The following is a 55,996-nucleotide window of genomic DNA, read 5'->3' as shown; positions in this document are numbered from 1 at the left end:
TGGGTGGACGCGACGGACTGGGTCCTGCACTTCACCCGCGACGGCGGCTGGCAGTGCATCACGAACTTCGGCGCGGCTCCGGTCGAGCTGCCCGACGCCGCGGTCGTGCTGTCCAGCGGTCCGCTCGAAGGCGACAAGCTGCCGAGCGCCACAACTGCCTGGTTGATCTAGCCAGGTCCTCAAGACTCGTTCCGGTCAAGCCGTCGGCCCCTGTCGACTGCCCTCCCCCTGTGGCCGGAGCGAACCGTCGGAGCGGGTGCGGTGGCGGATGCGGCGGGGCGGTCGCACCTCCACCCCCCACCGACGGAACTGGTTGTGGCGGGGGCACCGGGCGGCTGCCCCCGTCACAATCCAGCTCTCGATCCAGCAGGTGTCAGGATAAGCACCGTGACGACGCTTGCTGATGTGATCGCGGTTCTCGATCGGCTCTACAACCCCGCCTGGGCGGAGTCCTGGGATGCGGTCGGGCTGGTGACCGGCGATCCGGAGCAAGAGGTACGGCGGGTGTTGTTCGCCGTGGATCCGATGCGGGCTGTCGTCGACGAGGCGATCGAGGGCGGATTCGATCTGCTCGTCACGCATCATCCGTTGTTGCTGCGCGGTGTGAACAGTGTCGCGACGACCACGCCGAAGGGCCGGGTCATCAACGACCTGATCCGCGGCGGTGTCGCACTGCACGTCTGTCACACCAACGCCGACAACGCGAACCCGGGAGTGAGCGACGCGCTCGCCGCCGCGATCGGGCTGCGGGACACGCGGCCGTTGAAGGCGATGCCGGCCGAGCCGATGGACAAGGTGGTCGTGTTCGTCCCGCTCGAGGAGACCCAGGCGATGCTGGACGCGCTGGCGAAGGCCGGCGCCGGGCAGATCGGCGACTACGAGCGAGCCGCGTGGAGCGGTATCGGCGAGGGAACGTTCCGGCCGCTCGAGGGCGCGAACCCGACGATCGGCAGCGTCGGCGATATCGAGGTCGTCCCGGAGAACCGGGTCGAGATGATCCTGCCGCGGCACAGGCGCCGAGCGGTGGTCGAGGCCCTGATCGCGGCGCATTCGTACGAGGAACCGGCGTACGACGTCTATGAGCTGGCGCCGCAGCCGAGTGAGCGCGGCGGCGGGCGGATCGGCGTACTCGCGGAGCCGTTGCCGCTGGCCGATTTCGCCCGGCTGGTCGCGGAGAGCCTGCCGCGGACCGAGCACGGCGTCCGTGTATCCGGCGAGCTGGATCGGATGATCGAGACCGTCGCGGTGGTCGGGGGAGCGGGGGACTCGGAGTTCGATCGGGTCCGGGCGGCGGGTGTCGACGCGTACCTCACCGCGGACCTGCGACACCATCCCGCCACCGAGGCTCGTTCGTACGGCGACCCCGCGCTGGTCGACGTCGCGCACTGGGCCAGTGAGTGGCCGTGGCTGGCGGATGCGGAGCGGCTCCTGCGCGATGGGCTCGCGGCCCAAGGCAGTACCGTGGACACTCACATCTCAACACTTTGCACGGACGCATGGACCTTGCGGATCTGAGTGCGCCGCCACGACCTAAGGAGACGACTCTGAACGCCGAGCCCGCCGTCCAACGCCGGTTGCTGGACCTGCAGGATCTCGACCTGCAGCTGGATCAGGTCGCGCACAAGCGCGCGTCGTTGCCCGAGCACCAGGCCCTCAAGGACCTGTCCGCCGAGAAGTCCGTGGTCGACCGCGAACTCGTCACCGCCGACACCGAGGTCAGCGACCTGCAGCGCGAGCAGAAGAAGGCCGACAGCGATGTCGAGCAGGTCCGCCAGCGCCGTGCGCGCAACCAGCAGCGGCTCGACTCCGGACAGGTCACCTCGCCGCGCGACCTGGAGAACCTGCAGCACGAGATCGGTTCGCTCGACCGCCGGATCTCCGACCTGGAGGACTCCGAGCTCGAGGTGATGGAGAAGCTCGAGGCCGCCGAGGTCGTGCAGGCCGACCTGCGGACCCGGGCCGAGGCGTTCGCCGGTCGGCAGTCCGAGCTGGAGACGACCCGCGACGGCGCGCTCAAGGAGCTCGACGAGCAGCGCGCGCAGGTGACGGACAAGCGGACCGCGGTCGTTGCCGAGCTCCCGGAGCCCCTGGTCGCGCAGTACCAGCGGCTGCGTGAGCACAACGGTGGCATCGGCGCCGCGCCGCTCGTCGGTAAACGCTGCATGGGTTGCCGGATGGAGCTCGCCCCGTCCGACCTCAACGCGATCAAGGCAGCTCCGCCGGACGCCGTACTGCGGTGTGAGGAGTGCGGCCGGATCCTCGTCCGTACCTCGGAGAGCTCGGTATGACCTATTCGCACGTCATCGTCGAAGCTGACGGTGGATCGCGGGGCAATCCAGGGCCGGCGGCGTACGGCGCTCTCGTGCGTGATCCGGCGACCGGCGAGGTGATCGCGCAGCAGGGCAGAACGCTCGGCATCGCGACCAACAACGTCGCGGAGTACTCCGGACTCATCGCGGGGCTGGAGCTCGCCGCGGAGTACGCGCCGGATGCCTCGATCGAGGTGCGGATGGACTCGAAGCTGGTCATCGAGCAGATGGCCGGCCGCTGGAAGATCAAGCACCCGGACCTGAAGCCGCTGGCGATCAAGGCGCAGGGCCTCGCGCCGTTCGGCACCGAGTGGACCTGGGTGCCGCGTGCGCAGAACTCGGCCGCGGACGCGCTCGCGAACAACGCGCTCGACGGTGTGCCGATCCCGCTGAAGCCGGAGGCCGCGGGACCGGGCCCGGCAGTGGTGCAGGAGCCGTCCGATCTGCAGAAGGCCTTACAGGGCTGGGATCCGCAGGCCGAGCCGCCGACGCAGCTGATCTTCCTCCGGCACGGCGAGACGCCGCACACCGTGGAGAAGCGCTTCTCCGGTGCCGGTGGCGACGATCCGGCGTTGAGCGACACCGGTCGCGCGCAAGCGGTAGCCGCAGCGGAGTACCTGTCGCGCATCGGCGGGGTCGACGCGGTGGTGACGTCGCCGATGGTGCGGGCCCGGCAGACGGCCGATGCGGTCGCGTCGAAGCTCGGTCTCGAGCCGGACGTCGACAACGGCTGGATCGAGTGCTCGTTCGGCGACTGGGACGGGCACACGTTCGCCGAAGTACAGCAGAAGTGGCCGGAGGCGCTGAACGCCTGGATGGATTCGACGACTGTTGCGCCGCCCGGTGGCGAGTCGTTCGACACCTGTGCGCGACGGGCGAGGTCGGCGCGGGACGGGCTGCTGGCTCGCTACCCCGGCAAGACCGTCGTCGTGGTCACGCACGTGACGCCGATCAAGCTGATGGTGCGATCGGTGCTGCAGGCCCCGATGGCGTCGATCTTCCGGATGGAACTGCGACCGGCAACCCTGACCGAGATCCACTGGTACGCCGACGGCCTGGCGTCGCTCCGCTCCTTTAACGTGCAGCCGTCGCTAGTCTGACCCCATGCCGCTGCAGAGAGTTCATTTCGCCGAAGACGTGCCGGAGGTGTTCCGGGCGTCGTTGCAGGACATCCGTCGGGAGCAGGAGGTCCCGGCCGACTTCCCGCCCGAGGTGACTGCCGCGGCGGTGGCAGCGGCGGCGAACGTGCGGCTGCCGGAGCTCGACCGGACCGACATCGAGTTCGTCACGATCGATCCGCCGGACTCGATGGACCTCGACCAAGCGCTCCATATCGAGCGGACCGGTGACGGCTACACCGTGCATTACGCGATCGCCGACGTGGGTGCGTTCGTCCAGGCGGGCGATCCGATCGACGTCGAGGCGCGGAAGCGCGGCGAGACGCTGTACGCGCCGGACAAGCGCACACCGCTGCACCCGCCGGAGCTGTCCGAGGGCGAAGCCTCCTTGCTGCCCGACCAGGTGCGACCCGCCCTGCTCTACACGATCACCGTCGACGCCCGTGGCGAAGGCACCGGTGTCGTCTGCGAGCGTGCGCTGGTGAAGTCGCGGGCCAAGCTCAACTACGCCGGCGTACAGAAGGACCTCGACGCGGGTACGGCGTCCGAGTCGCTGCAACTGCTCCGCGAGGTCGGGAAGCTCCGCGAGGAACGCGAACTGGAACGCGGCGGCGTCAACCTGCCGATCCCCGACCAGGAGGTCGTCACCTCCAACCACGGCTGGGGTCTGGAGTTCCGCGCCCCGCTGCCGGTCGAGGGCTGGAACGCGCAGATCTCGCTGCTGACCGGGATGGCCGCCGCGGGGCTGATGATGAAGGGCAAGATCGGCATCCTGCGGACGCTGCCCGAATCGCACGACGACCTTCGCCGCAAACTCGGCAACACCGCCAAGGCGCTCGGGATCGTCTGGCCCGACGACACGACGTACGCCGCGTTCATCCACGGGCTCGACCCGAAGGTGCCGGCGCATGCGGCGATGCTCGCAGCGTGCACGGTGCTGTTCCGCGGCGCCGGGTACGTCGCGTTCGCGGGAAGCGTTCCGGCGTCGCCGCAGCATGCCGCGATGAAAGCGGAGTACGCGCATGTCACCGCGCCGCTGCGTCGGCTCGTGGACCGTTGGACCGGGGAGATCTGCGTCGCGCTCTCGGCAGGTACTGAGGTGCCGGCCTGGGTGCGCGAGTCGATGGACGAGATCCCGAAGATGATGGACGATGCGGACCGGCGGGCGCATGCGTACGAGCGATCGATCGTCAGCATGGTCGAGGCGGGGCTCGTTGCGGATCAGGTCGGGTCCGAGTTCGACGGCGTGATCACGGACGTCGACGAGCGGGACAAGAACCGCGGCATCGTCGCGCTGTCCGCCGTCGCGATCGAGGGCCGCGTCACCGGTACTGCGTTGCCGCTCGGCAAGGAGGTCCGCGTGAAGCTCGTCGAGGCCGACATCGCCAAGCGGACCGTCTCGTTCGAGCTAGTCGGCTAGGTAGTCCTCCAACGCGGCCGTCGTCCGCTTCAGGTCGCCGGTCGCAAGCAGGTCGATCAGCGCACCGCGCAGCATCGCCAGTACGCCGGTACGTCGCGCCACCGCATCCGGATCCGGTTGTGTTGCCTTGAGCAACTCGAGCCAGTCGTCGACCGTCGAACGCGCGAAATCCGCCCACGGCCCCTCGGGCGCGACCAGGGACCGCCCGTACGCCTCGACCCAGAACGTCATCAACGGCCGCCGCTCCGGAGCCGACATCCAGGTCCACAACTCTCGTGCGACCACCTCCAGCCCGGGTGGTACTTCGTGCTGGTCCTGAATGCGCTGTAGAAGCTCGAGCTCATCGGCGCGCGCACGGGCGAGCAACGCCCGGATCAGGCCGTCCTTGCTGTCGAACAGGAACAGCAGCACACGCGGGCTGGACCCGATCGCGGTCGCGAGCGGTCGCAGCGACAGGTCGGCCAACCCGTGGGTGAGCGAGTAGGCGTACGCGCGCTCGAGCAGTTCCTGCTGGCGAGCAGACGGGGCTTCCTTAGTCGACGGCACCCGGCTAGTATCTCTTACTGAAACAGTCGTGTCAGTAGATCGGGTGGACGAATGATCAGAAAGCTGGGGCAGCCGGGCGATCTCGGCTGGGTGGTGCAGGCGCACGCGGAGATTTACGCGGCGGAGTACGGCTGGAGTGCGCGGTACGAGGTGCTGATCGCGCAGATCGTGGCGGCGTACGCGTCCGACCACGACGACGAGCGCGAGGCGGCGTGGATCGCCGAGGTGGACGGGGAGCGGGCGGGCAGCATCTTCTGCGTGCGCGGGCCGGACGAGACGACGGCGCAGTTGCGGCTGTTGCTGGTGACGCCGGCGGCGCGGGGACTGAAGCTCGGTGCCCAGCTGGTCGACACGTGCCTGGAGTTCGCCCGCGCTGCCGGTTACAAGCGAATGGTGTTGTGGACCAACGATCCGTTGGTTGCCGCGCGCCACATCTACCTGTCGCGCGGGTTCCGGCTCACGGCAACCGAGCCGCACGAGATGTGGGGCGACGCGTTGGTTGGTCAGACCTACGAGTTGGACCTCTAGGTCCGGCAGGCCGGAGCGCCTGGCGCCGGGGTCTTGTAGATCGCGTGCGACAGGAAGGCGTTGAGGTATCCGTTCGTGACGGTCAGGGCGTGGCGCGGGCCGACGCTGCCGAGTGGCAGGAACTTCCTGAGCGGATAGGCCAGATAGTAGACGCCGTAGTCGGTGAAGTTGAAGTGCCGGCTGCCGGGGATCGTCGCGCACCACGCCGCGCCATTGCTTGCTTTGAGCAACGACAATGCGCGGTTGCGGTCGGTGTCGTTCTTGGCGTCCGGCCCGCACACGCTGGTGATGCACGAGTCGTCCGCGCCGAGCAGCATGATCGGTGCCTTGACCCCCTTCGTCACCACGTCGCCGAACTGGCTGCCGTCCAGGTCGACCGCGGCTGCGCAGCGTTGGTCCTGCCGACAGGCTTCGAGCGATGCCGCGCCGCCGAACGAGTGGCCGACGTACGACGGTCCGACCGCGGAGTCGACGGAGCCCGGGAGTTGCTTCGCGACCATGCCGGCGGCGAAGCGGGCGTCGGCCGACCAGACGGTGACGAGGTGGTCGCCGACCTGTTGCGAGCTCTCGGTGCTGTCGCCGAGATTCGGCGGGTTCGCTTCGGGTTTGCTCTCGACGGTCTTACCGCCGAGGACGGTGAGGTTCGCGCTGTACGTCGGGGTGACGCCCGCGACGAGGTACCCGTGACTCGCGAGATCCTCAGCGAGAGCGGCGTACATCGGAGCTGAGAGGCCCATGCCCGGCATCAATACGACGACCGGGAAGCGGCCGGGTGCGACGGCGACGCGATCGAGGGCACGGTCCTGGAGGGTGTCGAACGGTCCCTGGAAGACCGCGATCGGCGACTTGAGATGGAGGCGGCTCCACTCGCCCGGGGGCGTACTGGACACGGCGGCCGGTGGTGTCCTTGGCGACCGGGTACCAGAGCCACACGGCGAGCTTGCGCGGGCCGTCCGCGTACGGGTCGCGGCGCGGTGTGTCGGTCCACTCGAACGTCCGGCGGCCGACCTGATAGGGCCCGGTCGTTTCGGGCAGCGATACCGGTTCGGACCGCTGGATCAGTACCCACCCGATGTACCCGGCCCCACCGAGCAGGACGATCAGCAGCAGGATCACGATCCCGGTCCGCACCCGTCTGCGCATGCTGTCAGTTTCTCATCGCCTACGGGTCGAACCGGGCTCCGACCCACGCACGCGTGGGCCGGAGCCGGATCGTTCAGCTGACCGACTGGATGATCACGTCCCCCGAACCGATGAGGACGTTCGCGTCCGTCCGGGCCTCCACGTTGCCGTAGAGCACCCGCCCTGCAGCGGGAGCGGCAGTCGGGGTCACTGTGGCCGGAACGGTCCACTGTGCTCCCGCAGCCCTTGGTGCGTTGGCATCGGCGACGGCGATCGAACCGTATGCCGCATTGATCAGTACATCGCGATAGTTGTACGTCGTCGTCCCCGTCGGCACTGCGAACCCGTCGACGAGGATGACCCAGACGCCCACCGCGGGATTGTTGACGGTGAGCGCCTCCACCGCGGTACTGCCCGCGCTCTGTGCTGTCAGCACACAGGAGCCCGTCGAGCAGTTGTACGCGAACAGGTCGAGGTCGGCGTTGATGTCACTCGCGCCGCCGATCGCCGCGCGGAGCGACGTCGTACCCGGCGTGACATTGACCTGGAACTGCTGCTGTGCGCCGTCGGCGATCGTCGGTGTCGCCAGCTTCGCACTACCGAGCGCAGTACCCACAGCCCTACCGGTGAACGGACCCTGCTGGTTCGTCAGCGTGTACGAGCGGCTGATCGGCTGGCCGAGCGTGCCACTCGCGATGACGTCCGGGTTCGGCGAGACCGAGACACCGAGCAGCGATGCCGACAGCGTGTACGGCGTGTTCAGCAGGTCCGACGTACGACGGGCCTCGACGGTGATCTCCCAGACGCCCGGCTGCGGGTTGCTGACCGTACGACTGAGCGGATCGCCGCCACACGTCCCGCCGGGGACGGGTGGGCTGTAGCAGTACAGGCTGTTGGTCTCAGCGGATTCGCTCGGTACGCCGTACGGGCTGAACCGGAGGAATCGCGCCTGACCGGTACCGGGTGTCGCGTCCGGACCGGACAGATCGACCTTGAACGCAGCCACGCCCGCCGGTACCTGGAAGAAGTAGCTGGTCGTCTGGTTGCGGCCGATCTTGCCGCTGACCGTCTTCGACGGTGTTGCGGTCGTCAGACCGTACGGCACCACGATCGTGTTCAGCGTCTGGAACTCGATCCCCGGCGAACTCGGGTCGTCGAACTGCAGCAGCGCCGAGTGTGCGCCGACGGACTTGGCCTTGACCAGGACCGGTAGCGACACGTCCGTGTTGAGCGGCAGCTTGACGTTGCCGGCGGTGACGAAGGTGCCGTCCCCGCTGAGCCACGACAGGTTGTACTTGACCGTGCCGGCCGGTCCCGACGTACGACGCAACGTGTAGGTGCGGGTGTACTGGGTGCCGAGTACGACGCCCTCGCGGTCGTTGATGCCGGTGCCGATGCCCGGCGTCTTGAGGAAGGCCGACAGCGCTGTGCTGACCGGGACCGCGGCGGTGATCGTGTCCGTCCGCGGGCTCTTCTTCAGCAGGTTCCAGGCGGAGTTGACGTTCGCGAGGCCGTTGCCCTGCTCATAGGCGCTGTAGTCGGTCAGGAACCGTGCCGACGAGAACAGCGACTTGCGTAGCTGTGCCGGCGTGACCGAGATGCCGTTGGCCTGTGCGGCGCTGAGCAGCACGGCGGCTGCCCCGGCCATCTGTGGCGAGGCCATCGACGTGCCCTGGAACATGCCGTAGCCCGGTGGCAGCGTGTAGGTGCCGACGACCGGTTGTCCTGGTTGCCAGGTCGGGACGGCCGAGATTGCCGAACCAGGTGCGACGATCTCCGGCTTGAGAGCGCCGTCCTCGGCCGGACCGCGGGACGAGAACGGGTGCAGGTTCTCGGCCGGGCCGGTCTTCGAGCCGTAGTTCGCCAGCCAGCTCGCGCTGGTGATGTACGAACCGACACTCACGACCTTCGACGCCACGGCGGGGTCGCCGATCGTGTTCATACCCGGTCCGCTGTTACCGGCGGAGAAGAACATCTGGACGCCGTACGTCTCGATCAACGAGTTGTACAGGTCGGCGCGGGCGTTGTTGCCGTCGTTCAGCGCCGGGAGGCCGCCGATCGACATGTTGATCACGTTCACGTGTGCCTGGGTGACCGCGTAGATCATGCCCTCGAGCAGCGCGTGGTTGGTGCAGCCGGCGATGAACAGACACACCCGGACCGAGACCAGCTTGGCGCCCGGTGCGGCACCGCTCATCTTTCCGCCGAGGAGCTTGTTGCCGGCCACGATGCCTGCCACGTGCGAACCGTGCGCGCCGGAGACGATGCCGATGTTGACCGCGTTGTCGGCCGAATCGGTCTGGACCACGAACGGCATCGACTCGTTGATCGCCGTCGCCGGGTTGTCCGTACCGAACGTCCCGATGTCCTTGTTGACCTTGTAGTCGGTCATCGGCTTTTCGTCGGCGAAGTTCTTGTTCTGGTTGGCGTCCACCCAGACCGTGTTCGTCACCTGGTCCCACGCGACACCGAACGTGCCCACCGAGCCCGCCGGGTTGCCGTCGCGGTTGACGTCGTTGCCGAGCTCGCCGCCCAGCCGCGGGTCGCGCTCGTTGAAGACACCGAACTTGACCGTGCCGGCGCCCGGGGGAGCGGTGTAGTCGGCCGGCAGCGCCCCGGTCATCTGGATCCAGGTCGGGTCGTTGTCGTTGTTGACGCCGTTGGTGAACGTCGGGTCGGTGTAGGTGACCCAGTCGACGATCTTCCGCTCACCGGTCGAGGTCGTGTTCAGCGCCGGGTGGCTCAGGTCGACGCCGGTGTCGAGGATGCCGACCGTCGTACCGCGCCCGTCCCAGGTCGGGTGGGCGTTGACGAACTGGGCCGAGCCGATGTCACCCGTCGGCATGTACGGGTTGACCCGCGGAGTCGTTGCCTTCGGCGGCTGCTGCGGCGTCGGGTCGACGGTGCCCTCGGGGCGTGGGTTCTCGAGCGGAATCACCTCGTCGACGTCGGCGGCCTTGACGCCCAGGACGTTCGCGACGTCCTCGGCCTTGTCGATGTTGATCTTGACCCGCAGGTACCCGATCGAGTCGGTGCGCTTCTCGACGGTGCCGCCGAGCTTGGCGACCCGCTGCGCGACGTCGTTGCTCTGCCCCTTCTCGGCGGCGACCAGCAGCGTGACCGACTTCTGGCCCTTGGACCGTGCCTTCTGCAACAGTGCCTTGTCGCTGTAGCCGAGATCCTTCTTCGCCCTCGGCGGATCGGCGGCCGCCGGCGATACCCCGGCCATTGCCCCCACAAGGAGCGCGGCGAGCGCCACGACCCCAAACTTCCTGGTTCGAGACAGCATTGTGCGAATCCCCTCCCGTGACCCCGTACCCCTGACTCGTTACAGTTCGTGACCCCCAGGAGGCACAGTCGCACCAAATCCCGTTCAGGGCCAGACCTCGACCTGCAGAAAAACCCTTGCCTTGGGATGTCGAACCAGCGGGTCCGGCTCCGACGTAGCCGGAGAATCTTTCTGGAGGAGGATGTATGAACCTGCCTGAGGTCGTGTCCCGGGACGAGTGGCTGGCGGCGCGGGAAGCGTTGCTGGCGGAGGAGAAGGCGTTCACGAAGCAGCGGGACGCCTTGAACACCCGGCGGCGGGAGCTGCCCATGGTGCTGGTCGACAAGCCGTACGCGTTCACCGGCGAATCCGGGCCCGCGGAGCTGCTCGACCTGTTCGAGGGCCGGAACCAGCTGGTCGTGTACCACTTCATGTATCCGCCGGACTGGGACGCCGGCTGCCCGAACTGCACCGGCTTCGTGGACGAGATCGGCTCGCTGGAGTATCTGCACGGCGCGAACACGACGTTCGCGCTGGTGTCGCGTGCGCCGTACGAGAAGCTGGCGGCGTACAAGGCCGAGCGCGGGTGGCGGTCCCCGTGGTACTCGTCGTACGGGAGCGACTTCAACTACGACTACAACGTGACGCTGGACGAGTCCGTCTTGCCGTTCGTCTACAACTACCGGACCAAGGCGGACTGGGATCTGCGCCCGGGCAACGACTTCATCCAGCAGGACCAGCCGTTCGACCTGCACGGGATGAGCTGCTTCCTGCGCGTGGGCGACGCGATCCACCACACGTACTCGACGTACGGCCGCGGCCCCGACTCCATGACCTTCACGCCCACGGCGCTCGACCTGACCGCGCTGGGCCGCCAGGAGCCGTGGGAGAAGCCGGCCGGCCGGAGCGTCGTGTCCGAGGACGACCACTGCCACTGAGCCGGTCGGGTGAGGAGTGGAACGGGTCGGTCTGTAAGCCGGATTCTGTGGTGGCGATCATCCATCTACGGTGACCGTTGCCGGGCACCTCCAGCGGCCTACCCGCGAGCTCGGGCGGGCAGCCCTCGGACGCTCGCGCGGACGGTGGTTGCCCACCGCCCTTCTTGGCCTTGCTCCACGTGGGGTTTACCGAGCCTCCACAGTCACCTGTGGAGCTGGTGGTCTCTTACACCACCGTTTCACCCTCACCCGCACTCCCATGAACCACGGGGTTCATCGGAGCCGCTGGCGGTCTGTTCTCTGTGGCACTGTCCCGCGGGTTACCCCGGGTGGGCGTTACCCACCACGCTGCCCTGTGGAGTCCGGACTTTCCTCGGCGCCCTGTGACAGGCGACGCGATCGCCCGACCGACCCGTTCCTTGCTCTCAGGATACGGCCTCCGCGGACACCTCCGGCCACAGGCCGTCGGCACCACGCTGGTACGGGCGTACGTCGACCACCGCATCCAGGTTCAACGGCCCGTAGATGTGCGGGAAGCTCATCCCGGTCCCGTCCAGGTCCTCGTCGCACAGCGCGGACACCAGCCGGCCGGTGTCGATGACGAGCAGGCAGAGCGGCTGGTCCACGTCGTCGTACGCGAAGTTGGCCACCATCGCGACCTGTTCGGGCCGGGATGCGTGGATGAACGTGGCGCCGTCGTCGAGGCTCTTGCCGCGGGTCGACCACCGGTAGCTCCCGGCCTCGCGCGCAGCCTCCCACTGGTCCACGAACGCGATGTGCAGAATCGTCGCCATAAACCCAACGCTAGCGGCTGCGACTGTGGATTAGGGTGCTCGACATGGCTGACGAGGAGCAGACGGAAACCAAGTCCGATACCGAGACCAAGCCTGCGAAGCCGGTCGACGACCTGGTGACGTCGCAGCACACGGTGACGGTCGACGGGCAGGAGTTGCGGTACACCGCGACGACCGGGCGGATCGTGCTCCGCGAAGAGGTGTACACCGACGGCAAGTTCGAGGGGATGAAGCCGAAGGCCGAGGTGTTCCTCACGGCGTACACGCTGGACGACGCCGACGCCGCGGATCGTCCGGTGACGTTCGCGTTCAACGGCGGGCCCGGTTCGTCGAGTATCTGGCTGCACCTCGGGCTGCTCGGGCCGCGTCGCGTGGTGTCGGGTGACGTGGGTGAGCTCGCGCCCCCGCCGTACTCGATCGTCGACAACGAGGAGACACTGCTCAAGTACAGCGATGTCGTGTTCATCGACCCGGTGTCGACGGGGTTCTCGCGCGCGGTCGAGGGGGAGAAGCCTGGGGACTACCACGGGTTCACTCGCGATCTGGAGTCGGTCGGCGAGGTGATCCGGCTCTGGACGTCGCGGAACGGGCGGTGGATGTCGCCGAAGTTCCTCGCGGGGGAGTCGTACGGTACGACGCGCGCGGCCGGGCTCGCTGCGCATCTGCAGCAGCGGTACGGGATGTATCTGAACGGGGTCATGCTGATCTCGGTCGTGCTGGAGTTCGGCACGCTGGACTTCACGCCGGGGAACGATCTGCCGTACACGCTGTTCCTCCCGACGTACGCCGCGATCGCGCACTACCACGGTCTCGTGCCGGACCAGACGCTGGAGGAACTGCTCGCCGACGCGGAACGGTTCGCGGCCGGCCGGTACCCGAATGCCCTTGCCCAGGGCAACCGCATCCCGGCGGACTACCGCGCCGAGGTCGTCACCAGACTGGCGGCGCTGACCGGCCTCAGCGAGGACTACATCGATCGCGTGAATCTGCGCATCGAGCACATGCGCTTCTTCGGCGAACTCCTACGCTCCCGCAGGCAAACGGTCGGCCGCATCGACGGCCGCTTCACCGGCTGGAACGCGGACTACGGCTCCGAGACGCCCGAGCGCGACCCGTCCATGAACGCAATCACCGGCCCGTACGCCGCCGCCCTCAACCACTACGTCCGCGTCGAACTCGGCTACGAGAACGATCTCCCGTACGAGGTCCTCAACATGGACGCCGCGAAGAACTGGTCCTTCAAGGAATTCGAAGGCCAGCAGATCATGGTCGCCGACAAACTCGCCGAGGCCATGCGAGTCAACCCCCACCTCAAGGTCTACGTAGCCTCCGGCCACTACGACGGCGCCACCCCGTACTTCGCCACCGAACACACCCTGGCCCGCCTACAGATCCCCGCCGACCTGACCCCCAACATCGAAACCAAGTACTACCCGGCCGGCCACATGATGTACATCCACGAAGACTCCCGCATCCAACAATCCGCCGACCTAGGCACCTTCATCGGCGACGCCTCCAACCGATGATCCTCGAAGGGTTGCTGGTGGCAACTGAGTTAGCCGCCTTGGCCTAGCATCGCGGCGCAGGCGACGAGTGCGGTCGCTGTCATCAGGGCGGCGACGAGGTATGCAAGCACGGTCGCCGAGAGTGCTAGCGCGCGGCCGTGGGGCTGGCCGTGTGTGTCGCGGAGTCCGGTGCGTGCACAGCGCACCGCCGCGGCGCTGACCAGTGCTGCGGGAACAACCTCGAGTACAAGGCCCCACGCGTCGAACGACGGATCCGTGTAGGCGAGCGCGAACATCGCGTCGGCGCCGGCCCACAGGAGCAGCGGCGCGAGTAGCGCGAGCACAATCGCCGAGAGGGCGGCTGCTCGTGACCAGCGGTGCCGACCATCAGTTGACCGCATCGAGAGGCTGCTGCGTAGGCGGCTGGCCGCGACCCACGCCGCTACACCAACTGCGACCAACGCGAGGAACGAGAACAGGGCTGCGTTGTCCCGCTGATACGACTCCGGCATCGGGCGCGATTCGTCCACGGACGTGCAGGCCGCGCCGAGCAGCCCACCTGTACAGCCTCAGCCCGGGTACTGCGTGATGTTCACGGGAGGGTTAGTACTTCGGCGCCGGTGTCGGTGACTACCAGGGTGTGTTCGAACTGGGCGGTGCGTGACTTGTCCTTGGTGGTGGCGGTCCAGCCGTCTTCCCACAGGTCGTACTCGTACGTGCCGAGGGTCAGCATCGGCTCGATCGTGAAGGTCATGCCGGGCTCGATGACGTCGTCGAAGCGTTCGTCGTCGTAGTGGGGGATGATCAGGCCGGAGTGGAACGACGTGGAGATGCCGTGACCGGTGAAGTCGCGGACGACGCCGTACCCGAACCGCTTGGCATACGACTCGATCACGCGACCGATGATGCTGACCTGCCGACCGGGCTTGACCGCCTTGATGCCGCGGTTCAGCGCCTCCAGCGTGCGCTCGACCAGCAGCCGGCTCTCCTCGTCGACGTCGCCGACCAGGAACGTCGCGTTGGTGTCACCGTGCACCCCGTCGAGGAACGCGGTGATGTCGACGTTGACGATGTCGCCGTTCTCCAACGGACGGTCGTCCGGGATGCCGTGGCAGATCACCTCGTTGACCGACGTGCACAACGACTTCGGATAACCCCGGTAGCCCAGCGTCGACGGGTACGCGTTCCGCTCGATCAGGTACTCGTGACCGACCGCGTCCAGCTCGTCCGTCGTCACACCCGGCTTCGCCGCCGCACCGACCGCCTGCAACGCCTGCGCGGCCAGCTTGCTCGCGACCCGCATCTTCTCGATCAGCTCGGGCGACGTCACGTACGAACCGTCGAACGGCGTCGGCGCCGGCTTGTCGACGTACTCCGGGCGCGGGATGGAGGCGGGGACGGCGCGGCGCGGCGAGATGTGGCCGGGAGTGAGGATCGACATGGTGAGATCATTCTATTCAGCTGCGACAAGACTCCCAGGAGGTGGTCATCCAGATGAGCGACGATCACAGCAACGAGTGGTACTACAACACCAAGACCGGCAAGGTCGAGCCGTACTCCGGTGCGAAGTCGGGCGACCGGCTGGGCCCGTACAGCTCCCCGGAGGAAGCCGCCCGCGCGCTCGAGAAGGTCCAGGAACGCAACGAGGCCTGGGAGAACGACCCGAAGTGGGAGGACGACTGAGCGGTCGTCCCGACCACATGCCGAGGGGCACCACCGATTCCGGTGGTGCCCCTCAGGTTTGTTGCGGACGTCGCGCGAATGCGGACGACCGGATCAGCGGGCTACCCGCTTGGCCGCGGTCTTACGAGCCGGGGCCTTCTTCGCCGCGGTCTTCCGGACCGCGGTCTTCTTCGCTGCGACGCGCTTCGCGGGCGCCTTCTTGGCAGCGGTCTTCGCCGGTGCCTTCTTGGCCGCGGTCTTCCGGGCCGGCGCCTTCTTCGCAGCCGTCTTCCGCGCGACGGTCTTCTTCGCCGTCGTCGTCTTCTTGGCGGCGGTCGTGCGCTTGGCCGTCGTCTTCTTCGCTGCCGTCGTCTTCTTGGCAGCAGTCGCGCGCTTCGCCGGCGCCTTCTTCGCAACCGTCTTGCGGGCCGTGACCTTCTTCGCCGGGGCCTTCTTCGCAACGGCCTTCTTGGCGGTGGTGGTCTTGCGGGCCGGCGCCTTCTTCGCCACCGTCTTCTTAGCGGCGGTCTTCTTGGCCGCACTCACCTTCTTCGTCGCTGTCTTCTTTGCTGCGCTGACCTTGCGCGCGGTTGTCGTCCGCTTCGCCGGGGCCTTCTTCGCGACAGTCTTCTTGGCGGGAGAAGCCTTTTTGGCTGTCGCCTTCCCTGCGGCTGCCTTCTTGGCTGGCACTCTGCCTCCTTGGTGCGGCTGAGGAAAACCACGGTGGATTCCTCGTCGTCATGATGATGACAACACTTGTGCGCCACGTAAAGCACCCGAAACGTCTACAGGTTAAGGCGAACTGGCGGCAAAGAGCGGCACAAATGCCGAAAATCCTTGTGCAGAAGGGATTCCGCCGTGCCGTGAGCATGCCGGACGGTCGCAATAATTTCTTGGCGACACGCGGCAGAATCTGCCGTCAACTGCCCCGATCGGCGAGTGTTGTCCTCGGCAACGTCCTGCGAAGACGAGGTGCAACAGCGTCATGAACAGCATGTACGACGACCTCCACAACACTGTCGAACTACCCCGCGAAGTACGTCGTGTGGTCAGCGTCGTGCCGTCGTTGACGGAGTCGATCGCGGTCACGCATCCGTCGTTGATCGTTGGTGCGACCGACTGGTGTACGCATCCCGCGGACCTCGATGTCGTACGTGTTCGCGGTACCAAGAATCCCGACATCGATCGCATCCGCGAACTCGTACCGGACGTCGTCGTAGCGAACGCCGAAGAGAATCGTGCGGCCGATCTCGACGCGTTGCGCGAGTACGGAATCGCGGTCTGGGTCACGGCGCCGACAACCGTGCCCGAATCACTCGACTCACTCGAGCGCATGCTGTCCGCGATCGTCGGCGACGTGCCGGCATGGTTGGTGCACGCGCGCGACGTGTGGAGTACGCCGTACGACGGAATGCGCCGGCGGGCCGTGATACCGATCTGGCGGCGGCCGTGGATGGCGTTGGGACGGGACACGTTCGCGGCCGATCTGCTCTCCCGGATCGGCATCGACAACGTGCTCGCACATTCCGGCGAGCGTTATCCGAAGATCGACCCGGACGCGTTACCGGAGTACGACATCGTGGTGCTGCCGGACGAGCCTTATGCCTTTTCCCCGACCGACGGACCGGAGGCGTTCGGCAATCCCGCAGGGTGTATCTCCGGCCGCCATCTCACCTGGTACGGCCCCTCACTCGTCGAGGCGCGGGCGTTGCTGACCGAGCAGCTGGCGTGATCTCTGCCTCGTCATCTAGACGCTTAGGTATGCCTCACCTACACTCGCCGGGTGCCGTCGATGACCGCGAAGAAGAAGTGCTGCAAGGACAAGCCGAGGTGCAAGAAGTGCCCGGTGGTGCTGATGCGCCTGTCCAAGGCAGGCTGCGCCGAGCGCATCGACAAGGTCCACTACAAGGTGGACAAGAAGGTCCCGAAGAAGGTGCTGAAGCAGGCGCGGGCCCGCTAGGACGCCCGCCGCAGCGTGATCGCGTCGGCCGCCTCGCGCAGCAGACCGGGGATCGTCACGTGCGCGGCCTGACCGGTCGCCTCGAGGTCGTCGCCGTACCACCAGCCGTGTTTGCTGATGGTCTGCAGCTCGAGCTCCTCCTGGTTCGCGAACGTCACGTCGACGCGGTCCACCGCGACCGCGAAGAAGGTCTGGTGCTGGATGATCCGGCACCCGCCCCACTCGAACTCGATCGTGTTCGTCGCCACCGGCGTCCCCAGCGCGTCGGCCGGCAGCACGATGCCGACCTCTTCGCGCAGTTCACGACTGGCCGCCTCGCCGACCGACTCACCGGCTTCGACGCCGCCGCCGATCGTGAACCAGTACGGCGTCTGCGGTTTCAGCGGGTCCCAGCCGTGCAGAAGCAGCACCTTGCCGTCCGGACGCACCGGCAGCACGCGGGCCGTCGTACGGCGTCGGACCGTTCCTGGTGGTGGCAGCTGGGATTCGCTCACACCACAAAACGGTAAGCGACCCGGGCCGCCGCACGTCGCCTGATGCGGCGCGTCTCACATGGTTGCCGCAGACATCTACGATCGGAAGCATGGCGAGTATCGGTCTTGGGCTGGCAGCGCTGGGTCGTCCGGGGTACATCAACCTCGGGCACGACGAGGATCTCCCGCCGGGGCGGGCGGTCGAGGACCTCCGGGTCCGCACCCACGAGCTGCTCGAGCAGGCGTGGCAGGCCGGTGTTCGGTACTTCGACGCCGCGCGTTCGTACGGTCTTGCCGAGAAGTTCCTCGGCGAATGGCTGACACCGGAGCGCCGTACGCAACTCACGATCGGGTCGAAGTGGGGCTACACGTACGTCGGCGACTGGCGGACCGACGCGGACACGCACGAGGTCAAGGACCACGGTCTCGCCACGTTCGAACGGCAATGGCCGGAGACCCTTCAAGCGCTTGGTGGACCGTCGGACTTCTACCTCGTCCACAGCCTGACCGCCGACAGTCCCGCACTCGACGACAAGCGCTTGCTCGACCGCCTCGGTGAACTCGCCGACTCCGGCGTCCGCGTCGGCCTGTCCACCAGCGGCCCACGCCAGTCCGAGACGCTCCGCAGGGCAATCGATCTGGGGACGCCGTTCTCCGCCGTACAAGCGACCTGGAACGTGTTGGAGCCGTCAGCCGGCGCGGCGCTGGCCGAGGCTCACGACGCCGGCTGGTTCGTCGTCGTCAAGGAAGCGGTCGCGAACGGGCGCCTCACCACCCACGGCGGTGAGACGCCCTTCAACGAGTTCGCGCACCAGCGCGGCATCGCTCCCGACGCGCTGGCGATCGGTGCAGCCATGGCTCAACCGTGGGCGGACATCGTCCTCAGCGGAGCCACGACTGCTTCCCAACTGGCGAGCAATCTCGCCTATCGAGTTGACGGACCGTTGACCGAGTTCATCCAGCAGCCCGAGGAGTACTGGACCGAACGCTCGGCCCTACCGTGGATCTGAGCTCCTGCCTCAGCGCACTTGCTCCCGAACCGGCCTTCGCCGCCGAGGTGAGTGCCGCGTCGGGCTGCGGAGCCGGCACCGGCGGGCACTTGACGTCGGACTGGTTGCCAGGCCGACGAGCCGGCAGCGCACCGGTCTGCAGGTAGGCCACGATCCGGTCGTCGGTACACGCCACACCGGACAGCGAACCGGCGTGCGTCGTACCGCCGACACCTTCGATCAGCACTGCGTGCGGGAACGTCTTGCGGGTCTGCAAGGCGCCCGAGTACGGCGTTGCCGCGTCGAGCGTCTCGTTGATCAGCAGCGCGCCCTTCACGTGACGGCCGTCGACCTTCACCGGGTTGCCGGCCTTCGCGGGCCAGAAGGCGCACGGAGCGTTGAACCATGCGTTGGCCCAGGTCAGGAACGGTGCCTTGGCGTAGGTGCTCCAGTTGTCACGGCGCCAGACGTTCCAGTTCGTCGGCCACTTGGCGTCGGTGCAGGACACACCGAGGTAGACGGCGTACCCGTTGTCGTCGAACGGCGGGGAGCCGTACAGGTCGACCAAGGGAGCGGCGTTGCCGTTGTGGACCCACTCGGCGAACGCGCTCGCCACATCCACCCAGCCGTACACGTAGTACGCGGCCTGCGTGAAGATGTCCGTCCACTCGTCCGGCCCGATCTTGCCGTCGGCGGGATGGCCGATGAGTTTGCGCAGTTCGGCGTAGTACCGGGCCTCGACCACGCGCTCGGTGGTACCGAGATGCCAGACCGAGTCGTGCGCGGCGACGTACGCGAAGAACACCTTGACGCTCTTGTTGAACGCGAAGTCCTGGTCGAGGTTGGCCTTGTACCAGACCCTGGTCGCGTTGACGACGCCGTCGAAGATGACGCGGCGGAACCGGTTCGGGTACAGCGTGCCGTACACCTGGCCGAGGTACGTGCCGTACGAGAAGCCGTAGTAGTTGATCTGCGGTGCGCCGAGGGCCTTGCGGATGCTCTCCATGTCGCGGACCGAGTCGAGCGTGGTCAGGTGCCCGAGTAGCGCGTGCTGTGCGCTGTTGCAGGCCTTCGCGTAGGCCTTCGAGCGGTTGATCCAGACCTGCTCGAGCTTCGGCGTCACCGGGACGTACAGCGGCCGGTTGTAACCGGCGTAGTCCGGGATGCAGCTCAACGCGGGCTGGCTCGAACCGACACCGCGCGGATCGAAACCGATCCAGTCGTACGAATCGCCGGCGCCGTTCGGCACGAACTCACCGAAGATCGCGTAGATCAATCCGGAACCGCCCGGCCCGCCCGGATTCACCAGCATCGGGCCTTGTGCCTGCGAGTCGGGGGTCTTGTGCATGACCCGCGACACCGCCAGCTTGATCTTGGTTCCGTTCGGACGGGCGTAGTCCAGCGGCACCACGACGTACCCGCATTGTGCGCCCCGGCTGGCGAGCGTCGGATTTGTGCAAGTGCTCCATTGCACCGGCGGTGGTGTATAGCTCGCCGGCTTCGAGTCGGTCTGGGACGGTACTGCGCTCGCCGCTGGAATGGAGCTGATTACTCCACCCACCAGCGCGAACGAGACCCCTACGGCAACAATCAATCGACGAATTCTCATCGGGCCTCCCCTTTTGCCGCAAACATCGTGAACCCGCGAAACCTGGGGAACAAGGCTTCGCGGGGAGTATCCGGAGAGCTACCCGGACAGCACGATGAGTGGTCTAGAAGGTGTGTTCGTCCCCGGGGAAGGCGCCCGATGCAACCTCTGACGCGTACGTCGCGGCCGCGGTGGTGAGGATGCCGCGCAGGTCGGCGTACTGCTTCACGAATCGGGGCATGCTGCCCGAGCGCAGACCGGCCATGTCCTGCCAGACGAGGACCTGGGCGTCGGTGTCGCGGCCGGCGCCGATGCCGATCGTCGGGATCGGAACCCGCTTGGTGATCTCGGCGGCAACATCGCCCGGGACCATCTCCAGCACGACCGAGAACGCACCCGCTTCGGCCAGTGCGACGGCGTCGTCGATGAGGCCGGCGGCCTGGTCGCCGCGACCCTGCACGCGGTACCCGCCGATGCTGTGCTCGCTCTGCGGCGTGAAGCCGATGTGCGCCATCACCGGGATACCGGACTGCGTGAGCTTCTCGACCATCGGCACCATGTTCCGGCCGCCCTCGAGCTTGACCGCGTGCACGCCGGCTTCCTTCATGAACCGTACGGCGGTGTGGAACGCCTGCTCCGGCGACGCCTGGTACGAACCGAACGGCAGGTCCGCGACAACCAGCGCATGCTCGACGGCACCCGCGACCGCGCGTGCCAACGGGATCAGCTCGTCGACGGTGACCCGGAGAGTCGTGTCGTAGCCGAACACATTGTTCGCAGCCGAGTCGCCGACGAGCAGCACCGGAATGCCTGCCTGGTCGAAGATCTCGGCGGTGTACTGGTCGTACGCCGTCAGCATCGCCCACTTCTCGCCGCGGTTCTTGAAGTCGCGGAGGTGGTGGACCCGGTACCGCCGCGGTCGCTTGCTTGCCTCGCTCGCACCACCAGACGCCGGTTGTCCGCCGCCGGCCGCGGACGGACCTTCGGTCCCGGCCGCGGTACTTGCCGACACCTGGGCACGCCGTGCGGCCCGATGCGTGGAGACCGGCTCGGCCGGGATCTGACTCGGCGCATCCTGCTGAACGTTCGCCCGCCGACGCGCACCGACCGGCCGCTGCCCGTCAGACTCTTCGCTCACCGGCGCATTGCTCTCGTACTCCGCACTCGGGTCGGACAGATAGCCGTTGCCCTGCTCCTGCTGATACGCCTCGATCATCTCCGGCATGTACGCCGTGATCGTCTTGGTGTCCATCGGGTTGGAAGGCGGAGCTCCTGCCGGACGTCGCGAGCCCTCGTCGCGCCTCGCCGCCTGGTCCTGCCGCACCGCATCCTCGCGCCGCGGCGCCTGCTCCTGCCGCACGGCATCTTCGCGCCGCACTGCCTGGTCCTGCCGCACGGCATCCTCACGCCGGGCCGCTTGGTCCTGCCGCGGGGCATCCTCGCGCCTCGCCGACTGATCCCGCCGCAGGGCGTCCTCGCGCCGCGGCATGTCTTGCCGCGGTACGTCGTCTCGTCGGGCGACCTGCTCGGACCGGGCCGGCTCGTCGCGCCCCGGCGCGTGCTCCTGACGCGGCGCTTGCTCCTGGATGGGCCGCTGCTCCTGGCGGGCGGCGTGCTCCTGGTCCTGCCTGGCCAGCTGCGCCTGCAGCGCCGCCAGCTCCTGCCGGGCCCTCTGCTCGTGCGACGGCACCTGCTCGGGACGCGGCTGCTCCGGGCGCGGCGGCTCGAGACGCTGCACCGGCTCCTGCGGCTGGGCAGCGTCTCGAACCGGCTCCTGCGAAGGCGCCTGACGCGGCGGCTGCTGCGGAGCGACTCCGTTGCTCGACGCATGCCCGTTGCTCGACACGTGCCCATTGCTCGACGCAGGAGGCGGCGGTGCAGGACTCGGCTGCGGCGCCGGAGCACTCCAGTTCGCACTCCCGTTGGACGCATGCGGCGGTCGCGGTGTCACGCCGTTGCTCGACTGCGGCGGAGCCGGCGGCCGCGGCGCCTGCGCACCAGGCTGACCGGGCTGGCCCTGCGGCGGCCGTGCGCCGTTGCTCCCCGGTCCGAACGGACTCGGCCGCCCCTGCGGCGGCGGCTGCTGACCCTGCGGACGGAACGGGCTCTCCTGGTATCGCTCGTACGAGTCGTCGCGCGAATCCCCGTAGTACTCAGACCTCTCCGGCCGCTGCGGCGGTGCCTGTCGCGGTTGGTGCTGCGACGGTGGCGGCGCGCTCGGCAGGTACGGCGGCTTCGGGACATACGGCTGCTGCGGCACCGGGCCGCGCTCGTACGTCCGCGGTGCGTTCGGCAACGACGGCGACGGGTCGAGACCGAGCCCGGAACCTCCGGCCCCGCGGTCCCGCCAGGTGTCGTTGTCGTAGTCCGAGCGGCGGTGCTCCTCGGTTGTCCGATTCTTCGGTCCGGTCCCGTACGGCGACGGCAGCTCCTCGTCGTCGTCCTGGGTACCGGCCGACAGGAAGTTGTCAACCATGCCGCCATCGTCCCACCGTTGCGGAGGGTGAGCGCCACCGGCTGACGGTGAGCGATCGCTCACATCGTCCGGGTAGGTGTCGCGGGGCAGGCCGGAGCGGTCGTGGGTCTCGTCCGACGAGCCCCACGGGGATTCTTGGGATGGGCGGTACCGCCAGGAGTCGCTCAGTGCTCGGCTGCCTTCCGTGCGTCCTCACGCCATGCATTCGTGATCGGCAACCGGCGGTCCCGGCCGAAGGCCTTGTGGGTCAGCTTCGGGCCCGGTGGGTACTGCCGGCGCTTGTACTCCGCGCGGTCGACGAGCTGGATCACCTTCGTGACCAGCTCGGCGTCGAACCCGGCAGCGACGAGTTCCGCACTGCCGCGGTCCTGCTCGACGTAGTCGTCCAGCATGTCGTCGAGCAGGTCGTACGGCGGCAGCGAGTCGGTGTCCTGCTGCCCCGGGCGAAGCTCGGCGGACGGGGGTTTGGCGATCGAGTTCTCCGGGATCGGAGGCTGCTGCCCCTTCTCCTTGGCGTCCGCGTTGCGCCACTTCGCGAGCCGCCAGACGAGCGTCTTCGGGAGGTCCTTCAACGGTGCGTACCCGCCGACCGCGTCGCCGTAGATGGTCGAGTAGCCGACGGACAGCTCCGACTTGTTGCCGCAGGCAAGCACCAGGTGACCGTCGGCGTTCGACAGGCCCATCCAGACCACCGCGCGGACGCGGGCCTGCAGGTTCTCCTCGGCCAGGCCGGTCAGGCCGAGCGTGTCGAGGAACGGCTGCACCATCGGCTGGATCGGCACGACGCGGTAGTTCAGCCCGGTGCGGGCGGCGAGCTCGGCGGCGTCGTCCCGGGAGTGCTCGCTGGAGTAGATGCTCGGGTTGGAGATCCCGAACACGTGCTCGGCACCGACCGCGTCGCAGGCGATCGCGGCGACCAGGGACGAGTCGATGCCGCCGGACAGCCCGAGCAGGACGGACTTGAAGCCGTTCTTCTGGACGTAGTCGCGCAGGCCCGTCACGATCGCGCCGTAGATCTCGGCCTCGTCGGACAGCTGCGGTGCGATCACCGGCGCCATCGCGTCGTACGCCTCGACCGGATCCTCGTGCAGGACGGTGTGGACGATCTCGATGCCTTCGTAGGTGCCTTCCGGCGTACCTTCGGCGGCCGGCAGGTCGAGGTCGACGATCATGCTGCCCTGCTCGAACTGCGGGGCGCGGGCGAACACCTTGCCGTCGGCATCGGTGACGAGCGAGTCGCCGTCGAAGACGAGCTCGTCCTGGCCGCCGACCAGGTTCACGTAGGCGAGTGCGCAGCCGGCCTCGCGGGCGCGACGGCGTACCAGATCGCCGCGGACGTCGTCCTTGTTCGCCTCGTACGGCGAGCTGTTGATCACGAGCAGGAGACCGGCGCCCGCCTCGTGGGTGACCGCGGCCGGGCCGCCGTCCTGCCAGAGGTCCTCGCAGATCACCAGTGCGACGTCGATGCCGTGGATCCGGATCACCTGCAGGGTGTTGCCGGGAACGAAGTGCCGGAACTCGTCGAAGACGCCGTAGTTCGGCAGGTGGTGCTTCACGGCGCTGGTGACGACGCGGCCCTGGTGGATCACCGCGGCGGAGTTGGTCGGGGAGCCCTTCGGCCGGCCGAGCCGGTCGACGCCCATCGCCGTACCGCCGGCCCGGTCGAGGTACCCGCAGACCACGACGATGTCCCCGAGCCCCTCGTCGGCGAGCCGCTTCGCGAGGTCGTGGATCTTGCCCTGCGACGCGTCCACGAACGACGCCCGCAACGCCAGATCCTCCACCGGGTAACCGGTCAACCCGAGCTCGGGAAACGCCACCACATGCGCACCTTGCTCGACCGCGTTCCGGGTCCACGCGACGATCTTGTCGGCGTTCCCAGCAATGTCACCCACGGTCACATTCAGCTGAGCAAGAGCAACTCGGAGTTGAGGCACGGGAGCACATTACTGGTTCCCCCCGCTCATCCCCACGCCCCTCTCCAACCTCTTACGAACGCCGAAGGTCCTTGATCAGTAGTTGGTGGATGTCCGGGCGACCAGGAGCGGTGTGAGAGTCGTCCAGCCGAGGGACTCGTAGAGGGGGCGGCCCGCGGGGGAGGCGGACAGGTAAGCGGTGGGGGTTTGGGCGGTTCGGGCCAGGGCGGTCATGAGGGCTCGGGCCAGGCCTCGGTGGCGGTGGGCGGGGGTGGTGGTGATTTGGTCGGCTACTGCGCCGGTGTGGAGGACGGACATGCGGCCGGTGGCGGCTATTTCGCCGTAGCCGTAGATCTGGGCGTCGATGATGGAGGGCGCCGTCGAGAGCTCGAGGGTGTATGGCGGGGGCACGGGGTGCGAGGCGTGGTCCGCGAGGCGGATCGTCATCAGCCATTCGGTGCGGAGGGGCTCGAGGGGTTTGAGGTTGGCGGCCAGGCGGGCCGGATCATCCGTAGTGATCGCGAGCCAGGACGTCCCGGGCGGATTGCTGTCGGTCAGCGCGAGATGTGCCGCAGCGGTCGCCTGAGCTTCGGTTGCGACGTACTCGACCCGTCGCTCCGGTTCGCCGACGCGTACGACGGTGACGTCGTCGACCCGTTGATAGTCGGTCCACCCGCGCGCCGCGGACCATCCGCGCTGCCACCGGGTCAGGGCTTCCTCGTGCACCCACCTATCGAACAGCGACGAAGGTTCACACCCGGAGGGACTTTGGATGGACGCGGCACCGCGCCGGCGCGGATTGACTGGTGCCATGGGCATCCAAGCCGGACCGACCGGGCTGAGCGAACGCGCACTCGGCCCGGACCTCGCGCGCGGATTCATGCTGCTGTTCATCGCGCTCGCCAACTCGCACTACTTCGTCTACAGCGACCGCGTCTTCGGCGGCTTCCCGACCGACGGCTCGACGATCGATCGCGGGGTCGGCCTGCTGATCTCGACCTTCGTCGACGGTCGCGCGTTCCCGATGTTCGGCGTGCTCTTCGGGTACGGCGTCGCGCAGATCGTCCGCCGGCAACGCGAAGCCGGCCAGGACTGGTGGCCGATCCGCAAACTGCTCTGGCGCCGCAGCCTGGTCCTGATCGTCGTCGGCTTCCTGCACGCGATGCTGCTCTACATCGGCGACATCCTCGCGGCGTACGGCGTACTCCTGTTCCTCGGCGTCTGGGCCCTGCGCTGGAAGGACCGCTGGCTGTTCATCGTCGCCGCGCTCGTCCTCGTCCTCACCGCGCTGCCGAGCAACGACTCACTCGCGACCTCCTCCGACGCGGCCGATCCGGCGATGCTCCCGCCGCACTTCCTCGGCCAGTTCGCCGACCGCATCGTCGTCCAGCCGTTCATCGCCGGCCTCGGCTGGATCGGCTTCGTCACACCGTTCCTGATCGGCCTGTGGGCCGGCCGCCGCCGCATCCTCGAACGCCCGGCGCAGCACCTCACCCTGCTCCGTACGACGGCACTCCTCGGCCTCACGATCGCCGTCGCCGGCGCGCTCCCGGTCTCGCTCGTCGTCGGCGGCGTACTGACCCAACCGAGCGACCACGCGCTCTCGATCCTCGGACCGTTGCACGACGCAACCGGTGTCTTCGGCGGTTTCGGGTACGCCGCACTGATCGTCCTGATCGCGCGGAGATTGGGCGATCGCCAGGGCCCGGTCTCCCTGGCGATCGCAGCCGTCGGGCAACGTTCGCTGACGTGCTACCTGTCCCAATCGGTCGTGTGGGCCGTCGCGTTCACGCCGTACCTGCTGGATCTTTCACACACGCTCACCACAACCACGACGGCTCTGCTCGCGATCGCGACCTGGCTGGCGACCGTACTGCTCGCCGACCGGATGCGCCGCGCGAACTACCGCGGCCCGTTCGAGATCCTGATCCGCAGAGTCACGTATCAACCGAGGAGAACGGCGGCCACTCTGTCGCGCAGCTCCGGCAAGCGCGCGTAGAACACGTCACCCGGACACTGGGTCGTGTTGTAGTCCCGGTGCCCGACGATCGCGACATGCGGATCCAGCCCGTACTTCGTGCACAACCACGCGCACGTCAGCACGGACATGTCGAACAACGCGACCGTCACGTTCTCGGTGACGTAGATGCCCTCGTGCTCGATACCGATCGTGTGGCTGTTCTGATTCGCCGTCTGAGCGCCGAGGACGTTCTGGCCGTTGTTGATCGCCGACAACGACTTGCTCCGGCCCTCCATCAGGAATCCGCCGCGGCTGATCGTGAGCTGGTTGCCCATGTCGATCCAGCCGTTGGTGTCCATGTGCAGGTCCTGGATCCAGTGCTGGACCGAGTACGCCGCGGCGAGCGAGTAGTCCGTGACGTTCGGGCTCGCGGTGTGATGGATGACGATGTGGTCGGGCTTGGCGATCACCTGGGTCGCCGACTTGGGCGGTCGCGCGGACCACTCGGTGCGCGTGTAACAGCGCGGCGCGGGGGCGGCGAGCGCTGTTGTGGGCATGGCTCCGGCCAGGGCGCCGCCGAGCAGTACGCCGCCGGCGGTCGCGCCGAGCAGGGTACGCCGGGACACCCGGGCACGTTGGATATTTTCTGGGGCGGTCATGCCTTAGAAAATTCCCTACCGACAGACCCTCCAAACCGGAATGATCTAATGACGTGGTGACACAGAGTCAGGAGCGGCCCGCCGACGTGCGGTTGGGCCCGGTGGGCAAGGGTTTGCGGGTCCTTGTCGCCGTGGTCGGCATCGGTCTGCTGATCAACGGATCGGTGCGCGCATCCGACGACGCGTGGCCGTTCGGACCGATGTCGCAGTACGCGATGTCGGTGCCCGACGACGCCAAGATCGACTACACCCGGATCAGCGCGGTCACCGATGCCGGTACGACGGTCGACGTACCGCTGAACATCGAGGGTGCCGGCGTCGCCCGGGCCGAGATCGAGGCGCGGGCCGGGGAGATCGTAAAGAACCCGTCGCTGCTGCAGCAGGTCGCGGACGGGTGGGCGCGGAAGCATCCTGACAAGCCGAAGTACGTGAAGCTCGAACTGATCCGCGACACCACCCAGCTGGTCAAGGGCCGGGTCGAAGGACCGCCGACGTCCCAGGTGCTGGCGACGTGGGAGGTACGTCGATGAGGGCCGTCAACTGGTTCACACCGGCGATAGCGCTGGGGCGGATCGCCTGGTTGCGGACGATTCTGTACCTGTTCGTCATCCTCGACATGCACGCCTTCGTCCGCGACACCCGCGACAAGGGCGAGCACCCCGGGCTCTATCAACCGCTGCTGCTGGCCCGGCTCCTCGACCTGCCGAAGCCGTCCGTCGCGAACACGACCGCGCTGTACTTCGTGCTGATCGTCGCCTGCCTGGTCGGTGCGACGAACTACTTCCCGCGGATCGCGGGCTGGATCGTCGCGCCGGCGTTCACCTGGTGGGTGCTGATCGGGATGAGCGACGGGAAGGTCGACCACGACCACCTCGCGCTGGTGATCGCGCTCTGGGTCCTGCCGACCGTCGGCGGCGCGCGGCGCGGGCGGTCGTCGTACGGCGATCAGACCCGGTCGGAGGCGGCGGGCTGGGCGATCCGGTGCGTGCAGATCTGCGTGATCGCGACGTACTTCCTGTCCTCGATCGCGAAACTGCGCAGTGCCGGATGGGCGCTGACGTGGCCGGGGAGCGCCGTACTGACGTGGGCGATCGTGCGGCGGCCGCATCCGGTCGGGGAGTGGTTGCTGCACTATCCGTGGGTGCTGCACGTGATGCAGTGGGTCGGGATCATCGGGGAGTTCTGTTCGCCGGTGATCCTGTGGCTCAAGGGGCGGTGGCAGTTGCTCGGGGCCCTGTTCTTCCTCGGGTTCCACGCGGCGAACACGGCGATCCTGCTGATCCACTTCCTGCCGACGGTGGTCTGCTGGCTGGCTTTTGCCCCGCTCGAGCGGATCGTTCCTTGGTTCCAGGCGCGCCGGGTCGACAAACGGTCAGACGACGCCCGACAGGCCGAAGACCAGGCCGAACAGGGCCGGGAGGCCCAGCAGCAGGCCGGCGCGTAGGCGGAAACGGCGGCCGCCCGGGCCCGGCGTACGGACGATCCGGGAGAGGACGGCACCGGCGTACCCGAAGACCAGCGCGGCGAGCAGGATCTGCGTGGTCGGCAGGCTGTCCGCGTCGTGATGGGTCAGGCCGAGCGTCACCAGGCCGGGGCAGCAGAACGCGCACATGCCGAATCCGAGCTCCGGGACCGGCAGCCAGCGGCGGCCGAGCACGTCCCGTTCGGCGGGTCGCTTCCGGCGCAGCGACTGGACGAACCGCGTCGTACTCAGGATCAGGTCGCTGAGGCAGAGGATCGCGGCGACGATGAGCGCTGCATGGAAGATCGTCTGCACGGGAACACGCTAGGCCCCTGAGCATGCCTGTGTCCGCCTGGGCACGTAACGTCTGCTTAACAGAGGCGGGGCACACTGTGAGAAGTTCTGGACCTGGGTGAGAGGTGGACTGATGGACAAGCAGCAGGAGTTCGTGCTGCGCGCGCTGGAGGAGCGCGACGTACGCTTCGTGCGGCTCTGGTTCACCGACGTGCTCGGGTTCCTGAAGTCGGTCGCGGTGGCGCCGGCGGAGCTGGAGAGCGCGTTCGCCGAGGGGCTCGGGTTCGACGGGTCGGCGATCGAGGGGTTCGCCCGGGTGACCGAGGCCGACATGCTGGCCAAGCCGGACCCGTCGACGTTCCAGATCCTGCCGTGGCGCGGCGAGACGATGGGTACGGCGCGGATGTTCTGCGACATCAACATGCCGGACGGGTCGGCTTCGTTCGCCGATCCTCGTCATGTGCTGAAGCGGACGTTGTCGAAGGCTGCTGATCTGGGGTTCACGTTCTACACGCATCCCGAGATCGAGTTCTATCTGTTCAAGTCGCTGACGGGCGCTCCTGGTACGACGCCGGAGCCGGTGGACTCGTCCGGGTACTTCGACCACACGCCCCAGGGGATCGGCAACGACTTCCGGCGTGAGGCGATCACGATGCTCGAGTCGATGGGGATCTCGGTCGAGTTCAGCCATCACGAGGGCGGGCCTGGGCAGCAGGAGATCGACCTGCGGTACGCCGATGCGCTGTCGACCGCGGACAACATCATGACGTTCCGTGTCGTGGTGAAGGAGGTGGCGCTGTCGCAGGGCATCTATGCGTCGTTCATGCCTAAGCCGCTGTCGGATCAGCCGGGGTCGGGGATGCATACGCACATGTCGCTGTTCGAGGGCGACCGGAACGCGTTCTTCGAGGGCGGGGCGCAGTACCAGCTGTCCAAGACCGGGCGGGCGTTCATCGCGGGGTTGCTGCATCATGCGGGTGAGATCACTGCGGTGACGAACCAGTGGGTGAACTCGTACAAGCGGTTGGCGGTGGGGGATGAGGCGCCGTCGTTCATCTCGTGGGGTCATAACAACCGGTCTGCGCTGGTGCGGGTGCCGATGTACAAGCCGCACAAGGGGCAGTCTTCGCGGGTCGAGTTCCGGTCGTTGGACTCGGCGGCCAATCCTTATCTGGCGTTTGCGTTGATGCTTGCTGCTGGGCTGAAGGGGATCGAGGAGGGGTACGAGCTGCCCGCGGAGGTCGAGGACGACATCTGGTCGCTGACCTCCCGCGAGCGCAAGGCCCTCGGCATCAAACCCCTCCCGAGCAGCCTGGCCGAAGCCATCAGCGCCATGGAAGACAGCGAACTCGTCGCCGAAACCCTCGGCGAACACGTCTTCGACTTCTTCCTCCGCAACAAACGCGCCGAATGGCAGGACTACCGCCGCCAGGTAACCCCCTTCGAACTGAACAAACTCCTACCCGTCCTGTAGGTGCGTGCGCGGGGGAGTGCGGTTCACGGCGTACGGCACGTACTGCTGGCGGCCGGGGTTGTGGTGCGGTGGATTTCAGGCGTCGACCTTGAAGGGGTCGTGTTCGGTAAGGAGTTTGTCCAGGCGGGCCTGGTCTACTCGGGTGGTTACGTCGGTGAGGTCTTGGCGGTCGCGGACTACCTTGCAGAGGACGACGGTTGAGGTGACGACGTACAGCATGCCGAGGGACAGGAATGCTCGTACCCACGGCTCGGCCGGTAGGTAGATGAGGCCGACGGTCATCGCGGTGAGGGAGATGCCGAAGGATGCAACTGCCTGGGCGTAGAACGCGGCTGTCTGCTGGGGCTGGATGCTTTTGCTCATGCCGGAATCGTCAACTACCCGTACCCCACCCCACATCAGCAAAATCACTCAGGTGAGGCGGTCCGCTTCGGCCAGGAGGAGGTTGCCGAAGGGCTGGAAGCCGATGCTGCAGGCGTAGACGCCGCTGACGACCCGGTGGATGGTTCCCCATTCCCAGATGGCGGTGGCATCCACGCCGGTGCGCAAAGCCAGCCGCTCGGTCCGCGCTCGCAGGTCGTCGCCGAGATCGGGGTTGCAGCGCACGATGGTGCCGAGATCGCAGGCCGGTTCGGCCCGCAGCCCGAGTGGGTCGATGAGCTTGTAGCTGCCGTCGCCGGCCTGCAGGGCGTTCAGCTCGTGGATGTCACCATGGACCAAAACCGCAGACCGGTCGTCGTGGGCAAGGCGCCGACGCTCCATGCAGTCCAGCGCGTCGGCAACGGTGGCCGGCGAACACGGTCGCCCCGCCTGCTCCCACAATCTCGGCAGCCGCTCGGCGTACTGCGCAGCCAGCTCCGCGCCGGTCGGAAGGTCACTGTCAGGACCGACCGGACGCCACAGCCGAACCGCCACGTCACACAGCAGTTCGTGACGGCTTGCAGGATCGGCCACGACGTCGTACATCGGAACCCCAAGCCGCTCCAACAGAATGGCTTGTCGACTCAAGTCCTCGCGCAACAGCTTGGCGCATCCCTCGCCATTCGCCAGCCACAGCACCGTGGCCTCCGGCCCGACATCCCGCCCCGGCACACCGATCTTCAGCACCGCCGGCGTCCCGTCAACCAGCGTCACCTCAACAACCAGAGCAACATGCCCACCCGCCAGGCTGCGCCCGATCACCAAACCCCACTCCCGAGCCAGCGAATCGACCACACCCGGCAACTCATCCAGCCAAGGCTCATTCCCGTCAGCTATGACCGTCTTGCGCACCTGCTCAGGAATGTCGAGGCTCACCCCGCCAGCCTAATATTCCGGTACCTTGCGGTCAGGCCATTTGACGGCGGAGGTACCAGGTCACGAACTACGGCTGGAGTACCAGCTGCAGGCTCGACAGCTCGGCGAAGAGTTGCGGGATGCGGAGCAGGTTCGCGGCGGTTCGGAGTACGTCCGGCAGGTGCTCGATCTGCGCGGGGTCAGAGGGTGTTGCGATGAGTTCGTACGGCCCGTGCCATACGCGCCAGTCGAATGTGTAGAAGCCGCGCGCACTGACGTCGTACCAGTCTGAGTAGTTGCCGGGGCGGTCGGGATCGGCGGGTACGGCGGTAGTGGTCACAGGCATGCGGGCAAGATCCTCGATGGCGTGCTCGACGTTCTCGCGGTCGGCGAGGACGGCGGCGGGGATCGGGCCGTAGCCGGCGGTTGAGAGGACTGCGACCTGGCCGGTCTCGTCGACCGCCAGAAAATCCCATTCGCGGCCCCACACGTCCGAATGGTTCACGGAGGCAACGATAGGGGGCGTCAGCCGATGAGGATTTCGAGGATGGTGGTGGGGTTGCGGTTCAGGACCGGTAGGCCTGCGGTGAGGGTGCCGATGATGGTTGAGGGGTGGGGGAGGGTGGTGTTTGTGCGGGCGATGGAGAAGGTGCTGGTGTTGCCGACGCCCGGAGTGTTGCTTAGGGCAACGGTGCCTTGGGGGTAGGTTTCGTGGCCGGTTGGTTCGGGGGTGAAGTGGTAGCCGGGGTGGCCGGTGCCGCACTCGAGGGTTGGTGAGCACGGGGTTTGGTTGTAGAAGCGTTTCAGGGCCAGGTACGTGAAGCTGTGCACCGCGCAGGGAGCGGCGCTGCGGTCGAGGGTGAGGACCAGGTCGCCGCGGTTGGTGCGGACGGTGGCCCGGACCAGGCCGATCGTCGGCGCGAGGGAGTACGGCGGGCGGCCGGTCTCGCCCGCGGTACGCACGTACTGGCAGTTCTTGAAGAGTGTCGGCGCCGCCGGGGCGCGGGCGACCCAGCCTTCGACGACGAGCGCGATGGCGGCGACCAGCAGGACGGCGACGACCCGTTTCCAGTGACGCATAGTCCCGAAGGTAACACTGAGTATGCAGATTGCAACAGAGTGTGTTCAGACTCCGGCGGTCTGTGGCGGTGCGTCGTCGGAGGCGTGCTTGGAGGCCCAGCGCGATGCCGCCGTCGAGTGCCGGTACGGCGGATCAGCAGCCGCCGGATCAGTCGCCGCCGGTACGTCGGCAACTATGTCGACCACCGGAGCGCTGGTCACGATTGGCGTACCGTCCGGAGCGAGCACGTGGACCTCTTCGACCGTCAGCAGCCCGACCGGGCGGACGCCTTCGGTGATGATCACGATGCAGCCGGGGATCACCTGCTGGGCCCGATTCCCCTTGGCCGGCACGAGAATCCCCTCGGCCGGCGTACGCCAGGCACCGGGCGCGAACCGGCGCAGCGCGATCCCGGCCTGACCGTCCTCAGGCGTTCGCGGCGGGAGGTACGCCGTCGCTGTGTAGTCGTAGTCGTAGTCCGGCTCCGGTGGACCCGACACTCGCCCGCCCTGTTGTGGCGTCAGCCAGAGCACCGTTCCGCGCACGGCGAGCGACCCCGTCATCATGACCATGAGAAGCCATCATGCCGATTACTGAGCGGATCCGCTACACGACACCGTGTATTCCCCGGGATCTGTTCGCGATCCAGCTGAGACGTTGTGAACACCCGACCATTGTGCGCCTCCGAAGCGGTGGTGGGTTCCCGAAGTGGGTTGGGTAGCCTCTGGGGGTGGCTGAGGGTCGGAGAGGGTCGTGGGAGGGACGGCTTGTCCGGCTCGGGTTCGAGGACCCGCAGCGCGCGGCGGGCATGCTCGAGGACCTGGACGCGCTCGACTCGCACAGCCCGATGGCCACCGAGCAGCTGATCACCACGCTCGGGGAGTCGGCCGATCCGGACCTCGCGCTGTACGGCCTGTGCGGGATGGCGGAGGCGCTGCACCGGCACGAGTACGACGTTGCCGCGTTCGCGCGCACACTCGAGATGGACGACGGCTTCCGGCGCCGCCTCGTGTACGTGCTCGGCGCGAGCGAGGCCCTCGGCCGGCACCTAGCCGTCCACCCGCGCCACTGGTACGACCTCGCCGACCCCGCCCTGGCCGGTGCCCGCCCGTCCATAGAGGACGTCGCCGCCAAGCTCGCGACCGCGGTCGACGCCGAGAACCCGGTCGACGCCCTCAGGGTCGAATACCGTCGCCTGCTGCTGAGACTGGCCGCGCGTGATCTCGCCGAGGGCCTGCTCGTCGACGAGGTCGCCGCCGTACTCGCGGATCTCGCCGGCGGAGCGCTCGAGACCGCGTTGCACATCGCCCGCAACGAGTACTTCGCCGCGCATCCCGGCGCCGCCGACTGCCGTCTCGCGATCATTGCCATGGGCAAGTGTGGCGGCCGGGAGCTCAACTATGTCAGCGATGTCGACGTCCTCTTCGTCGCCGAACCGCTCGAAGGCGAGCCGGAACTCCCCGCGCTGAAGACCGCGACCCAACTCGCTGCCGCCGCGATGCGGATCTGCTCGGCGCACACTGGCGAAGGCACGCTCTGGCCGGTCGACGCCGCGCTTCGGCCCGAGGGCAAGTCCGGTCCGCTCGTCCGCACCCTCGACAGCCACCTCGCCTACTACCAGCGCTGGGCCAAGACCTGGGAGTTCCAAGCCCTGCTCAAGGCCCGTCCCGTCGCAGGCGATGCGGCGCTCGGTCGGGAGTACTCCGAGAAGATCGGAAGCCTCGCCTGGTCCGCCGCCGACCGGGAGGGCTTCGTCGACGACGTACAGGCGATGCGCCGCCGCGTCATCGACCACATCCCGGCCGCGGACGTCGATCGCCAACTCAAGCTCGGCCCCGGCGGGCTGAGGGATGTCGAGTTCGCAGTACAGCTCCTGCAGCTCGTCCACGGCCGCAGCGACGAGTCGGTTCGCAGCGGTACGACGTTGGTCGCGCTCGAGTCCCTGACCACCAGCGGGTACGTCGGACGCACCGACGGCGCCGTACTCGCGGACGCGTACCGCTTCCTGCGCTCGATGGAGCACCGCATCCAGCTGTACCGCCTGCGCCGTACCCATCAGGTCCCGGAGGACGAAGCAGACCTGCGCCGTCTCGGCCGCTCGCTCGGCTTCACGAAGAACCCGGTCGCCGACCTGACCGCGGCCTGGAAGAAGCACGCGCTCGAAGTACGGCGGTTGCACGAGAAGCTGTTCTACCGCCCGCTGCTCGCGGCGGTCGCGCGCATCCCGGGCGACGAGGTGCGGCTCACGCCGGAGGCGGCGAAGCAGCGGCTGACGGCCCTCGGGTACGCCGATCCCGCGTCGGCGCTGCGGCACATCGAGGCGCTGTCCGAGGGTGTGTCGCGGCGTTCGTCGATCCAGCGGGCACTGCTGCCCGCGATGCTCGGCTGGTTCGCCGAGTCACCGGATCCGGACGCCGGCCTGCTCGCGTTCCGCACGATCTCCGACGCGCTCGGCTCGACCCCGTGGTACCTGCGCCAGCTACGCGACGAAGGCGCCTCGGCCGAACGACTCGCGCACCTGCTCGCCAGCGGCCGGTACGCCGTCGACCTGCTCCAGCGCGCACCCGAGGCAACCGCGATGTTCGCCGACGAACGCGAGCTGACACCGCGGACCCAGGACGCGCTCCTGGCCGAGATGTCCGCGGCCGCCCGTCGCCAGGACGCGCCGGAGGCCGCGGTTGCCGCAATCCGGGCCGTACGCCGACGAGAACTGTTCCGGATCGCGGCCGCCGACCTGTCGGGACTGCTCGACGTGGAGCAGGTCGGCGAGGCGCTGACCGTGATCTCGGTAGGGACGCTGACGACTGCGCTCGAGGTCGCACGACGAGCCGTCGCGAAGGGCGAGCCCGAGCCGACGCGGATGTCGATCGTCGCAATGGGCCGCTTCGGCGGGCACGAGCTCAGCTACGGAAGCGACGCCGATGTGATGTTCGTGCACGACCCGAAGCCCGGCGCGGACGAGAAGGCCGCGACCGACTTCGCGACCCAGGTGGCGACCGAACTGCGCCGGCTGCTGGCGTTGCCGGGCACCGATCCGGCGGTCGTGGTCGACGCCGACCTGCGGCCGGAGGGTCGGCAAGGACCGTTGGTACGCACGCTCGCGTCGTACGCCTCGTACTACGCCAGATGGTCAGCGGTCTGGGAAGCACAAGCCCTGCTCCGGGCCGATCCGTTGTGTGGGGACGGCGACCTGTGTCAGTCCTTCCGCGAGCTCATCGATCCGCTGCGCTACCCGGAGAACGGGATCAGCGAACGCGACGTGATGGAGATCCGCCGCATCAAGGCCCGCGTCGACGCCGAGCGCCTCCCGCGTGGCGCCGACCCGGCCACGCACACCAAGCTGGGGCGAGGCGGTCTCGCCGACATCGAGTGGACCGTCCAGCTCCTCCAGCTCCGCGAGGCGCATCGCGTCCCCACGCTACGTACGACGCGCACGCTCGGAGCGCTGTACGCCGGTGTGGACGCCAATCTCGTCGACCCGACCGAAGCGGACACGCTTCGCGCCGCGTGGGAGATGGCGACCCGGATCCGCAACGCGATCATGCTCGTCCGCGCCCGCCCGGGGGACTCGCTGCCGCGCGATCCCCGCGACCTCGCCGCGGTCGCCCAGATCTGCGGCTACCCACCCGGCGAATCCAGCCGCTTCTCCGACGACTACCTCCGCACCACCCGTCGCGCCCACAACACCGTCGCCCACCTGTTCTGGGACGACTAATAGAATCGTCGGGTGGTTGAAGCAGTGGATCAGGTCAGGCAGACGGGCGTGTTCAGTACGGTCCGGCGGAGTGTTCGGATGACGGCTGGGCAGCGGCGGGTCTGGCAGACGCAGTGGTCGGAGCTCGGCCGGACGCAGGAGGACCTGCCGCCCGGCGAGCTGGATCTGGCGCAGTGGTTCGGCCGGGAAGCGCCTACCGTGCTGGAGATCGGTTCCGGGATGGGAGAGGCGACCGCGCAGCTCGCCGTCGCCGCACCGGAGGTCAACCACGTCGCCGCCGAGGTGTACCCGGCTGGTCTGGGACAGCTGATGCTCTGGGTCGAGAAGTACGACCTCGAGAACGTTCGTCTGCTCCAGGGTGATGCGCTCGACTTCCTCCGCGATCACGTCGCGCCGGGCACGCTGGCCGGCGTACGCATCTTCTTCCCGGACCCGTGGCCGAAGAAGCGGCACCACAAGCGCCGCCTGGTCAGTTCGCCGTTCGTCGCGTTGGTTGCCTCCCGCCTCCAATCCGGCGGAACGTTGCACCTGGCAACGGACTGGGCGGACTACGCCAACCGGATGCTCGAGGTCTGCGAGGCCGAGCCCGCGCTGCGGAACCAGTACGAAACCTGGGCCCCGCGCCCCGAGTGGCGCCCGGTCACCAAGTTCGAGTCCCGCGCCCAGGCCGAGGGCCGCGAGGTCCGCGACCTCATCTACACCAAGGTCACGCCGATCGACTCGTGAAGTGCCACTGCCCGGCCGGCACGGTGTAGACCGTGTACCCGTCGAAGTACGTCGCCTCGCCGGCGAACGATTGCGGTACGGCGGCAACATCCGAGGCAGCGGCGGACGGTACATGGACCTCCGCTGTCGTACCGACCGGAACCTGCACCTCCAACGACAGCACCCGCCCGGTCCGCTTCCACGAGACCGACGCGCGCCCGCGAATCGTCTCGGTCCGGATGCTCGCCGAGTCCACCTCGTCGCGCGCATCCGGTCGGACCACTATCCGCTCGCATCCCGCGTCGGCCACGCGCAGCCCGGCAACGTTCTCGAAGATCCACTGCACGACCGTGCCTTGGAAGTAGTGGTTGCGCGACCGCGAGTCGCTCTCCCACGCCTCCCACATGGTGTCCGCGCCGAGGTCGAACCAATACCCCCAGCTCGGGTAGCTCCGCTGCAGCGCGACCTTGGTTGCCAGATCGCCGTATCCGTGCGCGGTCAGCACAGGCAGCAGTACGCCGACACCCAGGCACCCCGTGTTGAGATGGAACCCGCGCGCTTTGACATCAGCAGCCAGCCCCGCCGCCACCTTCGCGACCATGTCTTCCGGCACGATCCCGAACGCCAGTGGCACAGCGTTCGACGTCTGCCGATAGTCCGGATCCTCAGCCGACCGATACTGTCCCGCGTCGCGATCCAGGAACGCCCGATTCAGTCCGTCGGCCAGCTCACCGGCCGCCTTGCGATAGTCGTTGGGCTGCCCAATCACCTCGCCGATCTCCGCAGCGACGACGACAGCCCGATACAGGTACGCCGTACCCGTCAGCCGCCGGTCCTCCGGCGCCGGACCGTTCGCATACCCCGGCGGAAGCCAGTCCCCGAGCACACTGACCGACAACCCGTCCTCGACCCGGCCGAGCTCCCAGGCCAGGTATCGGGTCAGCGAATCCCAGTGCTCGCGCAGCAGTCGTTCGTCCCCGTACCAGCGGTACATCTCGCGCAGCAGGAACGGATACACCGTCGGCCACTCGGTCGCGGGGGAGAGGTCGGTGAAACCCCAGCCGCTCGACGGCACGATCACCGGCAACTGCCCGGAATCCGCTTGGCTGTCCCGGATGTCGCCGAGCCACTTGGTGAAGAACCGCGCCAGGTCGAGCGTCGCCAGCATCGTCGGCGAACCCACCTGCGCGTCCCCGGTCCACCCGTTCTTCTCGTAGAACGGCGTGTCCGTCGGGATCCCGTGCAGGTTGCTCAGGACCGTACGCCGCATCGCCTGCTCGAACTGCTCGTACGGCGCCTGCGACGAAGCAAACCGGGTCACACCGCTGACGTCCGAGTTCACCACCCGCATCTGCACATCCGCCCGCGCGCCCTCGAGCTGCACGTACCGGAAACCCTTGTACGAGAACCGCGGCTCCCAGACCTCGAGACTGCCGTTGCCGGCCGCAACATATTCGTCCCGCTGGATCCGATCCCCGTCGACGTGCCCGTTCTTCGCCACCACGTTGCCATCAGCAACTGTCTCGCCATGGGTCAGGCTGATCGTGGTCCCGGCCGGCGCCGACACCGACAGCTTCGTCCAGCCCGCAACTGTGCGCCCGAAGTCCGCGATCCATACCCCCGGCCGTACTTCGGTCACCTCGACCGGATCCACGGTCTCGACCACCCGGATCGGCTCGTGCGCCTGCGCGGTCAGCCTCCCCTTCGGCGCCTCGACAACCGCGGCCGCCGACCACGACGAGTCGTCGAACCCGGCCGCGTCCCAGCCCGGCAGCGCGCGACGGGCGTCGTACGTCTCGCCCGTGTAGAGCGAGTCGGAGAGCGTCGGTCCACCGGTGATCCGCCACGACTCGTCTGTGACCACCTCGTCCACGCGCCCGTCGTCGTACTCGACGACCAGCCTCGCGATCAGTCGCGGTTCGGCGGTCCACGGCGTCTGATGCCAACGCCAGACATTGACCGACGTCATCCCGAAGAACCCGCGCCCGAGCTCAGCCCCGACGACGTTGTCGCCCGACCGCAGGAGCTCGGTGACGTCGTGGGTCACGTAGAGCACAGTGCGGTCATACGCGGTGAAACCAGGATCGAGTACGGCGTCGCTCACCGACTGCCCGTTGAGCCGGAGATCGGCGTACCCGAGGCCGCTCGCATACAACCGCGCCCGGCGCACCGTTCCGTCGACGGCAAACCCGCGCCGCAGCAGCGGGGCGCTGTCGGTCGCCCCGCCGATCCACTGCGCCGACCGGAAGCCCTCGTCGCGCAAACCGGTCTCGAACCATTCCGGTGCAGCCCACTCACCCGGCAGGTCGTCCCACAACCGGACGGTCCAGTAGTACCGCGTCCGCGCCGCCGTCGGCCCGTCGTACTCGATGCCGAAGGTCCGCGCCGAGTCGACCTTCCCCGAATCCCAGACATCCGCGCCCTCCGGAGTCAACAGCTCCGGCGCGGACGCGACGAGCACCTGGTACGCCGACTGCGTCGCGCCGTACCCGGGAGCGGTGGCGACCCAGCTGAACCGCGGCCGGTTCACGTCGACGCCGAGCGGTCGGACGGCGTACTCGGTCTTCAGAGAGCGGGGAGTCAGCACGCACAGGACCGTAGGCAGTGGTCCGCGCCGCTTTCAACCGTGTGACCAGATCCGGCCGATGATCGATTCTGATCGTTTGTCTCGGTTAGTGATTCGTCGTCCCAAATGCTGAAACCTCAGCATCTTGCTCGACTTTGTCCGCTTTCATGGAGACATGCAGGTCATCTCGAACGCTCCCGGCGACGCGCTCACGCGGCGCCGGCACGTCGACCTGCTGCGCGTGAACTCCTCCGGTTGTTGACCTACGCGAACCACTCCGCGTACCCGTCAGCCCGCCACCGACCCGTTGGAGTAGGTCCGTGCGCCTCCAGAACAAAGGTCTTCCCGTGAGCATCTCCGCCATCCGTCCGTTCCGCCTGCTCGCCGCCGCCCTGGCCCTGACCGTCGCCGCCGCCGGCTGCTCGCGCGCCGACAGCGGCGCCGACACCCAGGCCGCGTCGGCCGACAAGGGTCCAGCCACCGAGCTGCGGCTCGGCTACTTCCCGAACGTCACCCACGCCGCCGCGCTGGTCGGTCTCGGCAAGGGCCTGTTCACCAAGGAGCTCGGCAGCACCAAGCTGGTGCCGACCAAGTTCAACGCCGGCCCCGAGGAGGTCGGGGCGCTGCTCGGCGGCTCGCTGGACGCCGGCTTCATCGGCTCCGGTCCCGCGATCAACGCCTACGCGAAGTCCAACGGCGAGGCCGTCCGCCTGATCGCCGGTGCGACGTCCGGCGGCGCGCAGCTGGTGGTGAAGCCGACGATCACCAAGCCGGAGGACCTGGTCGGCAAGACCGTCGTCACTCCGCAGCTCGGCAACACCCAGGACGTGTCGCTGAAGAAGTGGCTGTCGCAGAAGAACCTGACCGGCAAGGTCAAGGTCACCAACCTGGAGAACGCGCAGACGCTCGACGCGTTCAAGAAGGGTGACGTGGACGCGGCCTGGTTGCCCGAGCCCTGGTCGTCGCGGCTCGTCCTCGACGCGGGCGCGAAGGTGCTGGTCGACGAGGCGACGCTGTGGCCGGACGGCAAGTTCCCGACCACCGTGCTGATCGTCCGGACGCAGTTCCTGCAGGAGCACCCGGAGACGGTGAAGGCCTTGCTGTCCGGGCTGCTGGCGGCGATCGACTACAGCAGCACGAACACGGCCGACGCGAAGGCCGTCGTGAACGACCAGCTGAAGGCAGCGACCGGTAAGGCGCTGAAGCCGGAGGTGATCGACCGGGCGTTCAAGAACATCCAGATCACCGCTGACCCGATCGCGAGCACGTTCCCGCAGCTGGCCAAGGACCAGGTCACGGCCGGGATCGCGAAGGAAGCGCCGAAGGTGGCCGGCTTCGCGGACCTCGGCCCGCTGAACGACGTACTCAGCAAGGCAGGCAAGCCGACGGTTGACGCCGCCGGACTGGACTCGAAGTAGGAGGCTGGCCATGACCGCGACCATCGAAACCTTGCCGGACGTGCTGAGCCCGGTGCGCTTTCATCAAGTAGGCAAGACGTTCGGGACCGGCCGGAAGTCGGTGGTCGCGTTGGACGGCGTCGACCTCGAGGTCGAGCCCGGTGAGTTCGTCTGCCTGCTCGGCGCGTCCGGCTGCGGCAAGACCACGCTGCTCAACCTCGTCGCGGGCCTGGACCAGCCGACGGCCGGTCGGATCGAGCTCAACTCGTCCCGCCCGGCGGTCGTCTTCCAGGAGCCGGCGCTGATGCCGTGGCTGACGGCCGCCGGGAACGTCGAGCTGCCGTTGCGGATGGCCGGCGTACCGAAGTCGCAGCGCCGGGCGAAGGCCGCCGAGCTGCTTGAGCTGGTGCGGTTGGCCGGCATGGGTGACAAGCGCCCGCACGAGCTGTCCGGCGGTATGCGGCAGCGCGTCGCCCTGGCGCGGGCGCTCGCGTCCACGGCCGACAGCACCGACGGCAAGCCGGCGCTGCTGTTGATGGACGAGCCGTTCTCCGCGCTCGACGCGATCACCCGCGACGTCCTCCAGGGCGAGCTGCTGCGGATCTGGCGAGCCACCGGTACGGCGATCCTGTTCGTCACCCACGACGTCCGCGAGGCGGTGCGTCTTGGGCAACGCGTCGTACTGCTGTCGTCGCGCCCGGGCCGCGTCGTACGGGAGTGGGACGTCGAGGACGCTCCCGATGCAGTGGACGAGATCAACACCGCATTGCGCAAGGTGATCAGCAGTCATGCCGCTTGACGTCCAGGAAGGGTCTGTCGAGGCCGGGCTCGATGCACTCGACACCCCGGTCAACACCACCGAGGGTTCTCGGGTACGGCGGATCGCCGCGCGGGTCCTGCCGCCGATCGGGGCGATCGTGGTCCTGGTCGCGATCTGGCAGGCCTTGTGGGCCGCGGCGTTCTGGCCCGAGTTCAAACTGCCTTCCCCGGCGGCGGTGTGGAGTCAGATCTGGCAGTTGATCAGCAGCGGCGATATCGCCGAGCTGTTCTGGGTCTCGGTGCACCGCGCGGTGATCGGATTCGCGATCTCGCTCGTCATCGCCGTACCGCTCGGGCTCGCGATCGCCAACATCACCGTCGTACGGCGGGGCATCGGCCCGCTCGTCTCGGGCCTGCAGAGCCTGCCCTCGGTCGCGTGGGTGCCGGCGGCGATCCTGTGGTTCGGCCTGAACGACCGCGCCATCTACTGGGTCGTGCTGCTCGGCGCGGTGCCGTCGATCGCGAACGGGCTGGTGTCCGGACTCGACCAGGTCCCGCCGATCCTGCCGCGGGTCGGCAAGGCCCTCGGTGCCGGGCGGTTCGGCGGCATCCGGTACATCCTGCTGCCGGCCGCGCTGCCCGGGTTCCTCGGCGGGCTCAAGCAGGGCTGGGCGTTCTCTTGGCGGTCGCTGATGGCGGCCGAGCTGATCGCGACGTCCCCGGAGCTCGGTGAGGGCCTCGGGCAGTACCTGCACAACGGCATGTCGCTGTCGGACATCTCGATGGTGTTCGCCGGCATCGTGCTGATCTTCGTGGTCGGCGTCGGCATCGAGCTGCTGGTCTTCCGCCCGCTCGAGAACACCGTCCTGCGCGCGCGAGGACTCACCACCTCCGCCCGCTGATCGGCTGCGCGCCGTACTGTTGGAGCGTGGTTCGATTCCTGCCGTTCCTGATCAGCTTGGTGCTCAGCGTGTATGCGCTGTTCTCCTGCATCCAGACACCCGACGAGGACGTGCCGCACCTGCCCAAGCTGGTGTGGATCGTCCTGATCGTGTTCGTCCCGTTCGTGGGGCCGATCGTCTGGCTGCTGATGTCGCGCACCCAGGGCGGTGGCGGCCGCGAGGCCGTCGTACGGCCGTCACGGCCCGTCGGCCGCCCGCCGGCTCCCGATGACGATCCGGACTTCCTGAAGTCACTGGATCGCTACCGGGACCCGCGCACGACCGTCAAGCCACCGGAGCCCGAGGACCCCAAGAACAAGGCGAAGGACGACGATTCCCCGTCCGAGAACGACGAGGGAACTGCCTGAGGTTGTAGCGGGCAGCTCCTACGCCGATTTGCGGTGCTCGGGGAGGACGGTGTTGTCGCGCTCGGACTCCGTGGTGCCGCCCCAGACGCCGTACGGCTCTCCGACGGAGAGCGCGTGCTGCCGGCACTCGGGCTGGACCGGGCAGGTCCCGCACAGCGACTTGGCCACCATCTCGCGGGCGCGTTTGCGAACGCCACGCTCCGATTCGGGTGAGAAGAAGAGCTCCGGGTTGACGTCCCGGCATGCGGCTTGTGACTGCCAGTCCCACAGATCCATGAGCGGGCGGGGCAGGCGAGGCATCCCTCTCGACATGGCAACCTCCTTGACTCACCGTGAGCGCGGACGGGCGCTCGGTGAAAACTATGCTCATCTCTTACGTAGTTCAACCCTTGTTGTCTCGAAGTTCGGGCCATTCGTTATCACCGCGTGCCGTTGCGGGCCGTGATCGGGCCCCATTCAGGCGCACAGCAGGCTGCGCACGTGTTCACTCATCACCTGGTGTGACATGAGTCACTTGCTCAACCACGCTCCGACGACGCCTGCAACCAGTCCGGTACCCAGGTTCAGCACCACGTTGAGCAACGCCTTACCGCGATGTCCGGAACCGGCCAATGCGGTCGTCTCGGCAGCGAACGTGCTGTACGTCGTGAACGCGCCGCAGAACCCGACGCCGACGAGCAAAGCGATCGTGTGATTGCCGACCCCGGTCAGCAACCCGAGCAGGAAACTGCCGAGGATGTTGACTGCGAAGGTTCCCCACGGCAACGGGGTCTCGATCCGGGCGCCGAGCAACAACCGGGCGACCATGTGCTTGTCCACCAGGAATCTGAGCGGTGCGCCGACCGCGGCCCCGAGGGCGACCAGCAGGATGTTCATCGGCGCCGGCCGCCCAACTGTTCGCCGATCGTTGCCGCTGCCAACGCCGCAGTGATCGTGCCGAAGAAGTAGACGAATGCAACAACCATCTGCACGTGCAGCAACTTCTCGGTGTCGACCGCGAAGGTCGAGAACGTCGTGAAGCCGCCGAGGATCCCAGTGCCGAGGAACGGCCTCAGCAACGGGTGGTGGCGTGGGGTCAACCGCGCGAGCAGGACCCCGATCGCGAAACACCCCAGCACGTTGGTGACGAACGTCGCCCAGGGGAATCCGGTCGCTCCGTGCGGCACTGCTTCGGCCAGTCCGTAGCGGGCCAGTGAGCCGATTACACCACCGAGAGCGACGACGCCGAGGATGCGAGGAAGTCCCGGCTCAGCTGTCATTCCCGGGATCGTAGCGGTAGTACTCGTGGGCGCCGTGGGCCGTCGCCTTCTCGCCGGTCAGCGCCCGGATCACCGTCGCGTGGGTGATCGCGAGGACCGGTCCGTCGGTGCTGGCGGTGTGCCGGGCGAGCGCGGCGCGGGCCCGCTCGCGGACCTGGGACAGCGGCTCCCACGGGCGCTGCACGCCTTCCGGCCATTCCCCGTCGTACGCCTCGAACTCGGCCTGCGCCGCGTGGAGGTCGGTGATGCTGCGCCACAGGCCGGTCTGGTCCGGCATCCAGTCGCGCAGGTCGTAGTCGACCCGGACGCCCAGGGCGAGCCGATGGCCGACGATCGCGGCGCTGTGCAGGGCGCGGGTGAACGGCGAGCTGACCAGGTACGTCGCGCGGATGCCGCCGAGCAGATCGGCGAGCTCCTCGGCCTGCTTCATCCCGACGGCACTCAGCGGGGCGGAATCGGCCGCGGTTCCCGGCAGGCCCCGGGAATCGATCGGCTCGTAGTCCGGCTCACCGTGCCGGACCAGGTAGATCTGCGTCACGGCCACGTTCTACCTCAGATGCCTGGCCCCTGCCCATCCACGCGAGTGGCCGGGCGGCGGCGATTCGGTCAAGGACGTCGGAGGCCGGACCTGGTGCAGCTCGTCGAAGAGGTTGTCGAGGCCGGCTCGTGGCACCGACGGCGAACTCTGGCCGTCGACCCAGCGGACCTCGGTAGCGCCCTGGTGCCCGTGCACCGCCAGCACCGAGTCGAGGTCGGGCCAGACGGCTGTTGCCGGGTTGTCACCCCGCCATCGCAAGGCCACCGAGCCGTCGCTGAACTCACACCCTTCAGCTACGACTCCGGTCCCTGAAACCCCACTCGGATCCCGATATCGAACCAACTCAAAGGTTCGCGGCCTCACCACCTGGAGCACTCCCCGTCGTCTAGCCGGTCTTGCAGGCCTCAACGAGCCCACACCACTGACGGTTACTCGGACGGCACTGAACGGGTGCTATTGTCGTTCCCGTGAAGCGCAGCTATTGGCGATTTTTTGAGTGGCCGGCTCTGGTGCCGGGCAGCTCAGCCGATCGCTGACGCCCAACCGCAGACACCGAAGCCGGCCCGAAGCCAAGGACATCCGTTCTTGGCTTTTCTCGTTCCCCAGCCGGCTGCCTGCGCTGCAACGCGAGCGGACCGGCGGAAAGGTCCCCCACGATGAACACCCTTCCCAAACCGACCGAACAGGCGCGCGTCGTCGATCGGCGGATCGAGAAGACCGTCCCGCTGATCACCCCGCTCGCCCTGCACGACGAGTTCCCGCTGAACGACGAACTCGCGGGACGCGTGGCCGACGGGCGGCAGGCGGTGGCCGACGTACTCAACGGCGTCGACGACCGGCTGCTGGTGGTCGTCGGTCCGTGCTCGGTCCACGACGCGAAGGCGGCCCTCGAGTACGCCGAACGACTGCGACCGGTCGCGGAGCGACTCTCCGACGGCCTGCTGATCGCGATGCGCGTGTACTTCGAGAAGCCGCGCTCCACGCTGGGCTGGAAGGGCCTGATCAACGACCCGGGCCTCGACGGCTCCGGCGACGTGAACCGCGGTCTCCGGATCGCACGCCAGCTGCTCGTCCAGGTCACGGAGCTGGGTCTGCCGGCAGGCTGCGAGTTCCTCGACCCGATCACCCCGCAGTACATCGCTGACACGGTCGGCTGGGGGGCGATCGGCGCGCGGACCGTCGAGAGCCAGGTGCACCGGCAGTTGTCGTCCGGTCTGTCGATGCCGATCGGGATGAAGAACCGGCCCGACGGTTCGATCGCCACGGCCGTCGACGCTATCAAGGCCGCCGCCGTACCGCACGTCTTCACCGGTATCGACCACGACGGCGCGCCCGCGATCCTGCACACCCGCGGCAACCCGGACTGCCACCTGGTGCTGCGTGGCTCCGACAGCGGCCCGAACTACGACGCCGAGTCGGTCGCCGGCGCCGTCGAGCTGCTGCGCAAGGCCGGCCTGCCGGAGCGGGTCGTCATCGACGCGAGCCACGGGAACAGCCGCAAGGACCACCGCCGCCAGCCGGTGGTGGCCGAGGAGATCGGCGCGCAGGTCGCGGCCGGCAACCAGGCGATCGTCGGTGTGATGCTCGAGTCGTTCCTGCAGGAGGGTCGTCAGGACCTCGACCCGACCCGGGAGCTGACCTACGGGCAGTCGATCACCGACGCCTGCATGGGCTGGGAGACGACCGAGCAGACGCTCGAGCAGCTGCGCGATGCAGCAATCGCTCGACGCGGATAGCTGTTCATCCGGAGGTCTCACGGTGGCTACGGGCCGACCCTAGGGTCCCGACCATGAGTGAGATCTCCCGGCGGCTGGTGCTCGGTTCGGTGGCGGGTGGGGCAGCGGTCTCGCTGCTCCCACCGTCGCTGCACACCGCGATGGCGCAGCCTGTGCGGCGTGGTGGTCTGCGCGCGATCGAGCACGTGATCGTGCTGATGCAGGAGAACCGTTCGTTCGACCACTACTTCGGGACGCTCCGGGGGATCCGCGGGTACGGCGACCGCCAGCCCTTGCGGCTACGGAACGGCAAGAGCATCTTCCGCCAGCCGAAGGCGGGCGGCGGCGAGGTGCTGCCGTTCTCGTTGAGCAAGGCCGCCGCCGACGAGGGCCGCAACCCCGACGACATCCAGTACCTCGGCGCCCTGGCGCACGGCTTCAGCGACGCGACCCAGGCCTGGGCCGGCGGCTGGAACGACGACTGGGTGCAGGCGAAGACGGCCGCCACCATGACGTACTACGAGCGCCGCGACATCCCGCTGCAGTACGAGCTCGCCGAGACCTTCACGATCTGCGACGCGTACCACTGCTCGGTCAACGGCTCGACCAACCCGAACCGCAACTACCTGTGGTCCGGCACGACCGGCTACGAGCCCTGTACGACGCAGCGTGCGGTCACCAACGCGGCGTACGACTACAACCACGCCGGCTACGACTGGACGGCGTACCCGGAACGGCTGGAGAAGGCGGGCGTCTCCTGGCAGATCTACCAGGAGTGGGACAACTTCACCGACAACGCGGTCGAGTACTTCAAGACCTTCAAGGACATCGGTCACCGGATCCTGGCCAAGGTGCCCGGCGACTACCGGACCACCGAGGAGTTCTACGACAAGCTGTTCGCGAAGACCGACGCCGAGCGTGCGGACGCGTTGAGGCAGCTCGACGAGGCCGTCGAGAAGCTGCCGATCAAGGACCAGAAGCTGTTCCGCAGGGCGATGTACCGATCCGAGCCGGAGTCGCTGGTGCCGCGGCTGCGGGCCGACATCAGGTCCGGCAAGCTGCCGAAGGTGAGCTGGCTCGTCCCGTCCGCGGTCGACTCCGAGCACCCCGGATCGTCCACGCCGGTCGGCAGCGCGAACCTGATCTACGACGTCCTCGACGCGATCGCCTCCGACCCCGACACCTGGTCGAAGACCGTGCTGCTGATCAACTTCGACGAGAACGACGGGTACTTCGACCACGTCCCGCCGCCGGTCGCTCCGCAGCCGACCTCGGGTGAAGGCGACGACTGGTACGCCGGTAAGCCGATCGGTCTCGGCCCGCGCGTCCCGATGACCGTCGTCTCGCCGTGGTCGGTCGGCGGTCACGTCAACTCGCAGGTCTTCGACCACACCTCGGTACTGCGATTCCTCGAACAGTGGTCCGGCGTCCGCGAGCCGAACATCAGCACCTGGCGGCGAACCGCCTGCGGCGATCTGACGTCCGCGTTCGACTTCGACCGCACCTACAGGCAGCCGTCCGTCGACCAGCCGGGCCCGGTGCCCGCGCCGATCACCCGCTGGCACCCTGCGCCGCCCGCCGACCAGGCGGTTCCGCTGCAGGAGGCCGGCTCGCGCCCGGCCCGCGCATTGCCTTACGGACCGTCGGTTTCCGGATCGGTTGCCAACGGCAAGCTGATGTTGGCCCTGAGCAACCATGGCTCGCAGTCGGCCCACTTCGCCGTCTACCCGTACGGCGGAGAGCTCCCGGCCCCGGCCCACCTCGACGTACACCACGCGCACCCGGACAAGACGCACGGCGAGACGCCGACCCTGGTCGAGATGCCGGTCGACGGCCCGTTCGAGCTCGCGGTGCAGGGCCCGAACCGCTTCTGGGTGGAGGTGGCGGGCTCGTCCGACGGCGCTGCGGCGGCTCTCGACGTACGGATCGAGAACCGTGCCGGCGCGCTCCAGCTCCACCTGGTCAACGGCTCGCGGAAGTCGCTGAACGTGAAGCTCAAGGCCCGCGGGTACGGCAGCAAGACCACGACGATCGAGCTGCGCGGCAAGCAGACCAGCCCGATCTTCTGGCCGACCGACCACGGCTGGTACGACGTCGAGGTCACGTCCCCGGACGACACGACGTACCGCCGTCGGCTGTCCGGTCACCTCGAAACGGGCAAGCCCGGAATCACCGGCTGACGCTGCACATCGGGGCGTCAGATGGTGTCATTGATCCTCATGACGTTCCCGTACCCCGAGACCGACTACCGAGAAGACAATCGCGGCCAGTTCCACTTCTCCAGCCGCAGCGGCTGGATGAACGACGTGAACGGGCCGGTGTACTACCGCGGCGTGTATCACCTCTACTACCAGCACGCCCCGAACAGCCTGGTCTGGGACACGATGCACTGGGCGCACGCGACCAGCACCGACCTCGTGCACTGGACGCAGCAGCCGATCGCCCTCGACCCAAAGGTCCACCCCGGTGATCTGTGGTCGGGCGGCGGGGTCGTCGACCTCGAGAACGCCAGCGGTCTGAAGGACGGCGACGACGACCCGATCCTCGTGTACTCCGGCACGAACGGCGTGACCGTCTTCTACAGCCTGGACGGCGGCAACACCTTCCTCACGTACGCCGACGGCAAGAAGGTCGCCATACCCGGCGGCACCAGCCGCGACCCGAAGGTGTTCTGGGACCCGGTCTCGGAGACGTGGAGCATGGTCGTCTGGTCGGACGAAGGTGGCAACGGCGTCGACTTCTACACCTCGACCAACCTGCTCGACTGGTCCCTCGCATCTCGCTACGCGGCCGAGTGGCTGTTCGAGTGCCCGAACCTGATCCGCATGCCGATCGACGACGGCCACCGCTGGGTGCTGCACGCCGGCAGCAGCAAGTACGTCGTCGGCGAGTGGGACGGTACGGCGTACCACTCGGACTGGACCGAACCGCAGCGGATCAACCAGACCGAAACCTTCGCCGGCGCCGGGTACTACGCCGCCCTGAACTTCGAGAACATGCCCGACGGCCGGATCGTCTCGATGGCGTGGCAGGGCGAGAACAAGGGCTCGATCTGGACCGGCAACGCGTCGTTCCCGGTCGACCTCACCCTGCACCACACCCCGGACGGCCTCCGCGTCTTCAGCACGCCGATCGCGGAGCTCGCGTCACTGCGGACGAGCTCTGAAACCTGGGACGACCTGACCATCGCTGACAGCACCCAACAACTCCCGGCCGGCACCACCTACGAGCTGGAGGCGACGGTGGACGTCAGTCAGGCCACGCGCTTCACCTTGAAGGTGGGCCGCGAGGTGACGTACGAAGCTCAACGTCTCGATGGCGCCGAGCTCCGTCCGGTCGACGGCAAGATCAAACTCCGCCTACTGGTCGACCGCGATCAACTGGATGTCTTCGGCAACGACGGCGAGGTCTACCAGAGCTACAACGTCCGTCCGACCGAGCTCGAGCTGACGGCCGAGGGACGTGCGGTCGTGGAGCAGGTGACGATCCATCAGCTCGGGTCTATCTGGCGATAGCCGCCGTACGCGCCTTCGTCACGGTGATCAGGTCGGCGGGAGACAGGCCGATGTCGAGACCGCGCCGTCCGCCGGACACGTAGACCGTCGGGTGGTCGGTGGCGGTGCTGTCGACAACCGTTGGCAGTGCACGCTTCTGGCCGATCGGGCTGATACCGCCGACGACGTACCCGGTGGTGCGCTCGGCGGCGGCCGGGTCGGCCATCACCGCCTTCTTCCCGCCGGCCGCGGCCGCGATCGCCTTCAGGTCGAGCTGCTTGCCGACCGGTACGACGCCGACCGCGAGCTTGCCGTCGACCTCGACGAGCAGGGTCTTGAACACCTGCTCCGGGTCGAGCCCGAGCGCCTCGGCGGCCTCCAGCCCGTACGACTTCGCGGCTGGGTCGTGCTCGTACGAGTGCGTGGTGAACTCGACCTTCGCCTTGGTCAGCGCCACTGTCGCAGGTGTGCCCTGACTCTGCCTACTCTTCGCCACCTGGCGAGCTTATTCCTGCCGGCACCAGGCGGACGCAGCAGTGGCCGGGCGATGGTGCGAGGCGGGCCTCGTACGGAAGGTCGAGCGTGCTGACGAGGCCGGCCAGCAGATGCAGGTTCATCCCGCAGACCAGCTTGGGCTGCTCCTGGGCGATCCGCCGGAACGGGCAGTTGACCAGCGCGATGCCGTCCTTGTCCGCCCGCGGCTCGAAGCCGTGCGACGCCAGGATCTCGGTCACCGGTCGGTCGCCCGCCGCTCGACCGATCTCCTCGCCGTACTCCCGCGCCCGCCGGTTGACCGCCTCGCGAGGTGAGCCGCCGGTCTCCTCGGCGTCTTCGACAGCGGCCGCGAGCAGGCGGCCGGCGACGGCGTACTGACGCTCGGGGAGGGAGATCTCGATCTCGCGGTCGGAGCGGTGGTACAGCTTGGCGGGCCGCCCGGCGCCCGGACCGGTGCGTCCGCTGCGGCGCTCGTAGCAGGTGTCGAGCAGGCCTTCTTCGGTCAGCCGGTCGAGGTGGAACGCGGCCGTCGTGCGCGGGATGCCGAGCTCGGTCGCGGCCTCGTCGCGGCTCACGGGCATCGGCGAGCCGACGACGTACTCATAGAGCCGGCGCCGGGTCGGCTCGTCCAGTACGGCGACCGCCTGAACTCCTGCGTCCCACGACGTGTCCACGGGATGATTCTATCGACAACTTGGGTTGATGTAACAGTTATAGTGGCAGTTCGTTGAGACCTCAGGGAGTGTGCAGATGGCGATCTCGGCAGACCTCGAGTCCGTCCCCCTCCACATCGTCGCGCGGCGGGAGGAGATCGACCTGCCGGCCGCGCAGCGCGCGGTCGCCGATCTGCTGACCGCGCTCGGGCGGGACCCGCAGAGCGCACATCTGGCGGACACCCCGCGCCGGGTCGCGAACGCGTACGCGGAGATGCTCACGCCGCGCGAGTTCGAGCTGACCACGTTCCCGAACGACGAGGGGTACGACGAACTCGTCCTGGCCAAGGACATCCCGGTGCAGTCGCTGTGCGAGCACCACCTGCTGCCGTTCCAGGGCGTGGCCCACGTCGGGTACCTGCCCGGCGACCGGATCCTCGGGCTGTCGAAGCTGGCCCGGGTGGTGGAGCTGTTCGCCCGCGACTTCCAGGTGCAGGAGCGGCTGACCAAGCAGGTCGCCGACTGGCTGCAGGACCACCTCGACCCGAAGGGCGTCGGCGTGGTGATCGAGGCCGAGCATCAGTGCATGTCGCTGCGCGGCGTCCGCGCGGCCGGCTCGCGCACGGTCACGTCGTCGCTGCACGGGATCCTCCGCGACAACCCCAGTTCGCGGCAGGAGTTCTTCGCGCTGACCGGCCTCACCCCGTAGGCCGGGCGGTCAGTCGAAGCTTTCGGTCAGGCCGACGCGACGGCGGGTGGGTGGTGGTGGGTCCGGCGGCCGGTGGCGAGGATGTGCGTGAGCTCGCCGGGCAGCAGGTCGGTGCCCGGTACCGGCTCCATCTCGGAGACGTCCAGCCAGCGCACCACGGTCGCGCCGCAGTGGCCGTGAACGGCGAGGATGGAATCCAGGTCCGGCCAGACGGCCGTGGAGGGGTTCGCGCCGTGCCAGCGGAGCGCGACCGAGCCGTCGGTGAAGACACAGCCTTCGGCGACGACGCCGGTACCGGAAACCCCGCTGATGTCGGTGTAGCGGACGAGTTCGAACGTCTGGGGTTTCACTGAAGACACCCCGGGGGGCGACAGATTGGTGCCATGATCCTTTCCCCGTAATAGCGTGCTTGGGCTCTCGCCACAAACCGGGGACATGTACCGACTGTCAGCGGGGAAGGACGGTCTGTAGCGACTCATCTTCTCAACACAAGCTAGATCCAAAGGGCCGAACGCGCCAGCCCTCAATCCGCGTGTCTCAATCCTCGACCCGTGATCGAATAGCGCGGTGTTCCTGACGCTTGGTACCGACCTGACCGGAGTAGCCGCGCCCGCGAGTGATTTCGGGTTCCTGTTGCACAAGAACCCGGCCCGCCCGCAGGCGATCGACGTGACCGGCGGATCGGCCCATGTCTTCTACCCCGAGGCGACCGACGAGCGGTGTACGGCGGCGGTCCTGCTCGAGATCGACCCGATCGGACTGGTTCGGTCCGGCCGCGGCAAGGCAGCGGAAGGTTTCACGCTCGGGCAGTACGTGAACGACCGCCCGTACGCCGCATCGAGCCTGCTCGCGGTAGCACTGGCGAAACTGTTCCGGACCGCGATGAACGGCCGCTGCGACGCGCGTCCTGAGCTGGCCGCCCGCGCGATCCCGCTGGAGATCCACGTGCCGGCGCTCCCGTGCAGCGGCGGTTCTGAGCTGGCCGAGCGCTTGTTCGCGCCGCTCGGCTGGAACGTCGACGCGCGCCCGGTGCCGCTCGACCCGGAGATCCCAGCGTGGGGCGATTCGCGGTACGTCGACCTGCGGCTGACCGGCGTACTGCGGCTGGCCGATGCGCTCAATCACCTGTACGTGATGCTGCCCGTGCTGGACGACGCGAAGCACTACTGGGTCGGCTCCGACGAGGTCGACAAGCTGATCCGGGCCGGCGAGGGGTGGCTCGCGGCGCATCCCGAGAAGGAACTGATCTCGCGCCGCTATCTCGCGCACCGGCGGTATCTGGCTGACGCGGCCCTTGAGCGACTCGTCGAGGTCGATGGCGTGGAGCTGGCTGACGAGTCGTCGGACGAAGGCTCGGTGTCGCTGGCGGTCGAGCGTCGGGGTGTGGTGGCCGGCGTACTGCGTGAGCTCGGCGCGCGACGGATCGCGGATATCGGCTGCGGTGAGGGCGCGCTGGTCGGCGAGCTGCTGAAGGACCCGATGATCGGCGAGCTGATCGCGACGGACGTGTCGGCGCGGGCGCTCGTCCGGGCCAAGCGACGGCTGCACTACGACGACCTGCCCGACCGTCAGCGCGACCGGCTGCGTTTCCTGCAGTCGTCGGTCACGTACTCCGACGAGCGCCTCGCCGGGCTGGACGCGGTCGTGCTGATGGAGGTCATCGAACACGTCGACCCACCACGCCTGCCTGCCTTGGCGTACTCCGTCTTCCACACCGCCCGCCCGGGTGCCGTGGTGATGACCACTCCGAACAGCGAGTACAACATCCGCTTCCCATCCCTCCCCGCTGGCAACTACCGCCACCCTGACCACCGCTTCGAGTGGACCCGCCCCGAGTTCGAAACCTGGTCCCACGAAACAGCCACCCGCTACGGCTACACGGTCGAGTTCCGCCCGGTCGGCCCGACCGACGCCAAGGTGGGTCCGCCGACCCAGCTCGCTCTTTTCCGACGGGAGGATGCCCGATGAAGATCGACGTACCAGCGCTCTCCCTCGTCGTCCTCGTCGGGGCGAGTGGGTCCGGCAAGTCGACGTTCGCGCGCAAGCACTTCCTGTCCACCGAAGTCATCTCGAGCGACTTCTGTCGTGGGCTGGTGTCCGATGACGAGAACGATCAGGCGGCTACCAAGGACGCCTTCGAGGTACTGAACTTCATCGCAGGCAAGCGCCTCGCGGCCGGGCGGCTGACGGTGATCGACGCGACCAACGTGCAGCCCGAGGCCCGCAAGGAGTTGGTGAATCTCGCGCGGGAGTACGACGTACTCCCGGTGGCGATCGTGCTGGATCCGCCGGAGCGCGTCTGTATCGAGCGGACCGAGCAGCGCGCCGACCGGCAGTTCGGGGCGAAGGTGATCACCCGGCAGCGCTCGCAACTGAAGCGCGGCCTGCGCAACCTCAAGCGCGAAGGCTTCCGGACCGTTCACGTACTGAACACCGTCGACGAGATCGATGCCGTCAGCATCGCGCGCACCCGGCTCTTCAACGACCTGAAGGACCAGACCGGTCCGTTCGACGTCATCGGCGACGTCCACGGCTGCCGTCCCGAGCTCGAGCAGCTGCTCACGGAGCTCGGCTACTCGATCACCCGCGACGACGCCGGCCGACCGGTCGACGCCGTACACCCGGATCGCCGTGCCGTGTTCGTCGGTGACCTCGTCGACCGCGGCCCCGACACCCCCGGCGTACTCCGTCTCGTCATGGGAATGGTTGCGAACGGCAACGCGTACTGCGTACCCGGCAACCACGAGGACAAGCTGCTCCGCGCGCTCCGCGGCAAGAACGTCAAGATCAGCCACGGCCTGGAAACCACCCTCGAGCAGCTCGCACTCGAGCCTGCCGAGTTCCGCGATGCGGTGGCCGAGTTCATCGACGGGCTGATCTCGCACTACGTCTTCGACGGCGGCAAGCTCGTGGTCTCCCACGCCGGCCTCGTCGAACGCATGCACGGTCGCGCCTCCGGCCGGGTCCGCTCGTTCTGCCTGTACGGCGAGACGACGGGGGAGACCGACGAGTTCGGGCTGCCGGTCCGCTACCCGTGGGCGAACGACTACCGCGGTCGCGCGATGGTCGTCTACGGCCACACCCCGACACCCGAGCCGGAGTGGATCAACAACACGATCTGCCTCGACACGGGCTGCGTCTTCGGCGGATCCCTGACCGCACTGCGCCACCCGGAGCGCGAGCTGATCTCGGTCAAGGCGGCCGAGGAGTACTACGCGCCGGCCAAACCGTTGCACGTAGCAACGGCCCCCGCACGCGAGCCCGACATACTCGAGCTGACCGACGTCACCGGTCGCCGCGTGATCGAGACCGCAACGCACGGGCGCCTGAGCATCCGCGCCGAGCAGGCCGGCGCGGCACTGGAGGTGATGAGCCGGTTCGCGATCGATCCGCGCTTCCTGCTGTACCTCCCGCCGACAATGAGCCCGGTCGCGACGTCGCCCGAGCCAGGTCTGCTCGAACACCCGCGGCAGGCGTTCGAGGCCTACCGCGCGCAAGGTGTCACCGAGTTGGTGTGCGAGGAGAAGCACATGGGTTCGCGCGCGGTCGTACTGCTGACGCGGGACGACGACGTCGCGGAGAAACGGTTCGGTCTCGCCGGCCGAGGTGCGATCCACACCCGCACCGGCCGGTCGTTCTTCGACGCGGACCTGACCGACGAGCTCCTGCTCCGACTGCGCCGCGTCGCCTCCGATGCGGACATTTTCGAGCAGCTCGACACGTCCTGGCTGCTGCTCGATGCGGAGCTGCTCCCGTGGAGCGCGAAGGCCGAAGACCTGCTCCGCAACCAGTACGCCGCCGTCGGCGCGGCCGCCCGCACGTCGTTGCCCGCAGCAACCGCCGCACTCCGGTCCGCCGTCGACGCCGGGCTGGATGTCGGCGAGCT

57 protein-coding genes and 1 other RNA gene (2 of these 58 running past the window's edge) are annotated in these 55,996 nt (G+C 68.0%); 29 read left to right on the top strand and 29 right to left on the bottom strand.

Features of this window, described 5'->3' with window-relative positions; all coding sequences use genetic code 11:
- The 5 genes from ACFWUU_RS02505 to ACFWUU_RS02485 all read left to right on the top strand — a co-directional run.
- Window positions 1–171 carry the 3' end of an alpha-amylase family glycosyl hydrolase gene (locus tag ACFWUU_RS02505; protein ID WP_380172046.1) on the top strand. The gene continues 1,485 nt to the left of window position 1, outside the view, so the window shows 171 of its 1,656 coding nt (coding positions 1,486–1,656); the start codon falls outside the window, past its left edge; its stop codon occupies window positions 169–171.
- A 216-nt stretch (window positions 172–387) separates the two neighbouring features.
- Window positions 388–1,515: a Nif3-like dinuclear metal center hexameric protein gene (locus tag ACFWUU_RS02500; RefSeq protein ID WP_380172044.1), complete on the top strand. Its 1,128-nt coding sequence runs from the start codon at window positions 388–390 to the stop codon at window positions 1,513–1,515.
- Window positions 1,497–2,288 (top strand): zinc ribbon domain-containing protein, encoded by a 792-nt coding sequence (locus ACFWUU_RS02495; protein ID WP_380172042.1) that lies wholly within the window; start codon window positions 1,497–1,499, stop codon window positions 2,286–2,288. Before ACFWUU_RS02500 ends, ACFWUU_RS02495 begins: the two co-directional genes overlap by 19 nt.
- Window positions 2,285–3,409, top strand: a complete 1,125-nt coding sequence (locus ACFWUU_RS02490) for a bifunctional RNase H/acid phosphatase (protein WP_380172040.1) — start codon at window positions 2,285–2,287, stop codon at window positions 3,407–3,409. Before ACFWUU_RS02495 ends, ACFWUU_RS02490 begins: the two co-directional genes overlap by 4 nt.
- A gap of 4 nt (window positions 3,410–3,413) precedes the next feature.
- Window positions 3,414–4,847: an RNB domain-containing ribonuclease gene (locus ACFWUU_RS02485; RefSeq protein WP_380172038.1), complete on the top strand. Its 1,434-nt coding sequence runs from the start codon at window positions 3,414–3,416 to the stop codon at window positions 4,845–4,847.
- Here ACFWUU_RS02485 and ACFWUU_RS02480 read toward each other — a convergent pair.
- Window positions 4,836–5,393, bottom strand: a complete 558-nt coding sequence (locus ACFWUU_RS02480) for a TetR/AcrR family transcriptional regulator (protein ID WP_380172036.1) — start codon at window positions 5,391–5,393, stop codon at window positions 4,836–4,838. The two genes, ACFWUU_RS02485 and ACFWUU_RS02480, sit on opposite strands and share 12 nt — an antisense overlap.
- 51 nt (window positions 5,394–5,444) lie before the next feature.
- On the opposite strand from ACFWUU_RS02480, the gene ACFWUU_RS02475 reads away from it, so the two are divergent.
- Window positions 5,445–5,921, top strand: a complete 477-nt coding sequence (locus ACFWUU_RS02475; RefSeq protein WP_380172035.1) for a GNAT family N-acetyltransferase — start codon at window positions 5,445–5,447, stop codon at window positions 5,919–5,921.
- Here the strand turns inward: ACFWUU_RS02475 and ACFWUU_RS02470 are convergent.
- Window positions 5,918–6,811 (bottom strand): hypothetical protein, encoded by an 894-nt coding sequence (locus tag ACFWUU_RS02470; RefSeq protein WP_380172033.1) that lies wholly within the window; start codon window positions 6,809–6,811, stop codon window positions 5,918–5,920. The genes ACFWUU_RS02475 and ACFWUU_RS02470 overlap by 4 nt on opposite strands.
- 326 nt (window positions 6,812–7,137) lie before the next feature.
- Window positions 7,138–10,272 (bottom strand): S8 family serine peptidase, encoded by a 3,135-nt coding sequence (locus ACFWUU_RS02465; RefSeq protein ID WP_380172031.1) that lies wholly within the window; start codon window positions 10,270–10,272, stop codon window positions 7,138–7,140.
- A gap of 245 nt (window positions 10,273–10,517) precedes the next feature.
- Between ACFWUU_RS02465 and ACFWUU_RS02460 the strand changes: the two genes are divergently transcribed.
- Entirely contained in the window at window positions 10,518–11,249 is a 732-nt protein-coding gene (locus ACFWUU_RS02460; protein ID WP_380172029.1) for a DUF899 domain-containing protein, read from the top strand.
- An 18-nt stretch (window positions 11,250–11,267) separates the two neighbouring features.
- On the opposite strand, the gene rnpB is transcribed toward ACFWUU_RS02460, so the two are convergent.
- Both rnpB and ACFWUU_RS02450 read right to left on the bottom strand, forming a co-directional pair.
- Window positions 11,268–11,664, bottom strand: an RNA gene (rnpB, locus tag ACFWUU_RS02455) — RNase P RNA component class A.
- Window positions 11,665–11,674: 10 nt separating this feature from the next.
- Window positions 11,675–12,043, bottom strand: coding sequence for a DUF952 domain-containing protein (locus tag ACFWUU_RS02450; RefSeq protein WP_380172027.1), 369 nt, complete (start codon window positions 12,041–12,043; stop codon window positions 11,675–11,677).
- Between the two features lie 44 nt (window positions 12,044–12,087).
- Here ACFWUU_RS02450 and ACFWUU_RS02445 point away from each other — a divergent pair, with 44 nt between their 5' ends.
- A complete protein-coding gene (locus ACFWUU_RS02445; protein WP_380172025.1) occupies window positions 12,088–13,569 on the top strand; it encodes a S10 family peptidase in 1,482 nt (493 codons plus the stop codon).
- 29 nt (window positions 13,570–13,598) lie between these two features.
- On the opposite strand, the gene ACFWUU_RS02440 is transcribed toward ACFWUU_RS02445, so the two are convergent.
- Window positions 13,599–14,060, bottom strand: a complete 462-nt coding sequence (locus ACFWUU_RS02440) for a hypothetical protein (protein WP_380172022.1) — start codon at window positions 14,058–14,060, stop codon at window positions 13,599–13,601.
- A gap of 80 nt (window positions 14,061–14,140) precedes the next feature.
- Window positions 14,141–14,989 (bottom strand): type I methionyl aminopeptidase, encoded by an 849-nt coding sequence (gene map / locus ACFWUU_RS02435; RefSeq protein WP_137254253.1) that lies wholly within the window; start codon window positions 14,987–14,989, stop codon window positions 14,141–14,143.
- A gap of 53 nt (window positions 14,990–15,042) precedes the next feature.
- Between map and ACFWUU_RS02430 the strand changes: the two genes are divergently transcribed.
- Window positions 15,043–15,231: a hypothetical protein gene (locus ACFWUU_RS02430; RefSeq protein ID WP_137254254.1), complete on the top strand. Its 189-nt coding sequence runs from the start codon at window positions 15,043–15,045 to the stop codon at window positions 15,229–15,231.
- Window positions 15,232–15,324: 93 nt separating this feature from the next.
- Here the strand turns inward: ACFWUU_RS02430 and ACFWUU_RS02425 are convergent, their stop codons facing one another.
- Window positions 15,325–15,900 (bottom strand): histone H1-like repetitive region-containing protein, encoded by a 576-nt coding sequence (locus ACFWUU_RS02425; protein ID WP_380172019.1) that lies wholly within the window; start codon window positions 15,898–15,900, stop codon window positions 15,325–15,327.
- Window positions 15,901–16,195: 295 nt separating this feature from the next.
- Here ACFWUU_RS02425 and ACFWUU_RS02420 point away from each other — a divergent pair, with 295 nt between their 5' ends.
- Window positions 16,196–16,942, top strand: a complete 747-nt coding sequence (locus tag ACFWUU_RS02420; protein WP_380172017.1) for a helical backbone metal receptor — start codon at window positions 16,196–16,198, stop codon at window positions 16,940–16,942.
- A gap of 51 nt (window positions 16,943–16,993) precedes the next feature.
- A complete protein-coding gene (locus tag ACFWUU_RS02415) occupies window positions 16,994–17,170 on the top strand; it encodes a hypothetical protein (protein ID WP_170989712.1) in 177 nt (58 codons plus the stop codon).
- Here ACFWUU_RS02415 and ACFWUU_RS02410 read toward each other — a convergent pair.
- Entirely contained in the window at window positions 17,167–17,664 is a 498-nt protein-coding gene (locus ACFWUU_RS02410; protein WP_380172015.1) for an NUDIX hydrolase, read from the bottom strand. The genes ACFWUU_RS02415 and ACFWUU_RS02410 overlap by 4 nt on opposite strands.
- Window positions 17,665–17,753: 89 nt before the next feature.
- On the opposite strand from ACFWUU_RS02410, the gene ACFWUU_RS02405 reads away from it, so the two are divergent.
- Window positions 17,754–18,653, top strand: a complete 900-nt coding sequence (locus ACFWUU_RS02405) for an aldo/keto reductase (protein ID WP_380172013.1) — start codon at window positions 17,754–17,756, stop codon at window positions 18,651–18,653.
- Here the strand turns inward: ACFWUU_RS02405 and ACFWUU_RS02400 are convergent.
- The 4 genes from ACFWUU_RS02400 to ACFWUU_RS02385 all read right to left on the bottom strand — a co-directional run bounded on the left by ACFWUU_RS02400 (window position 18,598) and on the right by ACFWUU_RS02385 (window position 25,338).
- Window positions 18,598–20,241 carry an alpha/beta fold hydrolase gene (locus ACFWUU_RS02400; RefSeq protein ID WP_380172011.1) on the bottom strand — a complete coding sequence of 548 codons (1,644 nt, stop codon included), beginning with the start codon at window positions 20,239–20,241 and terminating at the stop codon, window positions 18,598–18,600. The two genes, ACFWUU_RS02405 and ACFWUU_RS02400, sit on opposite strands and share 56 nt — an antisense overlap.
- A gap of 103 nt (window positions 20,242–20,344) precedes the next feature.
- On the bottom strand, window positions 20,345–22,696 hold the full coding sequence (panB, locus tag ACFWUU_RS02395; protein WP_380172009.1) for a 3-methyl-2-oxobutanoate hydroxymethyltransferase: 2,352 nt from the start codon (window positions 22,694–22,696) through the stop codon (window positions 20,345–20,347).
- Window positions 22,697–22,860: 164 nt separating this feature from the next.
- Window positions 22,861–24,633 carry an NAD+ synthase gene (locus tag ACFWUU_RS02390; RefSeq protein WP_380172008.1) on the bottom strand — a complete coding sequence of 591 codons (1,773 nt, stop codon included), beginning with the start codon at window positions 24,631–24,633 and terminating at the stop codon, window positions 22,861–22,863.
- A 75-nt stretch (window positions 24,634–24,708) separates the two neighbouring features.
- Complete coding sequence (locus ACFWUU_RS02385) at window positions 24,709–25,338, bottom strand: GNAT family N-acetyltransferase (RefSeq protein WP_380172006.1); 630 nt, start codon at window positions 25,336–25,338, stop codon at window positions 24,709–24,711.
- A gap of 85 nt (window positions 25,339–25,423) precedes the next feature.
- Here ACFWUU_RS02385 and ACFWUU_RS02380 point away from each other — a divergent pair, with 85 nt between their 5' ends.
- The gene (locus ACFWUU_RS02380; protein ID WP_380172004.1) at window positions 25,424–26,611 is read left to right on the top strand and encodes a DUF418 domain-containing protein; all 1,188 of its coding nucleotides are present in this window, start codon (window positions 25,424–25,426) and stop codon (window positions 26,609–26,611) included.
- Here ACFWUU_RS02380 and ACFWUU_RS02375 read toward each other — a convergent pair.
- On the bottom strand, window positions 26,557–27,198 hold the full coding sequence (locus ACFWUU_RS02375; protein ID WP_380172002.1) for a peptidoglycan recognition family protein: 642 nt from the start codon (window positions 27,196–27,198) through the stop codon (window positions 26,557–26,559). The two genes, ACFWUU_RS02380 and ACFWUU_RS02375, sit on opposite strands and share 55 nt — an antisense overlap.
- An 89-nt stretch (window positions 27,199–27,287) precedes the next feature.
- On the opposite strand from ACFWUU_RS02375, the gene ACFWUU_RS02370 reads away from it, so the two are divergent.
- Together ACFWUU_RS02370 and ACFWUU_RS02365 are read left to right on the top strand one after the other, a co-directional pair.
- On the top strand, window positions 27,288–27,761 hold the full coding sequence (locus ACFWUU_RS02370; protein WP_380172000.1) for a hypothetical protein: 474 nt from the start codon (window positions 27,288–27,290) through the stop codon (window positions 27,759–27,761).
- Complete coding sequence (locus ACFWUU_RS02365) at window positions 27,758–28,675, top strand: hypothetical protein (RefSeq protein WP_380171998.1); 918 nt, start codon at window positions 27,758–27,760, stop codon at window positions 28,673–28,675. Before ACFWUU_RS02370 ends, ACFWUU_RS02365 begins: the two co-directional genes overlap by 4 nt.
- Here ACFWUU_RS02365 and ACFWUU_RS02360 read toward each other — a convergent pair.
- Entirely contained in the window at window positions 28,604–29,008 is a 405-nt protein-coding gene (locus tag ACFWUU_RS02360) for a hypothetical protein (protein ID WP_137254265.1), read from the bottom strand. The two genes, ACFWUU_RS02365 and ACFWUU_RS02360, sit on opposite strands and share 72 nt — an antisense overlap.
- Window positions 29,009–29,120: 112 nt before the next feature.
- Between ACFWUU_RS02360 and glnA the strand changes: the two genes are divergently transcribed.
- On the top strand, window positions 29,121–30,461 hold the full coding sequence (glnA, locus tag ACFWUU_RS02355; protein WP_137254266.1) for a type I glutamate--ammonia ligase: 1,341 nt from the start codon (window positions 29,121–29,123) through the stop codon (window positions 30,459–30,461).
- Window positions 30,462–30,536: 75 nt separating this feature from the next.
- Here the strand turns inward: glnA and ACFWUU_RS02350 are convergent, their stop codons facing one another.
- From ACFWUU_RS02350 to ACFWUU_RS02330, 5 genes are all read right to left on the bottom strand, one after another.
- Entirely contained in the window at window positions 30,537–30,824 is a 288-nt protein-coding gene (locus ACFWUU_RS02350) for a YiaA/YiaB family inner membrane protein (protein ID WP_380171996.1), read from the bottom strand.
- Between the two features lie 48 nt (window positions 30,825–30,872).
- Window positions 30,873–31,676 (bottom strand): aminoglycoside phosphotransferase family protein, encoded by an 804-nt coding sequence (locus tag ACFWUU_RS02345; RefSeq protein ID WP_380171994.1) that lies wholly within the window; start codon window positions 31,674–31,676, stop codon window positions 30,873–30,875.
- Window positions 31,677–31,824: 148 nt separating this feature from the next.
- The gene (locus ACFWUU_RS02340) at window positions 31,825–32,241 is read right to left on the bottom strand and encodes a hypothetical protein (RefSeq protein ID WP_380171992.1); all 417 of its coding nucleotides are present in this window, start codon (window positions 32,239–32,241) and stop codon (window positions 31,825–31,827) included.
- Window positions 32,242–32,261: 20 nt separating this feature from the next.
- On the bottom strand, window positions 32,262–32,816 hold the full coding sequence (locus ACFWUU_RS02335) for a peptidylprolyl isomerase (RefSeq protein WP_380171990.1): 555 nt from the start codon (window positions 32,814–32,816) through the stop codon (window positions 32,262–32,264).
- Between the two features lie 45 nt (window positions 32,817–32,861).
- Window positions 32,862–33,368 (bottom strand): hypothetical protein, encoded by a 507-nt coding sequence (locus ACFWUU_RS02330; protein ID WP_380171988.1) that lies wholly within the window; start codon window positions 33,366–33,368, stop codon window positions 32,862–32,864.
- A gap of 236 nt (window positions 33,369–33,604) precedes the next feature.
- On the opposite strand from ACFWUU_RS02330, the gene ACFWUU_RS02325 reads away from it, so the two are divergent.
- Window positions 33,605–36,511: a bifunctional [glutamine synthetase] adenylyltransferase/[glutamine synthetase]-adenylyl-L-tyrosine phosphorylase gene (locus ACFWUU_RS02325; RefSeq protein ID WP_380174251.1), complete on the top strand. Its 2,907-nt coding sequence runs from the start codon at window positions 33,605–33,607 to the stop codon at window positions 36,509–36,511.
- Window positions 36,512–36,523: 12 nt separating this feature from the next.
- A complete protein-coding gene (gene trmB, locus ACFWUU_RS02320; RefSeq protein WP_380171986.1) occupies window positions 36,524–37,237 on the top strand; it encodes a tRNA (guanosine(46)-N7)-methyltransferase TrmB in 714 nt (237 codons plus the stop codon).
- Here trmB and ACFWUU_RS02315 read toward each other — a convergent pair.
- Window positions 37,218–39,803 carry a family 78 glycoside hydrolase catalytic domain gene (locus tag ACFWUU_RS02315; protein WP_380171984.1) on the bottom strand — a complete coding sequence of 862 codons (2,586 nt, stop codon included), beginning with the start codon at window positions 39,801–39,803 and terminating at the stop codon, window positions 37,218–37,220. The genes trmB and ACFWUU_RS02315 overlap by 20 nt on opposite strands.
- 154 nt (window positions 39,804–39,957) lie before the next feature.
- On the opposite strand from ACFWUU_RS02315, the gene ACFWUU_RS02310 reads away from it, so the two are divergent.
- The 5 genes from ACFWUU_RS02310 (at window position 39,958) to ACFWUU_RS02290 (ending at window position 43,247) form a co-directional block, all read left to right on the top strand.
- Window positions 39,958–40,044: a putative leader peptide gene (locus ACFWUU_RS02310; protein WP_371407990.1), complete on the top strand. Its 87-nt coding sequence runs from the start codon at window positions 39,958–39,960 to the stop codon at window positions 40,042–40,044.
- Window positions 40,045–40,129: 85 nt separating this feature from the next.
- Entirely contained in the window at window positions 40,130–41,200 is a 1,071-nt protein-coding gene (locus ACFWUU_RS02305) for an ABC transporter substrate-binding protein (RefSeq protein ID WP_380171982.1), read from the top strand.
- 10 nt (window positions 41,201–41,210) lie between these two features.
- Window positions 41,211–41,978: an ABC transporter ATP-binding protein gene (locus tag ACFWUU_RS02300; protein ID WP_137254275.1), complete on the top strand. Its 768-nt coding sequence runs from the start codon at window positions 41,211–41,213 to the stop codon at window positions 41,976–41,978.
- On the top strand, window positions 41,968–42,840 hold the full coding sequence (locus tag ACFWUU_RS02295; RefSeq protein ID WP_380171981.1) for an ABC transporter permease: 873 nt from the start codon (window positions 41,968–41,970) through the stop codon (window positions 42,838–42,840). The genes ACFWUU_RS02300 and ACFWUU_RS02295 overlap by 11 nt, the downstream gene beginning before the upstream one ends.
- A gap of 26 nt (window positions 42,841–42,866) precedes the next feature.
- Window positions 42,867–43,247, top strand: coding sequence for a PLD nuclease N-terminal domain-containing protein (locus ACFWUU_RS02290; RefSeq protein WP_380171979.1), 381 nt, complete (start codon window positions 42,867–42,869; stop codon window positions 43,245–43,247).
- 18 nt (window positions 43,248–43,265) lie between these two features.
- Here the strand turns inward: ACFWUU_RS02290 and ACFWUU_RS02285 are convergent, their stop codons facing one another.
- The 5 genes from ACFWUU_RS02285 to ACFWUU_RS02265 form a co-directional block, all read right to left on the bottom strand.
- Complete coding sequence (locus ACFWUU_RS02285) at window positions 43,266–43,559, bottom strand: WhiB family transcriptional regulator (protein ID WP_134097793.1); 294 nt, start codon at window positions 43,557–43,559, stop codon at window positions 43,266–43,268.
- A gap of 198 nt (window positions 43,560–43,757) precedes the next feature.
- Window positions 43,758–44,123 (bottom strand): fluoride efflux transporter CrcB, encoded by a 366-nt coding sequence (gene crcB, locus ACFWUU_RS02280; protein ID WP_380171977.1) that lies wholly within the window; start codon window positions 44,121–44,123, stop codon window positions 43,758–43,760.
- Complete coding sequence (locus ACFWUU_RS02275) at window positions 44,120–44,506, bottom strand: fluoride efflux transporter FluC (RefSeq protein WP_380171975.1); 387 nt, start codon at window positions 44,504–44,506, stop codon at window positions 44,120–44,122. Before ACFWUU_RS02275 ends, crcB begins: the two co-directional genes overlap by 4 nt.
- The gene (locus ACFWUU_RS02270; RefSeq protein ID WP_380171973.1) at window positions 44,496–45,044 is read right to left on the bottom strand and encodes a histidine phosphatase family protein; all 549 of its coding nucleotides are present in this window, start codon (window positions 45,042–45,044) and stop codon (window positions 44,496–44,498) included. Before ACFWUU_RS02270 ends, ACFWUU_RS02275 begins: the two co-directional genes overlap by 11 nt.
- 9 nt (window positions 45,045–45,053) lie before the next feature.
- A complete protein-coding gene (locus tag ACFWUU_RS02265) occupies window positions 45,054–45,308 on the bottom strand; it encodes a hypothetical protein (RefSeq protein WP_233714685.1) in 255 nt (84 codons plus the stop codon).
- 392 nt (window positions 45,309–45,700) lie between these two features.
- On the opposite strand from ACFWUU_RS02265, the gene ACFWUU_RS02260 reads away from it, so the two are divergent.
- The 3 genes from ACFWUU_RS02260 to ACFWUU_RS02250 are packed head-to-tail and all read left to right on the top strand — an operon-like array spanning window position 45,701 to window position 50,274.
- Entirely contained in the window at window positions 45,701–46,780 is a 1,080-nt protein-coding gene (locus ACFWUU_RS02260; RefSeq protein WP_380171971.1) for a 3-deoxy-7-phosphoheptulonate synthase, read from the top strand.
- 53 nt (window positions 46,781–46,833) lie between these two features.
- Window positions 46,834–48,939, top strand: coding sequence for a phosphocholine-specific phospholipase C (locus tag ACFWUU_RS02255; RefSeq protein ID WP_380171969.1), 2,106 nt, complete (start codon window positions 46,834–46,836; stop codon window positions 48,937–48,939).
- 39 nt (window positions 48,940–48,978) lie between these two features.
- Window positions 48,979–50,274, top strand: coding sequence for a glycoside hydrolase family 32 protein (locus ACFWUU_RS02250; RefSeq protein WP_380171967.1), 1,296 nt, complete (start codon window positions 48,979–48,981; stop codon window positions 50,272–50,274).
- On the opposite strand, the gene ybaK is transcribed toward ACFWUU_RS02250, so the two are convergent.
- Window positions 50,261–50,749 (bottom strand): Cys-tRNA(Pro) deacylase, encoded by a 489-nt coding sequence (ybaK, locus tag ACFWUU_RS02245; RefSeq protein WP_380171965.1) that lies wholly within the window; start codon window positions 50,747–50,749, stop codon window positions 50,261–50,263. The genes ACFWUU_RS02250 and ybaK overlap by 14 nt on opposite strands.
- Window positions 50,736–51,422, bottom strand: a complete 687-nt coding sequence (locus ACFWUU_RS02240) for a helix-turn-helix transcriptional regulator (protein ID WP_380171963.1) — start codon at window positions 51,420–51,422, stop codon at window positions 50,736–50,738. Before ACFWUU_RS02240 ends, ybaK begins: the two co-directional genes overlap by 14 nt.
- 76 nt (window positions 51,423–51,498) lie before the next feature.
- Between ACFWUU_RS02240 and folE the strand changes: the two genes are divergently transcribed.
- Window positions 51,499–52,110: a GTP cyclohydrolase I FolE gene (folE, locus tag ACFWUU_RS02235; protein ID WP_137254286.1), complete on the top strand. Its 612-nt coding sequence runs from the start codon at window positions 51,499–51,501 to the stop codon at window positions 52,108–52,110.
- Between the two features lie 26 nt (window positions 52,111–52,136).
- Here folE and ACFWUU_RS02230 read toward each other — a convergent pair whose 3' ends face one another.
- Window positions 52,137–52,460, bottom strand: a complete 324-nt coding sequence (locus tag ACFWUU_RS02230; protein ID WP_137254287.1) for a hypothetical protein — start codon at window positions 52,458–52,460, stop codon at window positions 52,137–52,139.
- Between the two features lie 217 nt (window positions 52,461–52,677).
- On the opposite strand from ACFWUU_RS02230, the gene ACFWUU_RS02225 reads away from it, so the two are divergent.
- Window positions 52,678–54,078: a 3' terminal RNA ribose 2'-O-methyltransferase Hen1 gene (locus ACFWUU_RS02225; protein WP_380171961.1), complete on the top strand. Its 1,401-nt coding sequence runs from the start codon at window positions 52,678–52,680 to the stop codon at window positions 54,076–54,078.
- On the top strand, window positions 54,075–55,996 hold the 5' portion of the coding sequence (locus tag ACFWUU_RS02220) for a polynucleotide kinase-phosphatase (protein WP_380171960.1). Its footprint extends 601 nt past the window's final position; the window shows 1,922 of its 2,523 coding nt (coding positions 1–1,922); its start codon is at window positions 54,075–54,077; its stop codon lies beyond the right edge, outside the window. The genes ACFWUU_RS02225 and ACFWUU_RS02220 overlap by 4 nt, the downstream gene beginning before the upstream one ends.

This window comes from Kribbella sp. NPDC058693 (assembly GCF_042715335.1).
Lineage (GTDB): Bacteria > Actinomycetota > Actinomycetes > Propionibacteriales > Kribbellaceae > Kribbella > Kribbella jiaozuonensis.
This window is presented reverse-complemented; position numbering and strand designations above follow the sequence as displayed.

Coding starts and splice junctions, on each gene's coding strand:
- ACFWUU_RS02495 (WP_380172042.1), top strand. CDS start 1,497: ATGGACCTTGCGGATCTGAGTGCGCCGCCACGACCTAAGGAGACGACT.
- ACFWUU_RS02490 (WP_380172040.1), top strand. CDS start 2,285: ATGACCTATTCGCACGTCATCGTCGAAGCTGACGGTGGATCGCGGGGC.
- ACFWUU_RS02485 (WP_380172038.1), top strand. CDS start 3,414: ATGCCGCTGCAGAGAGTTCATTTCGCCGAAGACGTGCCGGAGGTGTTC.
- ACFWUU_RS02475 (WP_380172035.1), top strand. CDS start 5,445: ATGATCAGAAAGCTGGGGCAGCCGGGCGATCTCGGCTGGGTGGTGCAG.
- ACFWUU_RS02465 (WP_380172031.1), bottom strand. CDS start 10,272: ATGGCCGGGGTATCGCCGGCGGCCGCCGATCCGCCGAGGGCGAAGAAG.
- ACFWUU_RS02460 (WP_380172029.1), top strand. CDS start 10,518: ATGAACCTGCCTGAGGTCGTGTCCCGGGACGAGTGGCTGGCGGCGCGG.
- ACFWUU_RS02450 (WP_380172027.1), bottom strand. CDS start 12,043: ATGGCGACGATTCTGCACATCGCGTTCGTGGACCAGTGGGAGGCTGCG.
- ACFWUU_RS02445 (WP_380172025.1), top strand. CDS start 12,088: ATGGCTGACGAGGAGCAGACGGAAACCAAGTCCGATACCGAGACCAAG.
- ACFWUU_RS02440 (WP_380172022.1), bottom strand. CDS start 14,060: ATGCCGGAGTCGTATCAGCGGGACAACGCAGCCCTGTTCTCGTTCCTC.
- map (WP_137254253.1), bottom strand. CDS start 14,989: ATGTCGATCCTCACTCCCGGCCACATCTCGCCGCGCCGCGCCGTCCCC.
- ACFWUU_RS02430 (WP_137254254.1), top strand. CDS start 15,043: ATGAGCGACGATCACAGCAACGAGTGGTACTACAACACCAAGACCGGC.
- ACFWUU_RS02420 (WP_380172017.1), top strand. CDS start 16,196: ATGAACAGCATGTACGACGACCTCCACAACACTGTCGAACTACCCCGC.
- ACFWUU_RS02405 (WP_380172013.1), top strand. CDS start 17,754: ATGGCGAGTATCGGTCTTGGGCTGGCAGCGCTGGGTCGTCCGGGGTAC.
- ACFWUU_RS02400 (WP_380172011.1), bottom strand. CDS start 20,241: ATGAGAATTCGTCGATTGATTGTTGCCGTAGGGGTCTCGTTCGCGCTG.
- panB (WP_380172009.1), bottom strand. CDS start 22,696: ATGGTTGACAACTTCCTGTCGGCCGGTACCCAGGACGACGACGAGGAG.
- ACFWUU_RS02380 (WP_380172004.1), top strand. CDS start 25,424: ATGGGCATCCAAGCCGGACCGACCGGGCTGAGCGAACGCGCACTCGGC.
- ACFWUU_RS02365 (WP_380171998.1), top strand. CDS start 27,758: ATGAGGGCCGTCAACTGGTTCACACCGGCGATAGCGCTGGGGCGGATC.
- glnA (WP_137254266.1), top strand. CDS start 29,121: ATGGACAAGCAGCAGGAGTTCGTGCTGCGCGCGCTGGAGGAGCGCGAC.
- ACFWUU_RS02350 (WP_380171996.1), bottom strand. CDS start 30,824: ATGAGCAAAAGCATCCAGCCCCAGCAGACAGCCGCGTTCTACGCCCAG.
- ACFWUU_RS02335 (WP_380171990.1), bottom strand. CDS start 32,816: ATGCGTCACTGGAAACGGGTCGTCGCCGTCCTGCTGGTCGCCGCCATC.
- ACFWUU_RS02330 (WP_380171988.1), bottom strand. CDS start 33,368: ATGGTCATGATGACGGGGTCGCTCGCCGTGCGCGGAACGGTGCTCTGG.
- ACFWUU_RS02325 (WP_380174251.1), top strand. CDS start 33,605: ATGCTCGAGGACCTGGACGCGCTCGACTCGCACAGCCCGATGGCCACC.
- ACFWUU_RS02310 (WP_371407990.1), top strand. CDS start 39,958: ATGCAGGTCATCTCGAACGCTCCCGGCGACGCGCTCACGCGGCGCCGG.
- ACFWUU_RS02300 (WP_137254275.1), top strand. CDS start 41,211: ATGACCGCGACCATCGAAACCTTGCCGGACGTGCTGAGCCCGGTGCGC.
- ACFWUU_RS02295 (WP_380171981.1), top strand. CDS start 41,968: ATGCCGCTTGACGTCCAGGAAGGGTCTGTCGAGGCCGGGCTCGATGCA.
- ACFWUU_RS02285 (WP_134097793.1), bottom strand. CDS start 43,559: ATGTCGAGAGGGATGCCTCGCCTGCCCCGCCCGCTCATGGATCTGTGG.
- crcB (WP_380171977.1), bottom strand. CDS start 44,123: ATGAACATCCTGCTGGTCGCCCTCGGGGCCGCGGTCGGCGCACCGCTC.
- ACFWUU_RS02275 (WP_380171975.1), bottom strand. CDS start 44,506: ATGACAGCTGAGCCGGGACTTCCTCGCATCCTCGGCGTCGTCGCTCTC.
- ACFWUU_RS02260 (WP_380171971.1), top strand. CDS start 45,701: ATGAACACCCTTCCCAAACCGACCGAACAGGCGCGCGTCGTCGATCGG.
- ACFWUU_RS02255 (WP_380171969.1), top strand. CDS start 46,834: ATGAGTGAGATCTCCCGGCGGCTGGTGCTCGGTTCGGTGGCGGGTGGG.
- ACFWUU_RS02250 (WP_380171967.1), top strand. CDS start 48,979: ATGACGTTCCCGTACCCCGAGACCGACTACCGAGAAGACAATCGCGGC.
- folE (WP_137254286.1), top strand. CDS start 51,499: ATGGCGATCTCGGCAGACCTCGAGTCCGTCCCCCTCCACATCGTCGCG.